Source organism: Segniliparus sp. (genome assembly GCF_051660745.1).
In the GTDB taxonomy this organism is placed as follows: Bacteria; Actinomycetota; Actinomycetes; order Mycobacteriales; family Mycobacteriaceae; genus Segniliparus.
Map to the genome: position 1 here is coordinate 56,172 of NZ_JBOFQF010000028.1, position 55,336 is coordinate 111,507.

Here is a 55,336-nt window from a genome sequence, read left to right on the forward strand (position 1 = left end):
GCGCTGATCGGCGCGGACGGGGTCCATTCGACGATCCGCGCCCAATTGCTCGCAGACGGCCCGCTCACAGTCCGGGGCATCGTCGTCTATCGGACGGTCGTCCCTATGGAGGAGATCCCGGCGGAGCTGCGTGCGAACGCGGTGACTTTTTGGACTGGTCCCGGCTGCCACCTGGTGAACTATCCGATCGCGAGCGGAACGGTGATGAACCTCGCCGCGAGCGACGCGAACGGGACGACCGAGGTGTTCTCCGGCGAGCCCGTGACCCGCGAGCATGTCCTCGACAGGCTCGGCGCCCTCGTCGGGGACGCGCGCGCGCTCTTGGAGCACGGCAAGGATTGGCGGATGTGGACGCTCATGGACCGCGAGCCCGCCGACCGCTGGACCGACGGCCGGGTGGCGCTGCTCGGCGACGGCGCGCACCCGATGCTGCACTACGCGGCCCAAGGGGCGTGCATGGCGCTCGAAGACGCGGTGGCGCTTGCCGACGAGTTCAATCCGGCGAGCATCGAGGCGAGCCTGGCCGCCTATAGCGAACTGCGCAAGCCGAGGACGGCGAAAGTGGTGCTCACGGCACGGGAGAGCACCAAGCTCTGGCATGCCGAGGGCGCCGTCGCGGAACGGCGCGACGAGATCATGGGCGCGATGTCGGCGACCGAGCTCTATGACCAGGTCGCGTGGATGCACGCGGGCCCCGAGCCGAAAACGTACGAGGTCTGCGTGGTCGGCGCGGGCGCGCGGGGGCTCGCGGTCGTCGAGCGGATCTGCGCGAACGAGCGAGCCGTCCGCAGGCCGTGCCGCATCGTCGTCCACGTGGTGGACTCGGCGGCTCCCGGGACAGGGCCGAGATGGCGGGCCGATCAGTCCGGGCATCTGCTCATGAACACCGTCGCGTCGCACATCACGGTGTTCGCCGACGAGTCGTTGCGGATCGACGGCCCGGTCGAGTCCGGGCCGACGTTGTACGAATGGGCGAAGGCGCTGCCTGCCCCCAACGCCGAGGCGGTCTCGCTCACGGAGAGCTCGTACCCGTCGCGAGCCTTGTACTCGCAGTATCTGCGCGACGCCTTCGAGCGCATCGTGCAGAGCGCTCCAGCGCATGTCAGCATCGTCACGCATCGGTCGAAAGCGGTGGCCATGGCGGATGCGGACGGGTTCGAGCAAGGCCCGCAAGGAGTGCGGCTCGAGGACGGCACGAGGCTGAACTCGCTCGACGCGGTGATCCTCGCCATCGGGCACGTCCCGACCCGGCTCTCCACGAAGGAGGCGAAGGCTGCGTCGCTCGCCCGGATTCACGGCTTGCGCCATGTCACGCCCTCGAACCCGACGGATATGGACCTCAGCTGCGCGAAGCCGGGGGAGCGTGTGGTGCTGCGGGGCCTCGGCTTGAACTTCTTCGACTACATGGCCTTGTTGACGACGGGACGGGGCGGGAAGTTCTGGCGGGGCGAGGACGGCGTGAAATACGAGCCTTCGGGGCGGGAGCCGATTCTGTGCGCGTCCTCCCGGCGCGGCCTGCCGCACCAAGCTCGTGGCGTGCGGCAGAAGGGCGCGAACGAGCGGCACGTCCCCAGTTATTTGGCTTCCGGGCGGATCGCGCAATTGCGGCAGCAGGCACTGGAGGGACAGCCTGCCCCGAGCACAATGGATTTGTGGCCGCTCATCTCGCGCGAAGCCGAGAGCATCTATTACGAGCGGATTCTTGTCCATCGCGGCGAGGAGGCCTCGGGGTTCGTCGACCGTTACTTGCGCGCCCCGCAGGAGGAGCTCGCCGCGCTCTTGGAATGGTTCGATTTCAGCCCTGAGCAGTGGTTCAGCTGGGATCTGCTGCAGCAGCCATGGGGGGCGAGGACCTTCACGGGCAAAGCGGATTTCACCGCTTGGGCGCTCGACTATTTGCGGGCCGACGTGTGGGACGCGAAAACCGGGAACGTCGACAGCCCGCTGAAGGCCGCGCTCGACGTGTTCCGGGACCTGCTCGACGAGGTCCGATTGATTGTGGGCGACGGCGGGCTCGACGGCGGGGCGCACGGCACGGACCGGGAAGACTGTCGCACGCCGATGAGCGAGCCGCTCTCCATCGGCCCGCCCGCGAGCAGGATCGAAGAGCTCGTCGCCCTGGTCGAGGCGGGGGTGGTCGAGCTGCTCGGCCCCGGCATGCGGGTCGCTTTCGACACGGCGGACCCCGCTGTGATCGCCGAGTCGCCGCTCGTCCCCGGATCGAAGGTGCGGTCGAAAATGCTGATCGAGGCGCGGTCGCAAGAGCCGGACCTCCGACGTGCCGACGATCCGCTGCTCCGCTTCCTGCTGGACACCGGGCAGTGCAGGCCGTGCGAGAACGCGCGCGGGGACGGCAGGAGGCCCCAGAGCGGCGGTCTCGCGGTGACGGAACGCCCGTATTCGATCGTGCGCGCCGACGGCACCGCGCATCCGAGAAGATTCGCGTACGGCGTCTCGACGGAGTCGGCGCGCTGGGCGCCCGCAACGGTCGTCCGAGCCGGGGTCGGGCCGGTGGCCTTGGAAGACGCGGACGCGATCGCGAGGGCGGCGCTGGCCCTGGCCCCGGCCTCGCATTGCAACCGGGAAGTGGAGATTTGATGGCCAGCAGGCTGGACGTCGGCCTGCTCTCCCCGGTGCGGGCGGGAACGGCTGCCGAGGAGGCGACTGGCGACCAGGCGTGGCTTGAGGCGATGCTCGAGGCGGAGGCCGCCCTCGCGGCCGCGCAGGCAGATCTCGGAACGGTGCCCCGGCATGTGGCCGAGACGATCGCGAAGGCGGCGCGCGCAGGCAGGGTCGACGCGCGCGAGGTGGCGCTGGCGGCGCGGGAGGACGCGAATCCGGTGGCGGCGCTCGTTGCGGCGTTCACCGGTGTCGTCGCCGAGCTGGATCCGGTCGCTGCCGAGTACGTGCATCGCGGGTCGAGCAGCCAAGACGTTTTCGACACGGGAGCCATGCTCGTGGCGAAGCGGACGTTGGAGCTGGTCCGAGAGGACGTCGAGGACGTGCTGCGGCATGTGGAAGATCTCGCCGAGCGGCATCTGGGCACGCCGATGGCGGGGCGCGCCTTCCCGCTGCAAGCGACGCCGACGACGTTCGGGCTGAAGGCGGCGGGCTGGCGAGAGCTCTTGCTCCAGGCGGCGGCCCAACTCGACGAGCTCTTGGAGGACGGGCTGCCGGTGTCGTTGGGGGGAGCGGCGGGGACGATGGCGGGCTACTTGGAGTACGCGAAGATGGACGGCGGACGCGAGGTCGCCGCCGATGAGCTGGTGCGGGCGTACGCCCGGCGCACGGGGCTCGCGCCCTCCCGGCTGTCGTGGCACAGTCTGCGGGGGCCGATTGCGCGCATCGGCCAGGCGCTGGCCTTCACCGGCGGCGCGCTCGGCAAGATGGCGGTGGATGTGCTCTTTCTGGTCCGATCAGAGATCGGCGAGGTCGTCGAGCCTTGGCGCGAGGGCAAAGGCGGGTCGTCGGCCACCCCGCACACGCGCGTTCCCGTGCTCGCGGCGATGATTCGCTCAGCGTCATTGCAATTGCCCGCGCTCGCCGGGGTGCTGCAGCAGGCGCTGCTCGCCGAAGACGAGCGCGCAGGCGGAATGTGGCAGTCCGAATGGCCGGTGCTGCGGGATTGTCTTCGGCTCGCGGGCGGGGCGGCGGCCACGGCTGTGGAGTTGAGCAGGGGCTTGGCGGTCGACGAGGCTCGGATGCGGCACAACCTTGAGATCAGCGGCGCGCAGCTCGCGACGGAGCGTCTCGTCGTCCGGCTCGCCCCAAAACTCGGCAGGGCGCAGGCGAAGGCGCTTGTGACGAAACTCTCTGCCGAGTCCGCGGTGACCGGAGTGCCGCTCGTCGAGCTCGCGGGCGCGCGCTGCGACCTCGACATCGCCGAGGTCGTGGCATTGCTCGATCCTTTGACGTATTTGGGGGCCGCTTCGGATCTAGTGGCGCAGGCTATCTCTTGACGGGCCGGTGAGGCCGGGATACATTCACGGCATGGCTCTCGCCGATGCCCAGGATGCGGGCGTCACTGGACTTTCGGTCGGCGGTTCGATCGTCGGACCGAGCAGGCCGCCAGTCGCCGAAGGCGTCGCCGGAGTGCTCGACCTTCTGGCCGAGTACGGCGGGATCGAGGAGTTCGAGACCCGGCTCGCGGAGCTCAAAGAGACCGTCGACCCGGGCCGATGGGAACGGGTCCAGCAGCAGGGGCTGCGGATTTTCAAGCTCATCGACAGCATGAGCCAGGAGAAAGCCCGTTCGCTCGCCCTTTCGGCCATCATGGTCGAGCTGCAGCAGTGCGAGTCCACGGCGACCGCGTTGCGCGCCCTCGTCAAGCACACGCGGCTGCTTTTGAACGCAGATTTCGCCTTTGTCAGCCTCATCGACGAGACGAAGGGGGTCCACACCATCGAGGTCGTCGACGGGACCCTCACCGCGCTCACCCCCGGGCTGGTGATGCCGTGGGATGAGAAGCACGGTCTGATCAGCCTGTACCGCCCCGGGTACGGCCCGGTGCACAGCACCGACTACAACCGGGACGCGCGATTTCTGCGAGCTTCTGCGGCGTTGTCGGCGTTCACGGCGGAAGAGGTCCGCAGTTTGATGGCGATGCCGATGTACCGGGGCGCGACAAACCACGGCAACCTCTTCGTCGGCTCCCGTTCGCCGCGCCAGTTCCACGGCGAAGACCGCGCCCTGTTCAACACGCTCTGCGTGTTCGCGGGACCGTGCCTCGGCAGGCTTGTCGAGCTTGAGAAGCACACCTCGGCGGCTATCGGGGTGCGGCAGCGGCTCGCCGAAGCGGTCGCCGAGCGGGACTCCTATGTGGAGAGCGTGCGATGGGGCGCGGAGGTTCTCGAGGAGGGGCTGCTCCTGCACGATCTCGACCTGCTCGCGCGTCGCGTGGGCGAAGACTTCGCGACCGCCGTGCGCTTCGCCACGCCGGACGGGACGACGATGGGGTCGTACCGCTGGCCGGACTCCGGCGAGGAAGAGCAAGCGGGCGTGGTCCACGACGCGACGACTTCGGAGAGCGGCGCGTGGGTTTCGCCGTTGACGGTCGGCGACGATTATTTGGGCACGATGACGCTTTCCCCCCTGGGCCGCGACTCGCTCGGGGTCCCGAGGGCCCGGCTCGAGTCGGTGGCGCGGACCGCGACGGTCGTCATGCACCTGCAATCGCACGGCCCGGCGTTCTCCGTGGCGCGGTTGCAGGACGACCTGCTCGACGACGTGATCGACCGCCGCCAGGACGAGCGCCTCCTGTCCCTTCAGGCAAGACGGCTCGGCGTCAATTTGAGCAGGCCCCATGTGGTGGTTTTGGCGCGGCCGGAGCAGGGCGGGCTGGATCGGGCCGCGCTGTGGTCCTCCTCCTACATCCGCCGTCTCGGCGGGTTGCGGACGACTCGGGAGGGGCACATGGTGCTCCTGACCCCGGGCGAAGACCCGGGAGCGGTCGCCCGTGCGGTGTGGGAAGAGCTGAGCAAGCACCTGAAGTCCCCGGTCACAGTGTCCAGCGCGGGGCCTGCCGAGACGACGGAGGCGGTGGCGCAGCGGTACAAGGAGGCGCAGCGCTGCCTGGAGGCGATGGGCGCGCTCGGGGCCACCGGCACGGCCTCCGGCGCCGACGAGCTGGGCTTCCTCGGCGTGCTCCTGTCGGAGCACCAAGACGTGGAGGGGTTCGCCCGCCGGATGCTCGGCCCGATCATCGACTACGACCAAGAGCGCTCGACCGAGCTGTTGCACACACTCGACGTCTACTTCAGCGTCGGAGCGAGCCCCACGCGTGCGGCGAAGAAGCTGCACACGCACACCAATACTGTCGTACGCAGATTGGAGCGGGTCAACGAGCTGCTCGGCGAGAGCTGGCAGGACATGGACCGGCTGTTGGACGTGCAATTGGCGCTCAAGCTTTGGAAGGTGCGCACGACGCTCTTGGCGCGCAAAGCGGATGGGCCTCAGTCTGCGGCAGAGTGAGGCCGAGCAGGCTTGCGGGGGCGATCATGGCCCCTGCGACCATGGCGCTTGAACGTGACGATGCGCACATAGTATGCTTTCCCGGTCAATTAAAAACGAACGAGCGACGAGGGAGAGGAATGCGAGACCACTTGCGACGTGTTGTCGCCCTGGCGGCGGCATCGATGCTTGGCTTGACGGCGTTGAGCCCTCAGGCCTTGGCCGCGCCCGCGCCCGACCTTACGCTCGAATGGGCCCCGGACAACCACTGCGACACGTTCTACGCGCCGATCAGGGTCGTCGACGGCTTCCTGGAGTGGGGCGCCAAGCAGACATGTCGCGGAGCCTCTGTGTTCACGCAGTACCTGCGGGTGGAGCTGCACCGAGAGCTGTACCTCTCCGGGGCTTATTACAACGTCTACCTCGCGAACAGCCCGCTCGAACAGCGATTCGGCAAGACGTCTGTGTTCGACCAGACCAGAAGGTGCAAGAGCGAGGCCGTGCGCACGTACCACATGCTGGTCTGGGCGTTCGCGGACGACGAGCGCCAACGGACGTACGGCGAGTCTGAAACCGTGGACTTGCCATGCGAGCTGTGAGGACGGGGCGTGCGGGCGCGCCGATGACAACTGTTGGGCAACACGCTGATAACGTTTCGACCGTGATTGCGCCCACAGGTCTCTGCACCCGCTCCCCTGGGGAGACCGCGCGACGATGACGACAGCAACGCACAAGGCCGCCCGGCCTTCGATCGTGGAGCGACTGGTCTCCTACCTGTTCGACACCGTGATCACCAGCCTGCGCACGCTCGGCCGGTGGTTCATGCTCGCCTTCGGGGCCTTCCGCTATCTGATCGGGGACACGATCCGGTTCCGCCACCCCTGGAAAGAGACCATCCACCAGTGCTGGTTCATCACCAGCGTCACGGCGGTGCCCGCGCTCTTGGTCTCGGTCCCGTTCGGCATCATCGTCATGATCCAGGTCGGGAACCTCACGCAGCAGATCGGCGCGGCCTCGCTCACCGGAGCCGCGGGCGGCCTCGGCGTCATCCGGCAGGGGGCCCCGATCGTCGCGGCCCTCCTGCTCGGCGGCGCGGCGGGCTCGGCCATCGCGGCGGACCTCGGCGCTCGGACGATCCGCGAAGAGATCGACGCGATGCGGGTGATCGGGATCAATCCGACGCAGCGCCTTGTCGCGCCGAGGCTCGCGGCCATGCTCTTCGTCTCGCCGTTGCTCTGCGTGTTCATCGTGTTCGTCACGATGACCGCGGGCTACGTCCTCGCGGTGATGTACCAGGACGTGACGCCGGGGAGCTACCTCGCCTCTTTCGGAGCCTTCGCGAAGCTCTCGGACGTCTACGTCGCGGTCGGCAAGTCCGTCTTCTTCGGCATCGTGGTGGTCGTCATCGCGTGCCAGCGCGGGCTGGAGACGAAGTTCGGCCCGAGGGGGGTGGCCGAGTCGGTGAACGCCTCGGTGGTGCTCGGCGTGCTCTCCACCTTCGTGCTCAATGTCGTCGTCACGCAGATCGTGGGCCTCTTCGTCCCGGAGCAGGTGATTTGAGATGACTGCTCCAGCGAGGTACTACCCGCCGCTCGTCGCCCCGGTCTTGCGGGGCGTCAAAGCGGTCGTCGGTGTGCCGCTCGGGTTTCTCGAGCAGATGGGTCACGTGCTCACATTCTGCGGCTTGGTGCTCGGGGCCGTTCCTCACACGTTCCGGGCCTACGGGCGCCAGATCCGCGAGACGCTCATCGACCTCACCTGGGGCAACGGCCGCATCATCGTCGGCGGCGGCACCTTGTCCGTGCTCGCCGTGCTCGGCATGTCGATCGGCGGCGTCATCGGTCTTGAGGCCTACAACGCCTTGTCCATCGTCAACCTCGGCCCGCTCACGGGGTTCATCTCGGCGTACGGCATGACCAGGGAGTTCGGGCCGTTGGCCGCCGCGCTCGGCTTCGCCGCCCAGGCGGGCTGCCGTATCACGGCGGAGATCGGCGCCATGCGGATCGCGGAAGAGATCGACGCCTTGGAGGCCACGGGCATCCGGTCCATCCCCTTCGTCGTCACGACCCGCGTGATCGCCGGTGTCGCCGTCATCCTCCCGGTGTACCTCTTGACCCTCATCCTCGGCTACGAGGCATGCTCGCTCGTGGTGAACCTGCTGCACAACCAGTCCGCAGGCACCTACGATTACTACTTCCTGCGCTTCCTCGTCCCGCACGACGTGGTGTTGTCCCTGGTCAAAACGGCGATCTTCATCGTCGTCGTGGTCATCATCCACGGCTACCAGGGCTACTACGCCTCGGGCGGCCCCGAGGGGGTCGGCCTCGCCTCCGGGCGGGCCATCCGCTCCAGCATCGTCATCGTCGTCATTTTGAACATGCTCTTGACCCTGCTCTTCTGGGGCCGAGAGACCGGCGTCAGGATATCGGGGTAGCGCGATGGCTGTTTTCCAAGACCTTTCCGGACGCGCCGCGGGCAAGAAGTCGTTGCGGTGGCGCGGTGTGATCGTCGCGCTGGCCGCGACCCTGGTGTTCATCGTCGCGCGGAGCTTCTACGCGGGCACGTACACCCCGTCCTTCAAGATCGACATCGACGCGACGAGCATCGGAGAAGGCTTGGCCGAGGGCGCGGACGTGAAGTACCGGGGCCTGGTGATCGGCAAGGTCGAGTCCATCAACATGCAGACCAACCGCAAGCAGGTGATCAGGCTCTCGCTCGACCCGAAGCAGGCGCATGCGCTGCGCGGCATCGCGAGCGCGAAGTACCAGTCGAGCAATATTTTCGGGGCTCCCGCCATCGAGCTGCTGTCGGGCAACGACAACACCCCGCTGCGGGAGAACACCACGGTGAAGATCGACTCCAGCGGCAAGGTCGCGTCGATCACCAGCGCGCTGCGGCAAATCGCGTCGCTGACCACGCTGCTGGGCACGGACAAAGTCCAGCGCCTCTTGCGGCTGGTGACGCAGAACGGCGACATCCTCGCCAGCGTGGTGCAAGAGGGGTTCAGCTTCGGGAAGATCTACGCGGACAATCTGCGCAAGCCGGTGATCGCCCTGATCCAGGACGCCACGCCGCTGGCCAACGGGTTCAGCCTGGTGATCGGTCCCGCCGTTCGAGAGCTCGAGGCGTTGTACGACCACTCGGAGTTCTTGGCCATCCCGGAGAGCAGGGACGCCACCATCGAGGCGACGCAGAACCACCGGGTGATGATCTTCGACGAGCTCGGAGCCACGCTCAACCACATCAATCCCGACGGCGTGGACAGCCTCGGCTTCCTCATCGACATCGGCCACCCGCTGTTCATGTCGGCGGGCTCGGCGGCTTCGGCATGGGGGAACCTGGAGACCTTCATCAACCGGGTCGAAGACGCGATGCCCTCGATCGACGGCAAGGTCAAGCTCCGCCTCGAAGTGCTCCTCCCCGCCTCGCGCGCGCTGCCGCAGCCGGACGAGTCCGACGGGCAGGAGCCGCAATCCGGGCAGGGCGGGCAAAGCCAGCGCCAGCTCACTCCGCAGCAACAGCAGCAGGTCCAAGAGCTGCAAACCCAGCTCTTGGGCAGGGTGCCCCAGCAACTGGCGCAACAGCAGGCCCAGCCGCAGCAGGCACAACAGGCCCAGCCGCAGCAGGCGCAGTCGCCGACCGCGCCGCAGCAACAGCCCGGCCCCGGGCAGCAGACACAGCCGCAGCAGGCGGGGAGCGACTTCGCGACGATCCCGACCCAGAACTCTGAAGGAGGTCCGCGATGAAAGTAGGAGTAGCGCTCCTCAAGTTCCTGGTCTTCGTCGGCATCGTCGTCGTCTGCGGCTCGATCATGTTCCGGGTCCTCACCAGCCCGATCAAAGACGCGACGGCAAAATACACCGCCGTCTTCAACGATGTCTCGAGCCTGCGGGAGAACAGCGACGTCCGCATGTCCGGCGTCCTCGTCGGCAAGGTCGCCAGGGTGGAGCCGGTGGTGGACGGGGCCGATCCGGACAATCCGGACACGGCCCACGCGCATGTCGTCTTCACCTTGGACAAGAAATACTCGATCTACCGGAACACGCGGCTCGCGGTCCGTTACGAGAACCTCCTCGGCGTCAGATACCTGGAGATCATCCCTTCGGAGCAGCCGGGGACGCAGAAGATGTCGCCGAGCTCGGTGATCCGCCTCGACCAGACGGTCTCGTCCTTCGACGTCTCGACGCTGTTCAACGGGCTGAAGCCGATTTTCGAGGAAGTCGACCCGGAGAACCTCAACAAGTTCACCGAGGACCTCTTGCTCCTCATCCAGGGCGACACCACGAACCTCGGCGAGGTCCTGAACGAGATCAAGACGCTCTCCCTCTTCGCGCAGAGCCGGGACGAGCTCTTCAAGGCCCTCTTCGACCAAGTGTCGAAGATCTCCGAGGTGCTCCCGGGGAAATCGCGGATGATCCTCGACCTGCTGCAGCGCTACAGCGATTTCTTCATGGGGTTCATCGACCAAAGCGACGTGATCGACAAGACGCTCAGCATGACGTTGCGCGCGGAGCACACGCTTTTGCCGCTGCTCTCCGAGTTGGAGGCGGCATACGACGAGCTGTACGGGCCGGTTGACGCGTTCCTGTTCCGAGTGCTGCCGCAGCTCGGCCCGATCGCGAACATGTTCGCGATCGCTCCGGAGCTGATCCCCGCGCCGTACGAGTCCGCGCAGGTCGGCACCGACCACCAGTCGAGGCTCGCGAGCATGTTGGTGGGCGACTACCAGGTTCGGCCCGCTGAAAACGATCGCGCGGTCTGCAAGCCGAAGACGATCGTGAGCCCGGTGGGGACCATGGTCTTCTCGGGCGAAGTGGAGGATTGCGAATGAGCAACATCGGCAAGGTCCGCAGCGAGGAGTCGGAGCGCCGCTTCCAGCTCGTCTTGGGCATTTTCTCCGCGTTCATCGTCACCGTCATCCTCGCGGGGACCGCGCTCGTCTACTTCTTCCCGTTCGGAGTCCGGGAGTACCGGGTCAACCAGTACGTCACTGCGGGCCTGAAGGCGAGCGACTCCGTTCGGCTCGCGGGCATCGACGTCGGCCAAGTGCGGAGCGTGGGCCTCGAAGGCGACCATGTGCTGGTGAAGTTCGAGATCCGCGACGACATCCGGGTCGGCGACCAGTCCGCGACAGAGGTCAAACTCCTCACCCCGGTCGGCGGGCACTACCTCGAGCTGCGGCTCAAAGGCAAAGAGCCGCTCGGCGACCGGCCCATCCCGCTCGAGCGCAGCCACAGCCCGTTCGACGAGTTCGGCGACAACAAGCCCCAGGACCCGCTTTCGGAGCGCAAGCCATGGGAGGTGCTCGACGCCGTCGGCGCGGCCACTGACCAGTTCAAGCAGATCAACGTCGGCAACCTGCACAAGATCCTCGACATCTTGACGAAAGCCTTGGACAGCCAGCCCGACGTCATCCGAGTCACGATCGACGCCTTCGCGAAGATCATCGACCTCCTCGTCTCCCGCGAGGACCAGCTCCGGCAGGCGGTCGGCGTGGTCCACGAGTACCTCAAAGAGTTCGGCTTGGAGAAGGACATGCTGCGCGACACCTTGCACAAGCTGGCGCGCACCGCAGTGGTCTTCAACAAGTGGAAGACCGACTTCCCCGAGCTGCTCACCCAGTTCGGCTGGCTCATCAAATTCCTCCAGCGCCCGGTGTTCGCGGTGGAGAACCGGCTGGCGACGCCCATCGGGGACATCGAGGACTTGTTGGAGAACTTGGTCCGGCACCCGGACAACCCCATCGACACCATCAACCAGATCATCGATTCGATTTTCCGAGGAGTCGGGGTGCTCTACGACCACGAGCCGCGCCGCGTCGGCCCGGAGAACCGCAACGCTTGCATCCGCGCCGGACGGGAGGATTGCTGATGAGGTCTCTGCGCAACGCTGTCGTGGTGGTGCTCGCCATCGCCGTCCTCGCCGGGCTCGGCTTGGGCGGGAACTGGCTGTACCACGAGAAGCTCTTCCCCAAGCGGACGATTTGCGCGACGTTCCGAGACGGCTTCGGCCTCTATCCCGGCAACAACGTCTCGCTGCTCGGCGTCGACGTCGGGAAGGTCGCCTCCGTCAAGCCGGAGGGCAACGTCGTCAAAGTCTCCATCGAGCTGCCGCACGATCTCGACCTGCCCGCCGACGTGAAGGCGCTCACGAGTGGAAACTCGGTGGTCACCGACATGCGGGTGGAGCTGACCAAGGCCTACCACGACGGGCCGAAGTTCACCGGCGAGCACTGCTTGGAGGCGAAGAACGGCGACACGAAGACTCCGGTCCCGCCGAGCGAGACGCTGGAGACGCTTTCGACCTTCATCGACGGACTGACCGGCAACGCCGATCCGAACCAAGCGGTCGGAGAGATCGCGACGCTTTTGCGCCGGGTGCAGGAGTCCATCGCCGGGAAGGGCCAGGAGATCAACGACGTCTTCCGGAAGTCGATGCGCCTGTTCAACACCGACGTGTTCCCCGAACCGTTGCTCGTCGACCTGATCGAGAGCACAGACTTGCTCTTGCGCGAGCTCAACACGACGAACAAGATCGACATCCAGACCTTGGAAGACAACATGGTGGGGTCCATCGAGTACCTGACCATGTGGCAGGCGACCTTCTCGAAGGCCATTTACGCGGACGCGCAGCTCCTCACGAGCTTGAGCTACTCCGTGCAGCGGCTCGAACCCATGCTCGGCAGGTTGTTGCAGCTCTTGCTGCCCGCGCTGCACCAGCTGATGACGGCCCTCACCAACAGCATCGACATCCTCGAACAGATCCCGGCCCTGCTCAACAACTGGCAGGCCGTGTTCGACCCCCGCATCGACCCAGGCGCGCAGAGCTTCGGCCCGGTCACCCTCGACGTCGCGGTCACGGCGGCGAAAGGCACGTGCGAATGGTTCAACACCTTCTCGCCCCGGGTCGCGCCGATCTGCCCGTTCGACATGGGCATGGGCACGACGATCGACTGGGGCATGGTCCGGCTGGTGCTCGGAGAAGGGGGATGGCGTTGATGGCGCGCATTGTTCGGCCGTTGCTGATCCTGGTCCTCGGGATGTCCCTCGGGGCTTGCTCGGCGCTCAGTTCGATCGATCCGGCGAAGATTCCCGTCCCCGGCAACTACATCGTTGGCGGCTACCGGATCAAGGCCGAGTTCAAAAGCGTGCTGAACCTGCCGGACCGGGCAAAAGTCATCTCCAACGGCGTGCGCATCGGCATCCTGGAGGGCGTCAGCCTCGACCCGGAGACCGGGCACGTGACCACGACGCTGCATCTGCAGCAGGGCGCGATGATCCCGGCGGACTCGTCGATCCAGATCCGTCAGTCCACGCTGTTCGGCGACACCTTCCTCTCGGTGATCTCGCCGCCGGGGGAGACGACCGACTACCTGCGCGAGGGCAGCGCCATCGGCATCGACCACACGCTGTCCGGCGAGCAGGTGGAAGACGTGCTGCAAGGCATCTCCGATTTGGTGACCGGCGGCACCATCCAAGACATCAACCGGCTGCAGACGAACGTTCTGCACCAGTTCCCGCAGGATCCGAAAGAGCTGGTGCGGCTGCGCGACACGTTGCTCGGCACGCTGCGCGACCTGGCCCAGAACACCCCGGCGCTCGACAACCTCCTGCAGAAGCTGCTGAACATCGTCACCCAGCTGGCGGACAACCGCGACATCGTGGACAAGCTGGCCATCTACGCGCCGCAGCGGTTCGCGGGCGCGAAGCTCGTCATCGACGAGGTCGCCAAGTTCTTCATCGCGATGGAATTCCCCGCAGAAGGGTTCGGAGATCTCCTGGTGCCGTTCGCCAGGGACCTGCACGACATGATCGGCGCGGGCAAGATCTTCACGCGCGAGCTCGCCCGTTTCGACCTCACCTTCCCGTACAACCTCGACCGCCTCAAGGGGTTCCTGGCGTACTACCTGCTGCCGTACTGGATGGGCGGGGAAGAGAACGTGGAGATCGAGCGGTACGTCCCGGACGGCGACCAAGAAGGGGCCACCGGGCCCATCGCGGACAACGTCATCAACTCGTTGCGGCTGTTGGGAGTGCTGCGGTGAAGGAGGTCTCGCAATGAAATTCGGCAGTAGAACCTCGCTGATCTTGCTCGTGGTGCTCTCGTTGCTCGGTGTCTTCTACCTGGGCCGTTCGGTGCTCGGCGTGAACCCCGCGCAGAAGAACACCCGGTTCCAAGTCCTGATCCCGAGCTCCGGCGGCCTGTTGGACGATTCCCCGGTGCTCATCAACGGCACGGCGGCGGGCAGAGTGCACGGGATCGCCGTGGTGCCTGGCGGTTTGCGGGTCGACGGCTCGTTCGACGGCAAGTACACCGTCTCGAAGAAGAGCCTGGTGGTGATCGCGAACCTCTCGATGGCGGGCGAGCAGTACATCAACTTCATCCAGCCGCCGGGCAACGACGCCCCGTATTTGGAGGACGGGGCGGTGATCGACGACCCTCGGCAGATCCATGTCTCCGCGACGGTCGGCGACGCCCTGTCGAAGGCCAGCTACATCAGCAGCCAGCTCGACCCCGAGGTCCTCGACGACGTGGCGACGACGACCGACCAGATCTTCCACGGGCTCGACTCCGAGTTCGAGGAGCTCCGCGAGTTCATCAACCAGGGGGTGCGGCTCAAGGACGAGCACGGGGACGAGCTCGGACGGGTCTTCTCGAACCTCCAGGCCACGCTCGACCTGCTCAAGCGGTTCAACCCGCAGCTGCCGGTGCTCGCGGAGAAGTTCCAAGGGCTGGTCGGTCCGACGATCGCCCAGCTGGACGCGTTCAAGGCGTTCGGCGAAGACATGACTCCGGACAAGTGGCAGGCGCTCGAGCGGCTTGTGATGATCCTCGACCGGCATCTCACCGACGTGATCACCGACTCGCACCCTCTGCTCATGGCGCTCAAACCGATCTCCGCGTACTTCCGCACCACGTATTTCGACCCCGGCTCGACTATGGACACGCTGCTGAAGATGCTCCCGCAAGACGGGGTGCCTCGCGTGGTGCTCAACATGGCCGGATAATTGTTACCGATGCTGGGCTAATTGTTAGCAAGAAAAGTGCAAGGACGAGAGTGACCTATGGCGACTGAGACGACCGAACAAGGCCCGACGGACGACGACGCGGTCGGCGACTCCGCGCCGCCCAAACGGCCTGCGGCGAAGCCTGCGCAGGGCAAGGGCTCCGTGGCGAAATCCGGCGCAGGCGCGAAAGGCAAGCAGGCGTCTTCCGCCGCGACGCTGCGGAGCAAGCTGATGCTCGGCGCGGGCGAGCGGAAGCAGAAACGACCGGGCGACTCCTCCAAGGCGAGGACGGCGCTGATCGCGCTTTCCCTGCTCGGGAACGTCGTCGCGCTGAGCGTGGCCGGATGGTTCGTGTACGCGAAGTCCTTGCCGGGCAAAGACGGCTCTGTCGGGGGGCTGAAGCTCGCCGAATCGGGCACGAAGATCCGGACGCAGGAAGAAGAGACTGCCCGGCAGTACGTGTCGAAGATGATGAACTTCGACTACAACCATTTGGACTCGTTCAATGCGGCGATGAGCACCGGGCTCTCGGGCGACCTGAAGAAGACCACCGGTCCGGACCAGATGAACGCGATCAAGAAGCTCTTCGCCACGTTGGAGGCGTCCTCGACGTTCCAACTCGTGGCGAGCGACCTGATCGAGGACAAGCCGGACTCCGCGGTGATCGCGGTCGCAGGCCACCAGGTGCTGAACCTCAAAGGCGACAAAAGCGCCCGCTCGATGAGCACGATCATCAAAGTGACCGTGCAGAAGAAGGACCAGTCGATCTCCGGGCTCGAGTCTTTGGACGACATGCGCAAGAGCCCGGAGGACCAGGGCCCGCCGCTCTTCCCCGCGCCGCAAAACGGCCAGGCGGCTCCGGGCGGCCAAGCCCCGCAACAGGGCCAGGCTCCGGCGCAGGGCCAGAAGCCCGGCCAGGCTCCGCCGAAGGGGCAGTAGCGGGGCGAGCCGCGATATGAACGAGATACCGGCTTTTCAGAGCTTTTCGATATTCCAGAACCTGGACCCGCAGTACCTCCTCGCGGCGGCGCTGCTCGTGCTCGGCGGCGTGGTGCTCGCAGTGGTGGTGGTCGCCGCGATCGCGGCGTTGGCCGCTCGCGGCGGTCCAGCCGCGTCGGGCCGTTTCCTGGTGCAGCGCGTGGACGAGCAGGACTTGGACCAGTACTTCGCGAAGCGGGCGACGTTCTCGACCACGGTGCGGATGGAGTTGCCGCTCGGTCCGGGGAAAGTGTGGAAAGCGCTCTGCGACGAGAGGTTCCTCTCGTGGCTCCCCACCGTGCGCGGCCACAAGTACCGGTCGGACTCGCGGGACGCGGGCGCGAGGCGCACGCTCCTCTCGGTCTTCTGCGCGTTGGAGGAGCAGTTCATCGTCGTCGAGCCGGAGAAGACCTTGGTGTACAGCGTCATCGGCTCCTCATGGCCCGGCCTGCGGGATGTGACGGAACGGTTCACGCTCGAGCCGATCCCAGGGGGCGGGACGTTGCTCGAATGGACGACGGGGGCCAGCCCGATCTTGGTGTGGTGGTTGCCTGCCAGGTGGACCGCGCCGTTCGTCCGCCCATTCCTCAAACTCGCTCTTAGCGGGCTGCGCCACCGGATTTGACCGGGCTATGCTGGTAACGACAACGTCGTCAGATCGTCAGGAGCCCCTAGAGAATGAGCACCGGGGAGATCCACGCGGGCGGACAGCGCCTGAAGTACGCGGAGTTCGGATCCGGGAGCAGAACGGTCGTCCTCGCCCCGCCGCTGCTCGCGTCCCATAAAGCGCAAGAGCTTTGGGCACGCGCTCTCGCCGAGCGGGGTTTCCGGGTCATCGCCATCGATTTGGTCGCGGACAGCGTGAACGGCTTCCCGCTGTCCATCGAGCAGTACAACACGGAGGCGCTCGGCAGGCAGTTGCTCGTCGTGCTCGAACGGCTCGGCGTGGACCGCGCGGTGCTCGGCGGCACGTCGCTCGGGGCGAATGTCGCGCTGGAAGCGGCAGCGGCCGACCCGGACCGGGTGGCGGGCCTCCTCCTGGAAGGCCCCATTCTCGACGACGGGGTCGCCGCGTACGGGTACTGCTCCTCGGCGCTGCTGTTGCTGCTGACCGCGGGCAAGCCCGCGTTGTGGTGCGCCAAGAAGGTCGCGCGGTTCGTCCCGCAGGGCCGGTGGACGGCGGCGGACCTGCTGGCCGATTTGTTCGTCGCTCCTGCGGAGCGCAGCCGCGCGGTGCTGCACGGTCTCGCCCTCGGCCGGATGGCCCCGCCGAAACGGGTCCGGACCTCGGTGGCAGTCCCGGCCTTGATCATGGTCCTCAAAGCGGACCCGTTCCATCCGGCTTCCGACGCCCGACGGCTCTGCTCGGAGCTCGGCGCGGGCCAGCTGCTGAACATCGGGACGATTCTGACGCTCCGGTTGCGCCCGAAGCGGGTCACGCCTGCGATCATCAGTTTTTTGAACGAGGTGTTCGGCCAGGTGAACGATGTGAGACTGTCCTGACATGCAGGGATAAGCGCGGTGTGCCCGCGAAGCTCTAGACTTGTCCGATGAGCGTCATTCCTGCCGGAGAGCTGTGGTCCTCCGACGAGGCGAAACGGGTCGAGCTGCGCCGTATGAAAGCGGTGGCGACCGGTTTCTTCGTCGTGGTGACGTTGGTGTACATCGCGACCCTCTGGCACCAAGCGGTGTGGCCTTCTTCCCATGCCGCCGTCCGAGGGTTCGTGCAAGCGGGCTCTGAGGCAGGCATGGTGGGAGCGCTCGCGGACTGGTTCGCCGTGACCGCGATCTTCCGGCACCCGTTGGGCCTCCCGATCCCGCACACCTCGCTGATCAAGAAAAAGAAAGACCAGGTGGGCACGCAGCTCGGCGACTTCATCCGGGAGAATTTCTTGACCCCGGACCTGGTCGAGCGCCAGATCAGGGAGGTGGGCGTGCCGCGCAGGCTGGGGGAGTGGCTCTCGGTCCCGTCGCACGCGGACCGCGTGGCCGCAGAGCTCGGCGCGGCCTTTGGCAAATTGGCCGACCTGCCCAAAGACGAGGACGTCGCGCGCATCATGCAGACCTGGGTGGTCGATCGGATCAGCGAGCCGGACTGGGCGCCCATCGGCGGCAAGCTGCTCTCCGACGTGCTTCGAGAGGGCAGGCACTACCCGCTGATGGACCTCCTGTTCGAGCGGGCGCACGAATGGGCGCTCACCAGCGAGCCGATCGTGCAGAAAGTGGTGAGCGACGACTCGCCGGGCTGGACCCCCCGGTTCGTGAAGGGGCTGGTCGGCGACAAGATCCACCGCGAGCTCGTGGAGTTCACCGCCAGAGTCCGGTACGAGCAGGACCACGGGCTCAGACGAGCGCTGGACCGATGGCTGATGGAGTTGGCCGACGACCTCTTGCACGACCCGGTGATGATCGAGCGGGTGGAGAAGGTCAAAGCCCAGCTCATCTCCCCGGAGTCGGTCGAGCATGTGGCTCTCTTGCTCTGGACGAAGACGAAGCGGACCCTGCAAGACCCGAACGGCGAGATGCAGGCGCGGCTCGCGGAGGCAGCGCTGCGCATCGGGGGCCGACTGCAAGAATCGGCGGAACTGCGCGAGCGGTTGGACCAATGGCTGGTCGGCTCGGCGCGCTACCTCGCCGAGCGGTTCTCCGTCGAGGCGGTGTCCATCATCGGCGAGACGGTCAAGCGCTGGGACGTGGACGACGCGAGCCGGAAGATCGAGCTCAACGTGGGCAAAGACCTCCAGTTCATCAGGATCAACGGCACGGTGGTGGGCTCTCTCGCCGGCGTGGTGATCCACACCCTCTCGCTCCTGTTCGGAGCCTGATCCAGCATCTGAGCCCTCAGGCGTACGCGACGGCCGGATTCGCGAGCAGGGCCTTGTGGCGGTCGAGCGAACGCTGCCACACGACCCAGCCCCAGACCGCGAAGGCGAGGAAGACGACCGTGAGCAGGGCTGTGAGCTGGAGGCCCTTGTAGATGTACAAGGGGATGTAGACGAAGTCGATGGCGACCCACAAGGGCCAGGTCTCGATGTATTTGCGGACCTGCGCCCACATGGCGATGATCGAGAAGACCGAGGTGAACGCGTCGAGGAAGGGGGCCGAGTCGTGCAGTTGCACCAAGACGGCCCACAACAGCCAGGTGCCGACGGCCAGCACGAGCGCTTGCACATGCCATTCCCATTGCGGCGTGCGGACGACCGGGAGCACGGATCGTCGGGAGACGTCCCCCCGGAGCCAATGCCACAGTCCGACCGCTCCGAGCACGGCGTAGCCGACCTGCAGGGATGTGTCGGCGTACAGGCCTGCGGTGAAGAAGAGCGGAATCCAGACCACGTTGTTGGCGATGGAGTACGGCCAGCACCACGGCGACTCGACGGCAGCGTATCCGGTGCTCGCGACTCCGAGGGCGAAGCCGATCACTTCGGCCCACGACGTCGGCTGGCCGCCGAACGCGTGAAAGGCGGCGCTGTCGAGCCAATGCTTGAGCTCGACCAGCTGCTGGAGGAGGTCGGATGGAGACATGGGCAAAGCTTAAGCCGCTCGCGCGGGGACGGGGAGGGGCCTCTCGGGGGAGTGGCGCATATCTCATCCGACGGGAGCTGCCCTGCTCGGGTACGCTCAGAGCCATGGCAACGAGATTTGAGAAATTTCTGGAGGATGTCGACGCGCGCAACGCCGAGATCGCTCAAGACGACGAGCCGCAGGAGCAGGAATTCCGCGAGAGCGGCAACTTTGTCGCCGACCTCAAAGAGGGCATCCGGATGATGAAGGCGGGGGAGAAACTGGTCCGCAGCGCGGCCGAGAAGGCTGTGGGGAACGGCATCACGTGGGGGCAGATCGGCAATATGCTGGGCCTTCCCGGCGAGGTGGCCCGCCAGCGCTACGGGCACACGCCGAACCCCGGCAATGTGGCGCTCGGCAGCGGCATCCCGGACGCGTACAAAATGTGAGCTGGCCCTCAAGGGCGGAATTTGTCAGACGTCTTCGCTAGCGTGGGGCTATGGCTGAAGAGCGACTCATCCCCCTTCCTGGCAGCGAGCGGCTCGCGCCGCGCAACCTGATCGCGGGCACGCCGGTCCGCGACGACGAGAGGATCGGCGTGACCGTGGTGCTGCGCCGCCGCGCGGAGCTTCCCGAGGACGTCGTCCAAGGCTCGCGGACGTTGAGCAGCACGGATCTGGCTGAGCATTATGGGGCGGACCCCGCCGATGTCACGCGGGTGGTCGACGAGCTCGGACGTCTCGGCCTGGAAGTCGTGGAAACGGACGCGGGCTCGCGCCGGATCCTGGTCGAAGGCGACGCCGCAGCGCTGCGCCGGGCGTTCGGCTGCGCCTTGTTCCACCACTCGCGAGCAGCTTCTGCGGGCGGGCCCGTGTACCGCTACCGCACGGGGCAGCTGCATGTGCCTGCGGCGCTCGGCGGGATCGTGGTCGCGGTGCTGGGCCTCGACAACCGGCCTCAGGCGGAAGCGAGGCTGCGCTTTGCCCCTTCCCAGGCCCGTTCTGTCTCGTACACCCCGCTCGACCTCGCCAAGATCTACAACTTCCCGGCCCAAGAGAATGGCGCGGGCCAGCGGCTCGCGATCATCGAGTTGGGCGGCGGGTATTCCGGCCAAGAGCTCCAGCGGTACTTCTCAGGGCTCGGCGTGAGCGCCCCGAAAGTGACGGCCGTGTCCGTCGACGGCGCCCGGAACGCTCCGGAAGGCGATCCGAACGGAGCGGACGGCGAGGTGGTTCTGGACGTCCAAATCGCCGGAGCGATGGCGAACGGGGCAGACGTGCTGGTGTACTTCGCCCCCAACTCCGACCGGGGGTTCCTCAACGCGGTGAGCACGGCCGCGCACGCGAGCCCGGCGCCCACCGCGATCAGCATCAGCTGGGGGTCTGCGGAGAACGCCTGGACGTCCCAGGCGCGCGAAGCGATGAACCAGGCTTTCGCCGACGCGGCGGCGCTCGGCGTGACGGTGACCGCGGCGGCGGGCGACGCGGGCAGCTCGGACGGCAGCGCGAGCGGCCAGCCGGAAGCCGACTTCCCCGCCGCGAGCCCGTACGTGCTCGCCTGCGGCGGCACCCGTCTGGTCGCGGACTCGGGCACCGGTTCGGTGGCTTCTGAAACGGTGTGGAACGCGGGCGCGGCGGGCGGAGCCACTGGCGGCGGCGTGAGCAAGGTCTTCCCCGAGCCTCGATGGCAGGCGAATGTGAATGTGCCGGGCAACGGCAGGGGAGTCCCGGACGTCGCCGCTGTGGCGGACCCGGCGACGGGATACCAGGTCTTGGTGGACGGGCAGTCCACTGTGGTGGGCGGGACGAGCGCGGTCGCCCCGCTCTGGGCCGCTCTCGTCTGCCGTCTCGCGCAGGCGCTCGGCCGCCCGCTCGGCCTCTTGCAGCCGCTGATCTACCCGCGAACGGCGGGCACGACCGCGTTCCCCGGCTTCCGGGACATCACACAGGGCAAGAACGGCGCGTACTCGGCAGGCCCCGGCTGGGACGCGTGCACCGGGCTCGGCGTGCCGGACGGCCAGGCGTTGCTCGACTCGCTGCGCGGCCAGGCCCAGCCTGCGCCCACGCAGCAAGCGGCGCGAGCCTCGGCGGCCGCGTCGGTCGACCCGGAGGACTGGCGGGCCGGGGGAGCTTCTTCACGCGAGCACGACCTGCGCCGGGAGCGCCCCCCGCACTGGGGATGAGGCGCAGACACGGGCCGATCGCCGTCCGCCCGTCCCGTCGCTACACGCGGGTCTTCGGCGATGTGCTCGCCAGAGCGGCTTCTTTGCGTTTCGTCCGGAGCCGGAGGATCTCTCGGACGAGGAAATACAGGAGCAGCAGGGCCACGGCCCACGTGACGACGGTCGAGACACGGCTGAGGTATTTCTCGACGCTTTGGCCGATGAGGTAGCCGAGCGTCGCGACGACCACCGCCCACACGGCGCCGCCTGCGGCATTGGCGGGCGCGTAGACCCGGAGGGACATGCCGGACATCCCCGCGAGGCCGGGGACGAACGCGCGCAGCGCGGCGGCCCAACGGCCGAAGAACACGGTGAGCGCGCCGCGTCGGCGCAGCGCTGCCCGAGCCCGCTCGATGTGGTCGGGTTTGACGATCCGTTTCGGCAGTCTGTCCAACAGCGATTGGCCCCAGCGTTTGCCGACCTCGTATCCGATGAAGTCGCCGATCACTGCGCCAAGGACGCCCGCGACGATCACCGCCCACAGCGGCAGCTGGCCCTTGCTGGCTCCGATGGCGGCAAGCAGGAGGACGATCTCGCCTGGGACGACGACGCCGAGGAAGACCGAGGCTTCGAGCGCAGGCAGGAGGAAAGCCATGACCAGCAACGCCCACGGCGGCAAGCGCTGGAGCGTTTCGACGATCATGTGAATGATGTGCCCGACCACCGCACTAGTCTACGGGCTGCGCAGTGCTATGGCTTACGCGGCGGGGGCGGGCTGCGGCACGTCCCAGAAGAGCGCGGGGGCGAATCGGTCCACCGACCCTGCGAAGAGGCCGAGGTAGTAGATCGTCCCCCGGTCGGCCATGAAGCGGACTTTCCCGGTGATCCGGTCGCCGACGTTGATGTTGTGGAGCATGACGGTGAGCGAGTCGCCTGCCCCGGAGTACTGCGGGTAGTAGTACTGGAAAGGCTCGTCGCCGTAGTAGGCGCGGAAGTTGAACGTGCCGGGGAGGTAGACCTCGGGATGCTGGCCGGAGACCACGTGCACGGCGATTTGCGCCTCCCAGAGCTTGCCGCCGGTCGGCGTGGTGGTGAATCCTGGGACCGGCGCGCATGCGATAGCCGCGACCTCGACTTTCACGCCCTGCGCGGTGAACGTGACCCCGTAGCCGAGGGGGCGGTGCCCGTTGTCCTCCGGCGCGGGTTCGTCGCCGCCGCTGTTCGAGCCCGCCGCGCCGTCGTCCGCCTGTCCCGAGTCGTCGTCATCGTCGGGGTCTGCGGCGGCGAGGCCTGCGGGCAGCGCGAGCAGCGCGAGCGGGCTGAGGGCGAGCGTCCGGAGTGCGGCGCGGCGTTCGAGCATGCGGGGAGTCTACTGGAGGCGCCTGGGAATCTGTGTCGGAGGTCTCAGCTTGCTAGCTGGGGCCGTCGGCGAGGGCGTTGAGGGTGTCGAAGAAGGCCCCTTCGACGTGCACGGCGATCTCGTCTTCCTCGTTTTGCGTGGTGATCTGCTGGTACACGCCGTCTTTCCAGTAGAAGACCTCGGGGCTGACCGGTTTCGCGGCTTGCTCGTGCCATTCTCGCGCGAGGTGGGCGACGATGTTCAGCGATGTCGCGGTCTCGCCCGCGTCACGCGGCAGATGCAGCAGCAAGATCTGTTGGAGAGGAATCGCAAAGAGGACTCCGTGCTCGGCTGTCCGGTCGCCGAGCAACGCGGGAAGGTCGAGCGCCTTGGCCGCGACGAAGAAGGATTCTCCCCGGAAGACTTCGACCTGCGCGCCGTCTTGCTCTAGCACGTCGTGGTGCTGGACCTGTTCCGCGGCGGTGCTCTTGAGCGCGGCGGCCCACACCGCGTCGACGTCCCGGTCCTTGAGGTGGAGGTCTGCGAGGGTGATCACGGTCTCCGGGAAATCGTGGCAGAGCACGACGAGCGGCGAGGTCTCGGGCCGGTCGGGCACGAGCGGGCGGACATAGCTGTAGGACTGCGCGGTGTTTTCCCGGGCCTCGGGTGTGTCGCCGAATGCGTCTGGGCCGACGATCCTCGCGCGGGTCAAGCCCAGGAACTCCTCGTCGGTGAGCGCGGCGGACTCCAGCGCGCTCGGCGCGGCCATCACTCTGGCGTGGTGCGCGACGATCCTCGGCCATTCGGAGCGTTCGACTCGGGCGCAGTCGTGGGCGGTGGCTTCGAGGAAGAATTGCCCGTCGTCGTCCAGCACGAGCACGGCGGGCTCGATCCGAACCGTCCGTTTGCCCATTTCGGCGAGGGCCTCCACGGCGAGCGACCGGATCTCGTCGAGGTCCGCCTCGTCCAGTCCGGCGGGGATTGCGGGCGCGGTTTCGCCTGTGCTCATGCGAGGAGCCTACTGGGCCGAGCCTGGTGCGCTGCCTCCTGCGCGCTGTTCGGCGCGGGACCCCTCGTTAGGCTAAAGGGATGAGCCGTCCCGAAGAACCTGGCCCGAGCACCCGTTGCGTCCGCACGACAAGCAGTCCTCACGAGCCTGGCACACCGCTGTCGCCGAGCCCGGTGTTCACTTCGACGTACCACGCGCTGCCTGCGGGCGAGCCGGGGGATTTCTACGGGCGCAACTCGAACCCCATCTGGCGGGCGCTGGAGGCGGCTTTCGCGGATTTGGAGCGGGCACAGGCGGCGCTGGTCTTCCCGACCGGCATGGGCGCGATCACCGCAGTGCTCCGCGCGTTGTGCGCAGGCGGCACGCTCCTCGTCCCGTCCGACGGGTACTACCAGACCCGGGTGTACGCGGGGGAGCGGCTCGCGGCTTGGGGGGTCGAGGTGCGCACCGAGCGCTGCGCGGCGTTCACAGCCGCGATCCGCGCATTGGCGGAAGCCTCGCAGCCACGGGTGGTTTTCGCCGAGACGCCGGTGAATCCCACGCTCGACGTGCTGGATTTGCGCGAAGCGGCGGCCGCGGCCCGCGAGGTGGGGGCGATCTTGGTGGTGGACAACACCGCGGCGACTCCGTTCGGGCAGGTTCCGCTCGATTTCGGCGTGGATCTCGTCGTGGCCTCGGCGACGAAAGGACTGTGCGGCCATAGCGACATCACGCTCGGCTACATCGCCGCGAACCGCCCCGACCTCGTGCAGGCGGTCGAGCGGGAGCGGACCGTCTCCGGAGCGACCACTGGGCCGTTCGAGGCGTGGCTCGCGCACCGCAGCCTCGCCACTGCGGCGTTGCGGTTCGACCGGCAGTGCGCGAACGCGCAGGCCGTGGCGGAATTCTTGAACAGCGAGCCGCAGGTTCGTTCGGTGCGGTACCCCGGTTTGGCTTCTGACCCCTCCCATGCGCTCGCGGCGCGGCAGATGAGCCGATTCGGCAGCCTGGTCTCCATCGAGCTGGAGAGCCTCGCGGCGGCGCAACGCTTCCTCGCCCGCAGCGAGCTCTTAGTCGAAGCGACAAGTTTCGGCGGCGTGCACAGCACGGCGGATCGCCGGGCGCGTTGGGGGGACGCGGTGCCGGAAGGGTTCCTGCGCTTGTCTATCGGCATCGAAGACGAGCGAGACCTCCTCGCGGACCTAGGTCACGCGCTCGGCTGAGCGGGCCTTTGGTCAGATGCACTCGATACCGCTGTGGGTGGGGTCGAGCGCGGGGTTGTAGCCGAGGTCGCCTGCCTTGATCGGGGTGTCGCTGTGCGCTTGGGCTTCGGCGCAGCTCTTCCATCCGCCGACCGGATAAAGCTGCCCGTACGGGCCCTTCACCCAGACGGGAGCGGGCGGGGTCGCGCCCTGCGCTTGGCCGGAAGCCGCCTCGGTGCCCGACGACGATTGGCTGTCGTCTGCGACGGCTAGCGGGGCCGCAGGGGCCAACAGCATGCCCGTGAGTCCGAGCAAGCAGGCTCCCCATGCCGTTCTCGTCATATCCAGCACCTCAATCCGGTCCGCCCTACGGCTTAACTCAATGTGTTGTGTGCATCATACTAATACAGAATGTGATCTAGATCAAACGCAAGGGGCCGTGTCGGGCCCAAGGCGGGCCGGGAGGGGGCCCGGAGGGGTCGGGCGCGAGGGGGTCTTCTAGACGCACTCGATGCCGCGGCCCGTGGGGTCGAGCGCGGGGTTGTAGCCGGGGTCGGCGCGAAAGAGGGGGGTGGAGGCGTGCGCCTGGGCCTCGGCGCAGCTCTTCCAGCCCGTGACCGGGTAGGGCTTCCCGTAGACGTCGAGGCCCCACTGGGTCGGGCCGGACGTCTGCCCGTCTTCCGCGCGGGCGGCGGCGGCAGGCGCGAAGAGGGCGAGCCCGGCGATCGCCGCGGCGACTGTCGCTTTGGTCCGGTCCGTCAGTCTCGATCCCATGCTGCTGGCCTCTTTCTCCATTGTTTGTGGCGCGAGCCACTGAGTGGTATGCAGCAATCATACAAAGAATGTGATGTAGGACAAAAACGAGGATTTCGGGCATCGGGGTCTGCCGCCGTATCATGGGCGGGGCGAATCTGGGGATGCAAACACAATCGGGACGACACCGGCACAGGAGACGAAGCAGGTTGACGCAGGCGAGCGCACAAGCGAGGCCGCTGCGCGCATGGCAGCGGCGTGCGCTGGCGAAATACTTGAGCTCGGCCCCGTCGGATTTCCTCGCCGTGGCCACTCCCGGATCCGGGAAAACGACGTTCGGCCTCCGGATCGCGGCAGAGCTCCTCGCGGACCGAACCGTGGACCAGATCACGGTGGTGACCCCGACGGAGCACCTCAAGCACCAGTGGGCGCAGTCGGCGGCGGAGTCGGGGCTGCTCCTCGACTCGCGGTTCTCGAACGCGGTCGGCATGACTTCCAGCGACAACCATGGCGTCGTCGTCACCTACGCCCAGGTCGCGGCGCACCCCGCCCGGCACAGGGTGCGCACCGAGCGCAGGCGCACGCTGGTGCTCCTCGACGAGGTGCACCACGCGGGGGACGCGAAGTCCTGGGGCGACGGCGTGCGCGAGGCGTTCGAGGGCGCCGAGCGGCGCGTCGCGCTGACCGGCACGCCGTTCCGCAGCGACGACAGCCCCATTCCCTTCGTCAGGTACGAGCCGGTCGGGGACGGCGGGCTGATCAGCCGTTCCGACCATCAGTACGGCTACTCGGAGGCGCTGGCGGACGGCGTCGTCCGTCCCGTGGTGTTCCTCGCGTACTCCGGCGAGGCGCGTTGGCGCTCGAGCGCGGGCGACGAGTACGCCGCCCGGCTCGGCGACCCGCTCACCCGCGAGCACACGGCGCGGGCGTGGCGCACGGCTTTGGACCCGCAGGGCGACTGGATCCCTGCCGTGTTCGCAGCCGCGCACCGGCGGCTGGAGCACAAGCGCGCCACGGGCATGCCGGACGCGGGCGGGCTGGTGATCGCGACCGACCAGGAAAAGGCGCGGGCGTACGCGGCGAAGCTGCGCGAGATCACCGGAGAGGCTCCGACCGTGGTCGTCTCCGACGACCCGAGCGCTTCGGGGAAGATCGCGGAGTTCTCGAAGGGCACGTCGAAATGGCTGGTGGCGGTCCGGATGGTGTCGGAGGGCGTCGACGTGCCGCGCCTCTCGGTCGGGGTGTACGCCACCAGTTCCGCGACTGCGCTGTACTTCGCGCAGGCGGTCGGCCGGTTCGTCCGCGCCCGGCAGCAGGGCGAGACAGCGAGCGTGTTCCTGCCTTCGGTGCCGGTGCTGCTGGGCCTCGCGAGCGAGCTGGAGGCCCAGCGCGACCACGTGCTGGGCGCGCCCAAGCGGCAAGAAGAGGGCTGGGAGGACGAGCTCCTCGAGAAGGCGAACCGCAAAGAGTCCACAGCGGACCTGCCGCCGGAGTCGTTCGAGGCGCTCGGCGCGCAGGCCGAGCTGGACCAGGTGATCTATGACGGGAACTCGTTCGGGACCGCGACGTTCGCGGGGTCCGACGAGGAGGCGGACTACCTGGGGCTGCCAGGCCTGTTGGACGCGGAACAGATGCGCACATTGTTGGGCAAACGGCAGGATGAGCAGCTCGCGCGGCGTTCGCAGGCCGATGCGGTCGCTCCCGCGCAACCGGAGCACGCCGGCAGGAACCTTTCGGACCTGCGCCGCGAGCTCAACGCCCTGGTCGCCGCCTACCACCACCGCACGGGGAAGCCGCACGGCGTGGTGCACACCGAGCTGCGCGCGAAGCTCGGCGGGCCAGCGGTCGCGGCCGCCTCCGCGCATCAGCTCAAGGAGCGGATCGACCTGTTGCGCAAGTGGGCGCGCTCGGGTTAGGCCGAGTCAGGTCCACTGGCCGCGCAATGCCGCCGCGCGCTCGTCCCAGCCCTCGTCCGGCAGGGCAGCGTGCAGCAGCATCGCCGCGGCCCAGGCCAGCGGCAGGAGCCCGGCGTCTGTGGCCTCCCCGAGCACCTCTCGCGCGCATATCTGGGATTGGGAGAGATCGTCCAAACAGAAGTGCGTGGCGGCGAGGATCAGATGCGATTTCACCCGGTGGCGAAGGCTCGGGACTGTCTTCCCGATGAACGATCGCGTTTCCACCAGGCCGAAGCCGACGGCGCGGCCTCTGTTGCCGGTCGCGATCGCGGTCTCCGTGTTGACCCATGTCCAGCGCACCCGCGCCCGCCAGCCGAAGGGGGCTGGCTCTGCGGCGGCGAGGAAGCCTTTTGCTCGGGCGAGCGGCGGCTCCGCGCGGTCGAACTCGCCGAGGCCGAGATGGTCGGCGGCGAGCCCGGTGAGCGCGTCGCAGCGGGCGAGGGCGAGCTCCGGGCTCTGCTCGTCGCGCTCTTCGTCCACGAGCGAGAGCGCGCGGGCGTCGAGCCGCAGCGCGTTCGCGTGGTCCCCTTGCTGGCGGAGGATCGAGCCCTCCAGGCTGAGCGCCGTGGACCGCAGTGCGACGGGATGGCGTGGTTCGCGCAATGTCCGGACGAGCTCTGCGGCTTCCGAATAACGGCCCTGCCCGGCGAGGGCCACGGAGCGGAGCCAGCGCTCGAACGGAGTCCTCGCGGGCGGCAAGGGGTAGATGTGAGGTCGGTCACCGAAGGCCGCTGAAGTTAACGCAGAATTTAACGCGGATTGATCGGATGTAAATTTTTCGGCGATTTTGGTTTCCTCAAGAAGTTTTTCTCACATAGTAGGGACGGGATATGTGAAATACCACTTTTTTAGGGTCTTGACGGCGTTGCTGTGGCCTCGTACCGTAACTCCAACACAACGAGGTGGTCAACCCAGGTCGTTCGGCGCGACGAGAGAGTTTCTCCGAGCGATTTGGCGAACAATGAAGCTTGAAAACGAGGAGCGCCGTCACGATGTCAGTTCCACTTCTCCCTGGTCCGAACGCGGACGTATGGGATTGGCAGATGAAGGGGGTTTGTCGTGGGATGGACTCGTCAGTCTTCTTCCACCCGGAGGGGGAGCGCGGTCGAGCGCGCAGGCAGCGGGAGAACAAGGCGAAAGAGTTCTGCAGGCAGTGCCCGGTCCTCTTGCAGTGCCGCGAGCACGCGATCCGGGTCGGCGAGCCGTACGGCATCTGGGGCGGGCTGTCCGAGTCTGAGCGGATTGCCGCTATGGAGAAGCATCGCCGCAGGCTGGCAAGCTAGCTGAGGCAAAAATGATTGTGGCCCCAGGCGATATCGCCTGGGGCCACAATCATTTTTGCGCCTAGTGGGCGTGCCCGTGGTGCCCGTGGCCGGGATCGGCCTTCGCGGGCTTGTCCACAATGGCGGTCTCGGTGGTGAACACCATCCGCGCCACGGAGGCAGCGTTGACGACTGCCGATCGGGTCACCTTCACAGGGTCGATGACGCCGGCTTCGAGCAGGTTCTCGTAGGTCAGCTTCGCGGCGTTGAACCCGATGCTCGGGTTCTCGGCGACCTTGCTGACCACCACGGCCCCGTCCTGGCCCGCGTTGGTCGCGATCCAGTACAGCGGGGCCTTGATCGCCTTGGCCACGACCAAGACGCCGAGCGCCTCGTCGCCGGAGAGGCTCCCGGCGAGTTCGGCGAGCCCTGCGCCCGCATGCACGAGCGCGGTGCCGCCGCCGGGGACGATGCCCTCCTCCACGGCCGCTTTCGCGGCGGAGACGGCGTCCTCGACGCGGTGCTTGCGCTCTTTGGCCTCAGTCTCGGTGGCCGCGCCGACCTTGATGACCGCGACGCCGCCCGCGAGCTTCGCGAGCCGCTCCTGCAGCTTCTCGCGGTCCCAGTCGGAGTCGGTGTTCTCGATCTCCTGGCGGATCTGGGCGACTCGGGCCTGGACTTGGTCGCGGCTGCCCTCGCCCTCGACGATCGTGGTCTCGTCCTTGGTGACGACGATACGCCGGGCGGAGCCGAGGACCTCGAGGCCGACTTCGCGCAGCCGCAGGCCGACCTCGGGGTTGACCACCTGGGCGCCGGTGACCACGGCGAGGTCTTCGAGGAAGGCCTTGCGCCGGTCGCCGAAGTACGGGGCCTTCACGGCCACCGCGCGCAGCGTCTTGCGGATGGAGTTCACCACGAGGGTGGACAGCGCCTCGCCCTCGACGTCCTCCGCCACGATGAGGACGGGCTTGCCCGCCTCGGCGATCTTCTCCAGCAGCGGGAGCAGGTCGGCCAGCGAGCTGATCTTGTCCCGGTGCAGGAGCAGGGAGGCGTTCTCCAGCACGGCTTCCTGCTCGTCCTGGTCCGTGATGAAGTAGGGGGAGAGGAAGCCCTTGTCGAATCGGACGCCCTCGGTCACCACGAGCTCGGTCTCGAGCGTCCCGGACTCCTCGATCGTCACGACACCGTCCTTGCCGACCTTGGTCAGCGCCTCGCCGACCAGTTGGCCGATCCGCTCGTCGCGGGAGGAGACGGTGGCGATCTGGGCGATGTGCTCTTCGCCGTCCACCGGAGTGGCGAGCTTGAGCAGCGCCTCGCTCACCGCGTCGGCGGCCTTGGCGACGCCGGAGCCGAGCGTGATCGGGTTCGCGCCTGCGGCGACGTTGCGCAGCCCCTCGCGGATCAGCGCCTGGGCGAGCACGGTCGCGGTGGTGGTGCCGTCGCCCGCGACATCGTTTGTCTTGGTGGCGACGGACTTCACGAGCTGGGCCCCGAGGTTCTCGAAGGGGTCTTCGAGGTCGATCTCGCGGGCGATGGTGACGCCGTCGTTGGTCACGGTCGGGCCGCCGTACGCCTTGGCGAGCACGACGTGCCTGCCGCGCGGGCCGAGGGTGACTTTCACGGTGTCGGCGAGCCGGTCGACGCCGCGCTCAAGTGCGCGGCGGGCGGTCTCGTCGTATTCGATGAGTTTTGCCATGGGTGAAGTCCTTGCTGAGAAAGCCTGGAAGGGGGAAAGTGAAAACTCGCCCGCCCGGCGGGGCCGGGCGGGCGAGTTTCGAAATCACTTCTCGATGACAGCGAGGATGTCGCGGGCCGAGAGGATCAGGTACTCCTTGCCGTTGTACTTGATCTCGGTGCCGCCGTACTTGCTGTAGATAACGGTGTCGCCCGCCTTGACGTCGAGGGGGATGCGGTTGCCCTTCTCGGTCACCCGGCCTTCGCCGACGGCGATGACGGTGCCCTCCTGGGGCTTCTCCTTGGCGGTGTCCGGGATGACCAAGCCAGAAGCAGTGGTCGTCTCGGCCTCGTTCGCCTCGACGAGGATCTTGTCCTCAAGCGGCTTGATGTTCACGCTCATCGCGATGAGCCTCCAATTTCACTCGGATATTTGTGGTTCGCGGCGCACTTGCGCTCCCCGTGTCGCGGGTCCAGGGTGCTCTGCGCGGCCTCTAGCACTCTACATGGTCGAGTGCTAAAGCTCAACAGCTGGATGCGATGTCGCCCGACTGGCGCCGGTGGTTACCCTATCAAGCGCCGAGAGAATGGAGATCACGATGGGGATTGCTGCGCGCGCCGGGCAGAGGCGGGCCTTGACGGCGCTGGTGTTGGGCTGTGCGGTTCTCGGCCTCTCGGGAGTACGGGCCGCCTCCGATCCGGAGCCCGCATTGGCGGCGACCGGGTTCCTGCACGACGAGGGAGGGCTCGACCCGGTCGACTGCGCCCTGCCGCAGTGGTCGGACGACCCTGCGAGCATGCGGGCGTTTTTCACGGCTGAGCGAGACTGCCTCGACGCGGCATGGACGCCGCTCCTCGCCCGGCACGGCGTGCCGAGCGCCTCGCCCGCGCTGGCCTTCCCCGACAGCATCCCGTTCGCCAGTCCGTGCGGCGATGTGAAGGAGGATGTCATCGCGGCGATTTACTGCGAGGCCGACGACACGCTCTATGTGCCGTTGACCGGTTTGCAGACGAACATCTTCGGAAACCATTCCGGCGTGTACGCAGCCTTGCTGGCGCACGAGTACGGCCACCACGTCCAGATGCTCACCGGCATCACCCGGCAAGCGGTCGAACTCCTGTCGTCGCGGAAAGCGGGACAGCCGCAGGGACTGGAGATGTCCCGGCGGATCGAGCTGCAGGCGCAATGCTTCTCGGGCATGTTCCTCGGGGCCGAGGCGGAGCGTGGCGCCATTGCCCGGACGACTCTCGCCGAGGCGAGAGTCAGCCAGCAGGGGCGGGGCGACACCGGGCTGTCCGACCACGGGACCAGCGCACATGTCCTCAGCTGGTGGGAGCGCGGCACGAACAACAAGGTCGCCGACTGCAACACCTTCAGTGCCTCGAACGAGGACGTCGCGTAGTTCCTGCGGTCCGCGCGGCGATCTCCTGCGTTGTCGGCCGCTCGTGTGCCGGGCTCGGTCCTCGCCGTATTCGCACACGTCGCGTCCTTCCGCCTTGGATCTCATCCACGTGGACGCCCCAGGAACTGCGAAGCGGCGTGGCCCATCTCTCACCCGTCGCGGCGTTCGCCGGATTAGGGTGGCGGTATGGCGATCAACCGGCGGCAAGTCCTCGGCGGAGCCGGGCTGGTCGGAGCTTCGGCGCTCGGCGGAGCGGCGACAGACCGCGCGCTCGGCCCGCATCAGGAGCCGCCTCCGCCGCCAGCCCATGACGGAGCGTCCGAGGCCGACCCGGCGCGGTTCGGGAATCCGCGCCTGCCTGCCGAACTGGACACGACGCGTTCGCACCTGTTCCATCTCTCGGCGGCGGAGCCCGCCCGGTTCGACGGGGGAGAGCTGCGCCAAGCACATGAGAAGGTCTTCCCGGTCCTCACCGGGCAGGAGGCGAGCATCGTGTTCGTCACGCTGGAGAAGGACGGTGTGCGCGAGCCGCATTGGCACCCCAGCGCGTGGGAGGTCAACGTGGTCGTCGCAGGCGCCGCGCAGTGGACGATCCTTGAGCCGGAAGGGCACAGGGAAACGTTCGAGGCGAAAGCGGGCGACGTGGTGTTCGCGCCGCAAGGCTCGATGCACTATTTCGAAAACCGCCATGACGAGCCGCTCAACGTGGTCATCGTCTTCAACGCGAGCACCGAGGAGAGCCGGGACGACATCAGCGTCGCGGCCTCGATCAGCGCGGTCCCGCCGGAGGTCCTCGCTTCGATTTTCGGCGTGCCTGCGGAGCATTTCGCCCAGCTCAAGAAAATCGAGAAATCCGTCGCGATCACCCGGCGGCGTTGACCGCCGGTCCGGTCAGCCCAGCGTCCCGACTCCAAGGCCGGGCTCCAGCTGGAAACCCCAGTCCAAGAGCGCGGAGGCTTGCTGGGTCGGATAGGTGCCAGGGTTGTCCATGACCGCGACCACGAGCCGCCGCCCCTCTTGCGCCGCTGCGCCGACGAAGTTGTACTGCGCCTCGTCGGTGAAGCCCGTCTTGCCGCCCAGTATGCCCGGATACGAGTTCAGCAGGGGATCTCTGTTGACGAGCTCCGGGCCGGAGGCCCCGCCGACCGCGGCGGTCTCCTGTCCGACGATCCTGGCGAAGACCGGGTTCTTGAGCCCCGCGCGGAAGAAGAGCGCGAGGTCGTGCGGCGAGCTGGAGACGCCTGGCGCTTCGAGGCCGGACGGGGTGGTGGCCCGGGTGTCGTGCGCGCCGAGGCTCGCGGCCTCGGCGTTCATTTTCGCGACTGCGGGGCCGGGGCCGCCGAGCGCGCCCGCGAGCGCGTTGGCCGCGCCGTTCGAGGAGATCATGAGCAAGGCCTCAAGCAGCTCGTGCACGGTGTGGGTCGTGCCGGGCTGGATGAATCTGACGATGCTCTCGCTGTCCGCGGCCGCGTCCGCCGCCGTCTCGGTGATCTTTTGGCCGGGGTCGAGCTCGTTCAAGACGACGAGGGCAAGCAGCGTTTTGATGGTGCTGGCCGGATGGTAGCGGCCATGCGGGTTCCGGGCGGCGAGCACTTGCCCGGTGTCGAGGTCCGCGACCAGCCACGCGGGCGCGGAGCCTGCTGGCACGGGCGCTGAGCCGGACGGCTGCGCAACGCCGCTTTGCGAAGCCTGCGCCGGAGCCGTTGGCGAGTCCTCGGGGTCTGCGGCGGCGAACGGAGCTGCGGCGGCCATGACGGCTGCGGCAGCAATCAGGTTCCGGAGGGTGGTGCCGATCATCCGACCAGCCTAACCGGCCACCGCCTGCGGCTCTGCGGTGATCGCCTCGCCCGTGCGCGGAGCGGGTCGCAGCAGGCTCGGCGCGGCGGGAGCCTGCGCGCGCGGAGCCAGGACGGCGCCGAGCCAGGTGATCGCGCCCATCGCCGCGAAGAGCAACGCGCTGGACCAAGTCTGGTTGTCGGAGAACCGCAACAGCCAGGTCGCGACGAACGGCACGAATCCGGACAGGATGGCGGCGAGGTTCGCGGACAGCGCGACGCCCGTGTAGCGCAGATTGTCCGGATACAGCGCGGCCATGATCGTGCCGCACACGGCGTACGGCGTGGAGAGGGCGGCCACGCCGACCGTCATCGCCAGGACCGTCCAGAGGGGGTCGCCCGTGCCGAACAGCCAGAACAGCGGGAAGGCAAGCGCGACACAGGCGAGCGCGCCGCCCGCCGCGATCCTCGGGGCGCCGGTTTTCTGGGCGAGGAAGCCGAATCCGACGATGACGAGGATCTCGCCGAATGCGGCCACGAGTGTCCCGAGGAGCAGGATGCTCGCGCTCATGTGCAGCTCGCGTTTGGCGTAGCTGATCACGAACGTCGTGACGAGGAAGAAACCGCCCATGCCGACCAGCGAGGCCATGGCGCCGACGAGCACCTGCCGCCACGAGGTCCGCAGCACGGCGGCCACGGGGGCTTTGTGCACGGCCTTTGCGGCCTGCACCTCTTGGAAGACCGGGGACTCGTCGAGTTTCGAGCGCACGTGCACGACGACGAGCAGCAGCCCGAACGCCGCGACGAACGGGACGCGCCAGCCCCACGCGTCGAAGCTCGACTTGGGCAGCATGCCCACCGCGAGGAACGCGCCCGAGGAAGCGAGCGTGCCGAGGGGGGAGCCGATCAGCGGGAGCGCGGTGTAGAGCGCCCGTTTGCGCGGCGGCGCGTGCTCGGCGGTCATCACGATGGCGCCTGCCCATTCGCCGCCGAGCGCGAGGCCCTGGACGAACCGTAGCGCGGTCAGGCCGACCGCCGACCACACGCCGATGCTCGCGAAGTTCGGCAGCAGGCCGATGAGGCCGGTGGCGAAGCCGATCAGCGTGATTGTGACCATCAGCGTCGTGCGGCGACCTATTTTGTCGCCCATCCGCCCGAAAACGACGCCGCCGAGCGGACGGGCGACGAAGCCGACCGCGAGTGTGGCGAACGAGCTCAGCGCCGCCGCCGCAGGATTCGCCTTGGCGAAGAATTGCTCGTTGAACACGAGGGCGGACGCGGTGCCGAAGAGGAAGAAGTCGTACCACTCGAGGGCTGTGCCGACGAGAGCTCCCCACACCACTTTTCGGGCCTGCTTGTCATGGGCTTCCGACGTGGAAACGCTCTCCGGCCTCGTCATCGCCCAAATGTACGGGAACAGGGCCCCGCGCGCAGCGCGAATGGGCGGCCGGCGGCGCCGTCAGAGCTTGGACCAGGCCTCCGCCAGCGCCGAGCGCAAGATCGACTCCATCTGGTCGAACTCGCTTTGGCCGCAGACGAGCGGCGGCGCGAGCTGGACCACCGGCTCGGCCCGGTCGTCGGCGCGGCAGTAGAGCCCGCCCTCGAAGAGCGCGGTGGACAAGAAGCCGCGCAGCACCCGTTCGGACTCTTCGGCCAAGAAAGTCTCTTTGGTCGTCTTGTCCTTCACGAGCTCGATGCCGTAGAAGAAGCCCGCGCCGCGCACGTCGCCGACGATCGGCAGGTCGAGGAGCCGGTCGAGCGTCGCTTTGAACGCCGACGCGTTCGCGGCCACATGCGCGTTGAGCCCCTCGCGCTCGAAGATGTCGAGGTTCGCGAGCGCGACCGCCGCGGCGACCGGGTGCCCGCCGTAGGTGGAGCCGTGCGGGAACATGGTCGACGAGTCCGAGAACGGCTCGAAGACCTTCTCGTTGGCGAGCATCGCGCCGATCGGCGCGTAGCCGGAGGTGAGGCCTTTGGCGCAGGTGATGATGTCCGGGATGTAGCCGTACTGCTCGCAGGCGAACATCGGGCCGATCCGGCCGAAGGCGCAGATCACCTCGTCGGAGACCAGGAGCACGTCGTGGCGGTCGCAGATCTCGCGCACGCGCTGGAAGTAGCCGGGGGGCGGCGGGAAACAGCCGCCGGTGTTCTGCACCGGCTCCAAGAAGACGGCGGCGACAGAATCGGCCCCCTCGAAGAGGATCGCCTCCTCGATCCGGTCGGCGGCCCAGAGGCCGAAGGCCTCGTAGTCCGTGGCGTACGCCTCGGGGGCGCGGTAGAAGTTCGTGTTCGGAATCCGGAAGCCGCCGGGGACGAGCGGTTCGAACGGCACTTTGAGCCCGGGCAGGCCCGTGATGGACAGCGCGCCCTGCGAGGTGCCGTGGTAGGCGAGCGAGCGGGAGAGCACCTTGTGCTTGGTCGGCTTGCCGACGAGCTTGAAGTACTGCTTGGCGAGCTTCCACGCGCTCTCCACCGCTTCGCTGCCGCTCACGGTGAAGAACACCCGGTTCAGGTCGCCGGGCGCGTACCCCGCGAGACGCTCGGCGAGCTCGGCCACGGGCGGGGTGACATAGCCCCAGACCGGGAAGTAGGCGAGCTCGCGGGTCTGTTTCGCGGCGGCCTCGGCGAGCTCGGCGCGGCCGTGGCCCACCTGGACCGCGAAGAGCCCGGAGAGGCCGTCGATGTAGCTCCTGCCCGCGTCGTCCCAGATCCGCACGCCTTCGCCCCGGACGATGACCGGCGGGACGATGTCCGCGCCGTGCCGGGCGAAGTGGCCCCAGACGTGCTTCTTCGCCGCTGCGGCGGTGTTGCTCGCGGGCGCGGTCATTGCTTGCCCGGTGTGTGCTGCTGCTCCTTGGCGATGTTTCGATGGGGAGGTTTCGTTTGCGGTGTTCAGCGTTTGCCCCATGTGTACTGCTCCTTAGCGATTTTGAGATAGACGAAGGTTTCGGTGGCGACCACGCCCGGCAGGGAGCGGATCCGGCCATTGAGGACGTCGAGGAGCTCGGCGTCGTCCACGCAGACGACCTCGACGAGCACGTCGAACGAGCCCGCGGTCTGGACCACGTATTTGACCTCGGGGATCTCGCAGAGCCGTTCGCCGAGCTCGCGGGCGTCGCCCGCGCAGCGGACGCCGATCATCGCCTGCCGGGCGAAGCCGACCTGTTTCGGGTCGACCACGGCGACGATTTGCAGGACCCCGCTCTCCGTGAGCTTCTGCACCCGTTGGCGCACGGCCGCTTCGGAGAGCCCGACGAGCTTGCCGATAGCGGCGTACGACTGCCTGCCGTCCTCTTGGAGCTGTTCGACGATAGCTCTGGAGAGCTCGTCGAGCGGCTGCCGGATGTTTGCGGTCACAGAAGCAATATAGCAGAATTCGTTGAATAAATCAATATATGCAACTGAATTAGTTGAAATATTTAGATTTATCTTGCGATTCGGTTGCTGGATTGCTACCCTTTAGCTATGACGAGACATGATGTCCCTGGTTGTTTCATCGGCGGCGCGCCCGTGGTCGGAACGGGGGAGCGCCACGCGGTGGTCAATCCGGCGAACGGCGAGCGCGTCGCCGAATTCGCCCTGGCGACCTCGGCGGAAGTGGAAGCCGCCGTCGCCTCGGCCCGGGCGGCGGCGCCCGAGTGGGCGAAAGCCACTCCCGCCGAACGGGCGGGCGTGCTCGGCAGGCTCGCGGCCCTTGTCCTGGCGCACGCCGACGAGCTCGTGGCCGAGGAGGTGGCGCAGGCCGGCAAGCCAAGGCGGCTCGCGGCCGAGTTCGACATTCCCGGCAGCGCCGACAATCTCGCGTTCTTCGCGGGCGCGGCTCGGCTGCTGGAGGGCAAAGCGTCGGCGGAGTACTCGGGCGGGCACACCTCCTCGATCCGGCGCGAGCCGGTCGGCGTCGTCGGGACGATCGCCCCGTGGAACTATCCGTTGCAGATGGCGGTGTGGAAGGTCGCGCCCGCCCTCGCGGCAGGATGCGCCGTGGTCATCAAGCCGAGCGAGCTCACCCCGCTCACGACGCTGCGCCTCGCGGAACTGGCGGTGGCGGCGGGCCTGCCCGCAGGCGTGCTCAACGTCGTCACGGGCACTGGGGCGGATGCGGGCGAGGCGCTCTCCGGGCATCCGGGCGTGGACGTGGTGACGTTCACCGGCTCCACCGCCGTCGGGCGCAAGGTGATGGCGAGCGCGGCCAAGCGGGGGGCGCGGGTGCAGCTCGAACTGGGCGGCAAGGCGCCGTTCGTGGTCTTCGAGGACGCGGACCTGGAGGCGGCGGTCCACGGCGCGGTGGCCGGGGCGCTCATCAACTCCGGCCAGGACTGCACTGCCGCTGCGCGGGCCATCGTGGCCGAGTCCGTCTACGAGGACTTCGTGGCGGGCGTCGCTGAGCTGATGGAGAAGGTCGTCCAGGGCGACCCGCTCGGCGACGGGGTCGACATCGGGCCGCAGATCTCCTTCGCGCACCGGGACCGGGTGGCGCAGATCGTGCAGCGGGCCAAGGCCGAGGGGGCGCGGGTCGCGGCGGGCGGCTTCGCGCCGGACCTGCCCGGCGCGTTCTACCGGCCGACGCTCCTCGCCGATGTGGCCGAGGACTCCGAGGCGTATCGGGCCGAGATCTTCGGGCCCGTCCTCACGGCGCGTGCGCACAAGGGCGACGACGACGCGATCCGCCAGGCCAACGACACCGAGTACGGCCTCGCGGCCTCGGTGTGGACCAAAGACATCTACCGCGCGCAACGGGCCTCGCGCGAGATCCGGGCGGGCTGCGTGTGGGTCAACGACCACATTCCGATCATCAGCGAGATGCCGCACGGCGGATTCGGGGCCTCCGGCTTCGGCAAAGACCTCTCTGCCTACTCCCTCGAGGAGTACCTCGCGGTGAAGCATGTGATGAGCGAGATCACCGGCGAGTCCAAGAAGGGGTGGCACCGCACGATCTTCGCGCTGCGCTAACCCCGCCCAAGGCCTTGGGCGGGGCCTAGCTTTTCACGGTCAGCCAGATCAAGAGGACATTCAGCCCGGTGATGAGCCCCGCGATCAGCCAGCCGAGGGCGCGGGTGGCCTTCGCGTTGGCGGCTTCGCCCATGATCGCGGGATCGCTGGTGAGCCGGACGAGGGGGATGAGCGCGAAAGGGATGCCGAAGGAGAGCACGACCTGCGAGAGCACCAGCGCCTGCGAGAGGTCCGCGCCGAGCGCGATGATCAGAAGCGCGGGCGTCAGGGTGACGAGCCTGCGCGCGAGCAGCGGGACCTTCGAGCGCAAGAGCCCCTGCATGATCATCGCTCCGGCGTACGCCCCGACGGAGCTCGACGCGAGCCCCGAGGCCAAGAGCCCGATCGCGAGGCAGAGGGCCGCGAACGGCCCGACCCGTTCGGCGATGGCGGCATGCGCGCCCTCGATGGAGTTCACGCCGCCTGCTCCGCGCAGGTTCTGCGCCGCCACGAGCAGCATCGCAAGGTTCACCGTTCCGGCGAGCACCATGGCGAAGCCCACGTCCAGCCGGGTGGCTTGGAGCAATCTGCCCCATTGCTCGGGCGCCACCGGGCCGTGGCGGTCTTTCGCGAGCCCCGAGTGCAGGTACACGGCGTGCGGCATGACGGTCGCGCCGAGCATGGCGGCGGCGATCAGGACGCTTCCCGCGCCCTGGAAGCGGGGGACGAGCCCCCCGGCGACCTCGGCCGCCTCGGGCGGGGCGATCAACAGGCTCGCGAGAAAGCCTGCCGCGATGACGGCGAGCAATCCAACGACCACATGCTCGAAAGTCCGTTGGCCCTCGCGGTCTTTCACAGCGAGCAGCGCCATGCTCACCGCGCCGGTGACGACGCCGCCGACGAGCGGCGGCAGCCCGAAGAGCAGGTGCAGCGCGATCGCGCCGCCGACGATTTCCGCGAGATCGGTCGCCATGGCGACGATCTCGGCCTGAGCCCAATAGGCGATCCGGACGGGTTTGGACAGGCGCGCGCCGACGGCTTCCGGCAATGTCATCCCCGAGACGATCCCGAGTTTGGCGGAGAGGTACTGCACGAGACAGGCCATGAGGTTCGCGGCCACGACCACCCAGACCAAAAGGAATCCGTAGTCCGCCCCCGCGGCCACATTGGCGGCGACGTTGCCCGGGTCGACATAGGCGATGGAGGCGACAAAAGCGGGCCCCAGGAGCGACACGATCGGCCGCGACAGGGGAACTCGGAGACTCACAGTCTCATCGTACAGCCGAAGGAAAAAGTTCGCCTAACCGAAAACTGGTGATGGAGGCGACATTTGGACACGCACGGACGCTCTGGACTCGTGGAACACCTCGCCGATGTGCCGCACGGAGGCCGCGTCCTCGCCGCAGGAGCCCTCGAAGCTCACGCCCTCGTCGCAGAACCGCTCGGTCGGCCCGGGGCATTCGCCGTTCACGCTCGCGCCGCCGCCTGCGCAGGGGACGCTGCGCGGGCAGCGGTTCCAGATGCTCATCCCGCCGTCGGGGCATTCGTGCTCGGGGAAGTCCGGGACGCATCGGCCGGTGACCGCGCTCGGCGCGTTGCCGGGCAGGCACGGCGGGGGGCCGTCGGCCTCGTCCGGGCCTGCCTCTTCCCCGGCGGGGTCGTCGGCGTCGTCCGCCGCGCCCATGTGGGCGGCTGTGGCGCTCGTCGGGGCGGGGGCCGCGAGCGCCTCGGTCGGAGCCGCGATCGGCGTGTAGGCGACTGCGGTGATGAAGACCAGGATCGCTTTTGCCAATGTGCTCCGCGAGGCCATACCCATGTGCTCCCTGTTGTGCTCAGTGCCAGCGCGAACGCTGCCGATTCGGTGATGCTGCTCACGATACCGCACCGTTCGGCGAGCGGCGCGACCATGTCGCGGGATAGAATTCTCGCGATGTCCGGCCAGGTGAGAGCGACCTTCGCGGCGTTGTTGTGCGGCGCTGCGGCGGTCTCGTGCGGCAGGGGAGGGGTGCAGGCGCCCGTGTCGACAGCGACGACGATCGGGCAATCCGCGCCGCAGGCCGCCGCGCCCGCGCCGCTTCCCGCGCCAGAACCGGATCCGGTCGATCCCGTGCGGATCGGCGCAGTCCTGCTGCAGGAGCCCGAGCTCGCCCAGTCGCTCGGCCGAAGGCTGGTCGGCGCGAAGGAGGCGAGCGCCCCGTTCCCGGACCAGCAGGTCGTGCCGGAGTCGTGCATGACTGCCGTCGACATCGGGTTCCAGCGCCAGCTCGGAGGGCAGTGGTCGAGTTTCGCGTACTACTACGCCCACACTCCGAAGGAGGAAGGCGCTGTCGAAGTGGTCGCCGAGGACGTCGCGATCTACCCCACGCGCAAAGCGGCAGGGGCGGCGCTCGACGCGCTGGCCGGGGACCTTGGCAAGTGCTCCGGCTCGCGGGCGGCGCAACGGGCGCAGACCTGGCAGGTCGTCGCGGCCCCGGTCCAGTTGAAGCGAATCGTGTGGACGACGGCGCAGCAGGATTCGCGCGACTGGCATTGCGACTACCAGGGGCAAGTGCTCGCCAACGCGTTCTTCTCGGTGATGTTCTGCAGGCGCGGCGACGCGGGCGGCATGGCGGCGAGCTTGGCGAGAGCGATCGCCGGCCGGATCCGATGAGATAATCGCCTGATGGGAACACGGCTGGGGAGACCATGGCCGCGAGCGAGGCCGCTGCGGCCCGTGGCGTTCGGTTTTTGCGCCGCCGCCGCCGTGTTCGCGGGGATGGGGGTCGGCTCCTTGTTCGACGGCGCGGTCGTTCCCGGCCATGCCGCCCCGGACGCCAGGCTGTTGCCGCTGGCCCCGACCGACACGACACGGCTCGTCCCGGGGAGCGCATTGCAATCGATCGTCGTGGCGCCAGAGCAGGCAGCGCGGCTGCTCGGCGCGGATTTTGGCTGGTCGCGGAGCATCACGGCGCCAGGAGCCGACTCGAAAACGACGGCCAAGGAATGCCTGCTCGCAGATCCGGTCGGCCTTCGCGGCGTGTACGGCCAAGATTGGACCGCGTTCCGCAAGACCACGGTCCAGTCGGCGGAGGACGACGACTCGGCGCAGCTCGTCCTCGCCGTCGGCGTGTACCCGTCGGAGGCCAAAGCCCATGGGCTGTTCTCCTCGCTCGTCTCCGCGCTGGGCGATTGCGACGGCAAGTCCGCGACCGAGACGACCGCGCAGGGCGCGGATCTCGTGTTGTCGTTCGAAGTCGGCCCTTCTGGGGCGGACTCGGCCCAATGGCGCTCGCGGCAAGAAAGCCCGCGCGAGCGCAGCTGCTCGTACGACGCGAGAGTCCGCCGCAATGTGCTTTTCGAGGTCATGGCCTGCGTCGCGGGCTCGGAGGGGAAGAGCGCGAAGGACGTCGCGGACGCGTTGGAGGAAACCCTGCCGTCGTGAGCGAGAGCGGCGGAAAAGGCGGCTGCGGAGCCGGTCTCGGGCGGATTTGCCCCGAGCGCGGGGGCAGCGCTACACTTGTCGCATGCGTGAGCAGTTTCTCAAGGTAATTATCTAGGCGCGTCGTCGCCTGATATTGCTCGACGAGACGACGCGCCTGACCCCTGACCAGTAATCCTGGCGGGGGTGTTTTTGTGTTGCGAGCCAGCACAGTGTGTGCGAACCAGCACAGCGCGAGCCATCAGTGATCCTGAGGCCGACGACCAAGAGGAAAAGAGAAAAGGAGCACGACAGTGACCGCCTCAACCATAAAGAGCGATTCCGAGCCAGGGAACGGCGGCGAAGAGCAAGCCGCGGCCCGGCAGCAAGCTGCGCCGGAGATTCTGACCGGCGCGCAAACCATCATCCGAAGTCTCGAAGAGCTTGGGGTCGAGGCCGTCTTCGGCCTTCCCGGCGGGACGATCCTGCCGACGTACGACCCCCTCTTGGACTCCGAGAAGGTCCGCCACATCCTCGTCCGCCACGAGCAGGGAGCCGGGCACGCCGCCACCGGCTACGCCCAGGCCACCGGGAAGGTCGGCGTGTGCATGGCCACCTCCGGCCCCGGCGCGACGAACCTGGTCACCCCTATCGCGGACGCCTACCTCGACTCCGTGCCCATTGTCGCCATCACCGGACAGGTGTCGCGGGGCCTCATCGGCACGGACGCCTTCCAGGAGGCGGACATCTGCGGCATCACGATGCCGATCACCAAGCACAACTTCCTGGTCACCGACATCGCGGACATCCCGAGGATCTTCGCGGAGGCATTCCACCTCGCGGCCACCGGACGCCCCGGCCCGGTGCTCGTCGACATCCCGAAGGACGTCCAGCAGGCCAAGGCCCCCTTCCACTGGCCGCCGCAGCGCCGCCTGCCCGGATACAAGCCGACCACCCGGCCGCACTCGAAGCAGATCCGGGAGGCCTCGCGGCTCATCCTCGGATCCCAGCGCCCCGTCCTCTATGTCGGCGGCGGCGTGATCAAGGCCGAGGCGAGCGCGGAGCTGAAGATCCTCGCCGAGCTCACCGGCATCCCGGTGGTCACGACGCTCATGGCCAGAGGCGCGTTCCCGGACAGCCACCGCCAGCACTACGGCATGCCCGGCATGCACGGCACGGTCGCCGCTGTGGCCGCGTTGCAGAAGGCGGACCTGCTCATCGCGCTCGGCGCGCGCTTCGACGACCGGGTCACCGGGCAGTTGGACTCCTTCGCGCCGTACGCCAAGGTGGTCCACGCGGACATCGACCCAGCGGAGATCGGCAAGAACCGGGCCGCGGACGTGCCGATCGTCGGCGACTGCAAAGAGACCATCGTCGAGCTGACCGAGGCGATCCGCTCGCTCGCCGCGACCGGCGACCAGAGCGACCTCGCCGAATGGCAGGCGTACCTCGACCAGCTCCGCGACACGTACCCGCTCAGCTACGACTGGCCTTCGGACGGCAAGCTCTCGCCGGAGTACGTCATCGAGGAGCTCGGCAAAGCGGTCGGCCCCGAAGGGATCTTCTGCGCCGGAGTCGGCCAGCACCAGATGTGGGCCGCGCAGTTCGTCGGCTACGACCGCCCCCGCAGCTGGCTCAACTCCGGCGGCCTCGGCACCATGGGCTACGCGGTGCCCGCCGCGATGGGCGCGAAGCTCGGCCAGCCCGACCGCGAGGTCTGGGCCATCGACGGCGACGGCTGCTTCCAGATGACCAACCAGGAGCTCGCCACCTGCGCGGTGGAGGGCATCCCGATCAAGGTCGCGCTCATCAACAACGGGAACCTCGGCATGGTCCGGCAATGGCAGACCCTCTTCTACGAGGAGCGCTACTCGAACACGGACCTGTCGACCCACACGCTGCGCATCCCCGACTTCGTGAAACTCGCCGAGGCGCTCGGCTGCGTCGGGATCAGGGTCGAGCGCAAAGAGGAGGTCGCGGGCGCGATCGCCAAGGCGCGCGCGATCATCGACCGGCCGGTGGTGGTCGAGTTCGTCGTCGGCGAGGACGCCCAGGTGTGGCCGATGGTCGCCGCAGGCACCGGCAACTCCGAGATCATGGCAGCCCGCGGCATCCGCCCGCTGTTCGACGACACCGAAGACCTGCCCATGCCGGGCCACGGAGGACTGAAATGAGCACAACTGCGCCGCTGGCCGAGACCCGGATCCTGTCGATCCTCGTCGAGGACAAGCCTGGCGTGCTCGCCAGGGTGTCGTCCCTCTTCTCCCGTCGCGGGTTCAACATCGACTCGCTCGCCGTCGGGCCGACCGAGCAGCCGAGCATCTCCCGGATGACGATCACCGTGACGGTCGAGGAGGCCGTCTTGGAGCAGATCGTCAAGCAGCTCAACAAGCTGGTGAACGTCATCAAGATCGTCGAGCACCGGGCGGACACCTCGGTCGCCCGCGAGCTCATCCTGCTCAAGGTGCGCGCGGACGCCTCCGTGCGCAGCCAGGTGATCGAGATCGCGCACCTCTTCCGGGCGAAAGTCGTGGACATCTCCTCGGACACGGTGGTCGTCGAGGCCACCGGCGACCAGCAGAAGATCGACGCGCTGCTGCGGGTGCTCGACCCGCTCGGGGTCAAGGAGATCGTCCAATCCGGCCTCATCGCGCTCGGGCGCGGCTCGAAGCCGATCACCGCGCAAAGCCAGCGCTGGTGACCTCGCGCTGACGCGGACAACAGACCGACAACAAACACAATCACACATAAAGGAGTTCGAATGCCCAGCAAACAAGGGTCGGTGACCGTCTACAACGAGGACGACGTCAACCCGTCGCTCATCGCAGGCCGCAAGGTCGCCATCATCGGCTACGGCAGCCAGGGCCACGCCCACAGCCTCAACCTGCGCGACTCCGGCGTCGACGTGCGCGTCGGCCTGCGCGAGGGCTCGCCGTCGCGCGCGAAGGTCGAGGAGCAGGGCCTGGTCGCGGGCACGCCCGCCGAGGTCGCCGAGTGGGCCGACGTGATCATGGTCCTCGCCCCGGACACCTCGCAGGCGAAGATCTTCAGCGAGGAGATCGCCCCGCACCTCAAGGACGGCGACGCGCTGTTCTTCGCGCACGGCCTCGCGATCCACTTCGAGCTGATCAAGCCCCCGGCAGGCGTGACTGTCGCGATGGTCGCCCCGAAGGGCCCCGGCCACCTGGTGCGCAGGCAGTATGTGGACGGCAAGGGCGTCCCGGCGCTCGTCGCCGTCGCCCAGGACCCCAAGGGCGAGGCCCTCGACCTGGCGCTCTCGTACGCCGCCGGGCTCGGCGCGCATCGCGCGGGCGTCATCGCCACCACCTTCAAGGAAGAGGTCGAGACCGACCTCTTCGGCGAGCAGGCGGTGCTCTGCGGCGGCGCGGAGAAGCTGGTGCAGACCGGCTTCGAGGTCATGGTCGAGGCTGGCTACGCCCCGGAGATGGCCTACTTCGAGGTGCTCCACGAGCTCAAGCTGATCGTCGACCTCATGTACGAGGGCGGGATCTCCCGGATGAACTACTCCGTGTCCGACACGGCGGAGTTCGGCGGCTACCTCTCCGGCCCCCGCGTGGTCGACGAGGCCGCGAAGCAGCACATGCGCGAGATCCTCACCGACATCCAGGACGGCACCTTCGTCAAGCGGCTGGTTGCCAACGTCGAAGGCGGCAACAAGGAGCTCGAAGGGCTGCGCAAGGAGCACGCCGAGCACCCGATCGAAGAGGTCGGCAAGCGTCTGCGCGGGCTCATGAGCTGGGTGGACAACCCGCTCAACGACACGGTCTAATCTGACCAACAGTCCTTGCAAAAGCTCGGGGCCGATTCGGCCCCGAGCTTTTGTTTTTGGTCAAGGCTTTTGGAGTTGGAAATCATCGCCAGCGCCGGGTCCGAGGGCTTCGAGGATCGCGCCGATATTCACGCCGCCCTCGTTGTCCTCGCACGGGGTGTCGTTGTAGTAGTGGGTGACCATGCCGACGAGCTTGGAGCCTCTGACGACAGGGGCGCCAGCGTCGCCCTTGCGGATGCAGAGCTCCGCCAGGTGGTTGCTCTCGCCAGCGCGGAGGACGCTGCCGCAGGTCCATCCGGTGCTGCGGCCGAGCTTGCACACGGTGTCGCCTTGCTCCAGCGGGGCGGGGTCGAAGCCGGTGATGGTGAAATCGCCGACGGTCGCCGTGGGAGCGACTTTCTTCGGGTTGAACTGGATCACCCCGAACGCGAGATGGTCGTCTGTTCTCACGACGGTCCCGAGCTCGCCCGCCTCTTGCGACTCCTCGGCGATCACGTCGCTGCCCGCGTCGCCGCAGAAGCCTGCGGTGATGCCGACGAGGCTGCCGCTGCGGTCGTGCCCGATGGCGGTGAGCGTGCAGGCCATGTGTCTGCCGACGACGATGGGGGAGCCGCCGCCGAGGACGACCCTGTCGTCCGCCAGCGCTGGAGCCGAGCAGGCCAGAGCCGTGGCGAAGGCCGCCAAACAGGAACCAAGAATATGCAGCGCGCGCATGGCGCTCCCTCCCCGCCGAAGTGGATCACAACAAAATCGAGACTAACATACCCGAATTTATTGTTCCAAAGGTCAAAAGAGCGGCATGGCCGTCAGCTGTTGTCTTCGACCCGTTGCACCAGCGTCGCGTAGAGCTTGGCGAACGCCTCCTTGTCCGGCAGCTGGTCCGCCGTGGCCGGTTTGAGGGACTGCAGGGTGAGCCCCGCGAACACGGTGTGCTCGGAGACATGGGCGAGGACGACGAGCATCGAGCTGTCTTTGGCCGCGCTCCCTTTCGCGCTGTGCGTCGTCAGGAGATAGCTGACGGCCTGTTGAGCGGAAGACCCGGGCGGTTGCTGCGGCGCGATGGACATGGTCCCGCTGCCGAAGTCGTTCGTCATCGAGAATGTCGGACAAGACTTCGCGAACTGGGCGAACTCGTCCCAGGAGACCGTTCGGTCGACCACGCCGAGCGCGATGGTCCGCAGCTCGTCCGACCCGCGCCGCACGCCGTAGGAGGCTTTGCCGTCGCCAAGCTCCTCGAAGGGTTTCTGCGTCGCGAACTCCGCGCAGCGGGGCGGGTCGTATTTCGTGTTGGGCAGGTTCTGCTGCGGGTAGGCGACCGAGTTGAGGCTCAAATTCTCTTTCGCGATGTACTCCGGGGGGAACTCGTCCGCGGCGATCCGCATCGCGGCCGGGTTCGTGTGGTGCTCGCGGGGTTTCAGCCAGATCCATGCTCCGACCGCGACGGCGACGCAGACAGACGCGAGGACGGCGAGCGCGCGCCAGGTGGTGAGCCGGTCGAGGAGCGTCGGCCCTTGCGGCTTGGACCGTTGTGCGGGACGGCTCTTTTCGCGCAATGCCGCTCGTCGGGCCGCTTGGGACCCGGTTGTCTGCGACCTCATCACCCGATGAGTCTACAGTGGGGCAGGTGGTGACAGCTTTGGCGACGACGCGGCCTCGGACCGCGATGGCCGTGGACGCGCTGTGCCTGATCGTCTTCGCGGCGATCGGCAGGCGCAGCCATCATGAGCACGGCGATGTCCTCGGCGTCCTCAAGACGGCTCTGCCGTTCTTGGTCGGCGCCGCTGTTGGCTGGGCGCTGGTCCGAGGCTGGCGCGCGCCGAGGGCTGTCGTCCCGACCGGCGTGGGGGTATGGCTTGGCGCAGTCTGTGTCGGGATGCTCCTGCGCAAGCTCGCCGGACAGGGCGTCGTGCCGAGTTTCATCGTCGTCGCGAGCATTGTCACGGCGCTTTTCCTGCTCGGCTGGCGATTGATCGCCAACATCGTCGCCGCTCGGTCGAATCGCTAGGCCTGGTTCCTAGCCTGGGCTGGTGGTGTGCCGCTGGCCGGTTGGCGATGTCCAGTGGACGGTGCCGTCTGGTGATTGTGCGTCGTGCCAGTTGGCGTGTGTTTTGGCTCTGGGGGCACCTCCCACGAGTTCTGCGAGTGGGGGAGGGTGGTGTCTGCAGAGGCGTTTGAGGTTTTCGGGGGTTGTTTGTCCACCGGATTCTGGATGTTCATGGTTGAAGGGCTCCGTATGGTCGAGTTCGGTGCGGGCGCGTCGGAAGCAGCCGGGGAACCTGCAGTGCTGGTCGCGCACATTCACATGGGTCTCGACTGCTGAAGTTGGCTTGTATTGCTGGGGGTCTGTGGTGAATTCGATGCGCTTGGCTGCTTTGGCGAGTATTCGTGCGAGTTCGGGGTCAATCGGCGCTCCGTCGAGGAGCGCGGGGATGTCGTCTTTTCCGATGAGGGTGGGGAGTTGGACGACGAGTTCGATGTTCTTGGCGTGGCGGGCTGGCCGCGCGGCTGCCTTGCAGGACGGCTTGCCGCATTCGCAGACGAGCTGGTGCTCGCCGCGTGCGAGTGCGGCTAATGCGTCGCTGTGCCGGGTGTGGAGGGGGCGGGGGTCGTCAAGGGGGGATGTGCCAGTGCGCACCGTGCGGGCGATGGCGTCGAGGCGCTCGCGCAACTCTGCTGCCGCTTCCAATGGCATGGTGCCGCGCCACTTCGTCGGCGATCCTCGCCACCAGCACGGCCTTGCGGGAGAGCAGCAGGGATTCCTCGCGCTCCACATCCGCGAGCGCGACGAGCAAATCCCTCACCGCCGAACCGGTTCCCGCCGTACTGGCCATACGTTCGATTATACGCGAAAGCGCCAGGCAGAACAAGGAAAATATAGAAAAAAATAATGCTCGATCAGGCTTGGGCGGCCCGTGGCCGGGAGGCGATCGCGCCCGCGCCAAGGACGACCATGCCGACAATGGTCGGGTACACGACGATCCGCTCGATGAGGCCGAACCAGGACAGCGCCCACGCGGTGTCCGGGCCGGGCGGGATCACCCACAGCAGCTGCGTGACAGTCATGGCCACGAACGCGACGAGGGCGATCAATCCGCACACGGCAGTGGCGGTCCCGGCGACGCGGAGTGTCCGGCGCGCCTGCCATCCGGCGAGGACGAGCCCGAGATTGCCGAAGACCATAGCGAGCAAAGCGCCGGTCATATGCGCGCCCGAGTCGCTCAGATGCGGGGTGAGCCCCACGATGAGGAAGCCTGCCCCGCCGACGACCAGGAGCGTCTTCGCGGCCCTGCCGACGAGTTCCCTCGGCGCGAGCAAGGCCCCGGCGGCCATGAGCGCCCCGGTCGCGAGGAACGAGCCGCCCATGCCCAACCGCCAGGGGGAGCAGACCGGATGGCCGTCGCCGGGACTCGTGTAGCACTCTGCGGCGGCGAGGTCGCTGATCGGGTTGCGCTTCCAGTCGAACGGCGCCCGCCATGCGGAGGCCACGGCCTCGTACGCGATGAAAAATTGGATCTGCGCGGCCCAGAGCCACGCCCAAAGCTCGCTCTTCCATCGCGCCATGCCAGCTATCCTAGGCGGAGCGGGCAACACGGGCGTGCGGGCCCGCGCTTTGCCCGCACACTCCTGGCGTCGGGGCTTGTGAGGTGAGTTTGACGCAACGATAACGCAGTTGGAACCGCCAGGGGCGGGGGGAAACAGAAAATGAACGAGTGACCCAGACCCGCACGGCATGCTCGTATTGCGGTGTGGGCTGCGGGATCGTGGTCGAGACGAAGGAAGAGAACGGGCTTCCGATCATCGCGAAAGTCTCCGGGGACAAAGAGCATCCGACGAATTTCGGCAGGCTGTGCACCAAGGGGCAGACCCATGCCGAGATGATGCGCGGAGAAGGCCGGATGACCACGGCGCACGTGCGGGCCGAACGCGGCGGTCCCGCACGTCCGGTCGACCTTGCGGCGGCCGTCAAAGAGGCGGGCTCGCGGTTGCGGAAGATCCTCGACGAGCACGGGCCGGACGCGGTGGCGCTCTATGTCTCGGGCCAGATGTCCATCGAGGCCCAGTACTTGGCGAACAAGCTCGCCAAGGGATATCTCAGGACCAGCCACATCGAGTCGAACTCGCGGCTCTGCATGGCCAGCGCGGGGACCGGCTACAAGCAGTCCCTCGGCGCGGACGGGCCGCCCGGCTCCTACCAGGACTTCGACCAGACGAATCTGTTCTTCGTCATCGGATCCAACATGGCCGACTGCCACCCCATCCTGTACCTGCGGATGGCGGACCGGCTCAAGGCCGGGGCGAAGCTCGTCGTCGTCGACCCGAGGCGCACCGCGACCGCCGAGAAAGCCGACCTCTACCTGCAGATCCGCCCAGGCACGGACGTGGCGCTGCTCAACGGGATCCTGCACCTGCTCGTGGCGGGCGGGCATGTCGACCGGGAATTCGTCGCCGAGCACACCCAAGGCTGGGAGGGCATGGAGGGCTTCCTCCTCGACTACCCGCCCGACAAGGTCGCGGAGATCACCGGGCTCGCCGAGCCCGACATCCGCCGCGCGGCCGCCATGATCGCGGCGGCGGGGGACTGGATGAGCTGCTGGACGATGGGGCTGAACCAGTCCACCCACGGCGTGTGGAGCACCAACGCGATCTGCAACTTGCACCTCGCGACCGGCGCGATCTGCCGCCCAGGCGCCGGGCCGTTCTCCCTCACCGGCCAGCCCAACGCCATGGGGGGCCGCGAGATGGGCTACATGGGGCCCGGCCTGCCGGGGCAGCGTTCGGTCGTGAGCCCGAAGGACCGGGAGTTCGCCGAGCAGGCATGGGGCCTCGCGCCGGAGACCATCCGGTCCGACGTGGGGCCGGGGACCGTCGAGCTCTTCCGCCAGCTGGGGAGCGGGCAGGTCAAAGCCTGTTGGATCATCTGCACCAACCCGGTCGCCACCACGCCGAACCGGCGAGTGGCCATCGACGGGCTTGAGGCCGCAGAGCTCGTGATCGTCCAGGACGCGTTCCTCGACACCGCCACGAACCCGTACGCCGACGTGCTGCTCCCCGCCGCGCTCTGGGCGGAGAGCGACGGCGTCATGGTCAACTCGGAGCGCAACCTCACCCTGCTGCGGCAGTCCATCCCCCCGGCGGGCGACGCGTTGCCGGACTGGAAGCTCATCTGCCTGGTCGCGGCCGAGCTCGGCTTCGGCGACGCGTTCGGGCACCAGTCCAGCGAAGAGGTCTTCGACGAGCTGCGCGGATTCTGGAACCCGACGACCGGCTGGGACCTGCGCGGCGCGAGCTACGCGCGGCTTCGGCGCACACCGCTGCAATGGCCGTGCCCGCCGGAGGAGGAGGACGCGGCCGACCGCCATCCCATCCGCTACCTCAACGACGGGGTGAGCCAGGCGCTGCACGTGCGCGAGGACGGCGTCGTCCCCAGGCTCGCCTTCCCGACTCCCTCGCGGCGGGCCGTGTTCCACCCCCGCCCGCACCTTGAGGCCGACGAGCTGCCGGACGACGAGTTCCCACTCGTCCTCAACACCGGGCGCTTGCAGCACCAATGGCACACGATGACCAAGACGGGCAAGGTCGCGAAGCTGAACAAGCTCAACCCCGGACCGTTTGTGGAAGTGCATCCGATCGACGCGAAGCAGTTCGACATCGAGGAGGGCCAAGAGGTCAGGGTGCGCTCCCGCCGGGGCGAGGCGGTGCTGCCCGCTGTGATCACCGACCGTATTCGCGAGGGCTCGTGCTTCGCGCCGTTCCACTGGAACGACGCGCACGGCGAGAACCTCACGGTCAACGCCGTGACCAGTGACGCTGTGGACCCCGAGTCGTTGCAGCCCGAATTGAAGATCTGCGCCGTCTCGCTCGAGCCGCTCCCGAAGCCCGAGGCGGAGGCCCCCGCGTCGTCGGGCGCTCCGACGGCCCTTCCGTCGCCGTCCTCCGCGCCCCCGCTGCCCGGCCTGCCGTTCCAGCTGGTCCCTGCCCCGCAGCTCACCGAGGCGGAGAGCCTGTACGTCTCGGGGTTCTTGGCAGGCGTGGGGCTCAGCCAGCCTGGCGTCCCTGTGCTCCCCGCCGGGGCCCCGGTCCGCGAGCCGGTCCGCCTGTGGCTGGACGGCATGCTCGCAGGTATGAGCTCGCGCGTCTCGCCCGCCGCGCAGGGCCATGCCGCGCCCGTGGCAGGGGAACAGCAGACGACCCCGGTCCTCGTCGTGTGGGCGAGCCAGACCGGCAACGCGGAGGAGTTCGCCGAGCGGTGCGTCGGCGCGCTCGTCGAAGCCGGGCTGCCCGCCCGAGGCGCGAACATGGACGACTTGGACTTGGCCGACCTCGCGGGGTCTCCGCAGGTCTTGGTCGTGACGAGCACCTTCGGCACGGGCGGGCCGCCGGACAACGGCTCGGACTTCTGGGCCAGGCTCGACACGGACACCGAGCTGCGCCTCGCCGAGCTCAAGTACGCCGTGTTCGGAGTCGGGGACCGGGCGTACGACGACTTCTGCGGCCACGCGAGAGCCCTCGACGCCCGGCTGTCGGAGCTGGGGGCGGTCCGGGTGCTGCCGCTGGTAGTCTCCGAGGCGGACGAGGAGCAGCTCGCGGAGGACTGGCTGCGCGACGTGGTCGAGGCGCTGCGCGGTTCTCAAGAGGGCATGGCGCAAGCCGCCCCGGCGAAGCCGGGACCGGCGGCTGTTGTCGTCGCCGAGCCCGCGCCCGCCGTGGTCGAGACCGTCGAGGAGCGGTCGGAAGCTCCTGCCAAGAACCGTCGGATCGCCGTGCCCATGTGCCTGAACCGGGTCATCTCCGGCGAGAACTCGACGAAGGAAGTGCGCCAGTTCGCGTTCGACGTCTCCGGCCACGACTTCGCGTACGAGGCGGGGGACGCGCTCGGGATCTACCCGGTGAACGCCGCCGAGGACGTCGAGGCCTGGCTCAGGTCGACCGGGCTCGACGGCACGCGGACCGTCGCCGTCGACGACGTGTCGCAGCTCCTGGTCGACGCGCTCACCGCGCATTACGACATCTGCAGGATCACGCCGCAGCTCCTTCGCTTCGTCTCCGCCCGCAACAACGACCTCGCGCTCGCGAAGCTCTTGCGCAGGGACAACAAAGTCGAGCTGGACAACTGGCTCTTCGGCAGGCAGGGCGCGGACCTGATCCGCGAGTTCCCTGTCCAGGCCGACTTCGCCGAGTGGCAGCAAGTGCTCCCCAAACTCGCGCCCCGGCAATACTCGATCTCGTCCAGCCCCAGCACGAACCCCGACCAGGTGCAGCTCACCGTGTCGGTGGTCCGTTTTTCCGGAGTGGACGGGCGGACCAGAGGGGGAGTCTGCTCGACCTTCCTCGCCGACCGGGCCGCCGACCGGCTCATCCCGGTGTTCTTGCAGCGCTCCCCGCATTTCCGCGTCCCCGCCGAGGCGGACGCGCCTGCGATCATGATCGGCCCCGGCACCGGTGTCGCCCCGTTCCGCGGCTTCTTGCACGAACGACGCGCTCTCGGCCACAAGGGGCAGAACTGGCTGTTCTTCGGCGACCAGCACGCGGCGGAGAATTTCTACTACCAGTCAGAGCTCGAGGAGATGTTCTCCGACGGGTTCTTGACCCGGCTCGACCTCGCCTTCTCCCGCGACCAGCGGCAACGGGTCTACGTGCAGGACCGGATGGTGGAGCACGGCGCCCGGCTGTGGCAGTGGATCGAGGACGGGGCGCGGATCTACATCTGCGGCGACGCGAGCCGGATGGCGAAAGACGTGGACGAAACCCTGGTGCGCATCATCCAGACGCATGGCCGGATGTCGCAGGACGAGGCGAAAGCCTACAAGAAACGGCTCACCGGCGAGAAGCGGTACGTGCGGGACGTGTACTGACGTCCGTCGTCGCGGGTCTTGCGGCTCAGCCGGGCGAGACCGCCGCCGCCCGCGCCGGGGATTTCTGCCAAGATAGAAAGATGGAATCTTCGGGGGCGGCGCGAGAGGGGCACTACTCGTACCCCGCCCTGGGCGCTGTCGGAACCGACAGCCGGGAGCGGGGTCCGTCGGAGCCGCCGCCCGGCATGCCCGAGCCCGCCGCAGCCCCGCCGGCGTCTGCCGCATGGCGGCCCGGCCCGGCGCCCGACGAGGCGGCTCGGGCCGTCGCAGACGCGATTGTTCGCGCCGCACTGGCCCGCAAGCCGTCGGCAGGCGTCCGCATGCCGCTGCAACCAGGGGCGATCCCGCTGCGCCCGCTCAGCTTGTCGGAGATCTACAACGGCGCTGTGGCGGTCGTCCGGTCCAACCCGAAGACGGTGCTCGGGTTCTCCGTCGTCGTGCTCGCCGTGGGGGCTCTGGTCCAAATAGCAGTGCTGGCCCCCGTGCTGCGGTGGGCGCTGCGGGCCACCGGAGCCTTCGGCTCTGCCGTCGCGCTGGACTCTCCGGAGAGCAGGTCGACGGTCTCGTTGGCGGGCTCGTTGGCGGATGCTCCGGTCTCGCTGGTCGCCGCGACGTTGATCGCAGGCTGCGTGATGCCGGTGCTGGCCAGGGCGTTGGCGGGGGAGCGGGGCGAGCCCGAGCCCGCGCGCGCCGCCTGGCTGGAGACGCGCGCCAGGGCGCTCCCGCTGGCCTGCCTTTCCTGCGTCGTGTTGTTCGTCCAGGCGCTGATCGTCCTCCTGCCCGTCGTGGCGGCGCTCCTCGTGATCGCCATCGGCTTCTCCGTGCCTGGCGCTGTGCTCCTCCTCGTGCTGGTGGAGCCGTTCTTCTTGTTGCTGGCGTCCGTCGTCGGCGTCTTCCTCTCGCTTTCCGCCCCGGCGATGATGAGCGAGCGCCTCGGCGTGCTCGCGTCCTGCCGCAGGTCTGCGCTCCTCGTCCAGCGCGGGTTTTGGAAGATCCTCGGCGTCGGCCTGCTCACCAAGCTCGTCACGGCGTTCGTCGGCCTGTCGCTGTCGTTGCCGTTCATGGTCGCAGGCGAGGCGTTCGGGTCGGACACAACTCCCGACGGGCACGTGGCCGTGCTGAGCGTGGTGCTGCTCGCCGTCGGGCAGCTGCTCTCGCGGAGCGTCCTCATGCCGTTCGCGGCGAGCGTGACCGCATTGCTCTATGTGGACCAACGAATGCGGCAAGAGGCCTACGACCTGGTGCTGCTCGGGTCCCTCGGCGGCGGCGTCGTCGACGCCGGTCGGATCGGGCAGGAGGCGTGACTGTGGAAGTCGACCGAGGCCCCGCCGGGGAAGCCGCGCAGCACGAGCTCACCGATCCCCGCTACGAGCACCGGACGTGGTGGGACGACGTCACGTCCTGGCTGGGCAGGCA

General features: G+C 67.9%; 52 protein-coding genes (2 of these 52 only partly in view). 33 read left to right on the forward strand and 19 right to left on the reverse strand.

Annotated features, from left to right (window positions below; translation table 11 throughout):
• The 16 genes from ACRC20_RS07765 to ACRC20_RS07840 all read left to right on the forward strand — a co-directional run.
• A protein-coding gene (locus tag ACRC20_RS07765) for an FAD/NAD(P)-binding protein (protein ID WP_438685789.1) crosses the window boundary here: on the forward strand, positions 1-2,598 show its 3' portion. It extends 459 nt beyond the left edge of the window; the window shows 2,598 of its 3,057 coding nt (coding positions 460-3,057); the start codon falls outside the window, past its left edge; the stop codon is at positions 2,596-2,598.
• A complete protein-coding gene (locus ACRC20_RS07770) occupies positions 2,598-3,959 on the forward strand; it encodes a lyase family protein (protein ID WP_438685790.1) in 1,362 nt (453 codons plus the stop codon). The genes ACRC20_RS07765 and ACRC20_RS07770 overlap by 1 nt, the downstream gene beginning before the upstream one ends.
• A gap of 31 nt (positions 3,960-3,990) precedes the next feature.
• A complete protein-coding gene (locus ACRC20_RS07775) occupies positions 3,991-5,970 on the forward strand; it encodes a helix-turn-helix domain-containing protein (protein ID WP_438685791.1) in 1,980 nt (659 codons plus the stop codon).
• Positions 5,971-6,134: 164 nt separating this feature from the next.
• A complete protein-coding gene (locus ACRC20_RS07780; protein WP_438685792.1) occupies positions 6,135-6,548 on the forward strand; it encodes a hypothetical protein in 414 nt (137 codons plus the stop codon).
• Positions 6,549-6,663: 115 nt separating this feature from the next.
• The gene (locus ACRC20_RS07785; RefSeq protein ID WP_438685793.1) at positions 6,664-7,509 is read left to right on the forward strand and encodes an MlaE family ABC transporter permease; all 846 of its coding nucleotides are present in this window, start codon (positions 6,664-6,666) and stop codon (positions 7,507-7,509) included.
• 1 nt (position 7,510) lies between these two features.
• A complete protein-coding gene (locus ACRC20_RS07790; RefSeq protein WP_438685794.1) occupies positions 7,511-8,383 on the forward strand; it encodes an ABC transporter permease in 873 nt (290 codons plus the stop codon).
• Between the two features lie 4 nt (positions 8,384-8,387).
• A complete protein-coding gene (locus ACRC20_RS07795; RefSeq protein ID WP_438685795.1) occupies positions 8,388-9,695 on the forward strand; it encodes an MlaD family protein in 1,308 nt (435 codons plus the stop codon).
• Positions 9,692-10,780, forward strand: coding sequence for an MCE family protein (locus ACRC20_RS07800; RefSeq protein WP_438685796.1), 1,089 nt, complete (start codon positions 9,692-9,694; stop codon positions 10,778-10,780). Before ACRC20_RS07795 ends, ACRC20_RS07800 begins: the two co-directional genes overlap by 4 nt.
• Entirely contained in the window at positions 10,777-11,820 is a 1,044-nt protein-coding gene (locus tag ACRC20_RS07805) for an MlaD family protein (RefSeq protein ID WP_438685797.1), read from the forward strand. The genes ACRC20_RS07800 and ACRC20_RS07805 overlap by 4 nt, the downstream gene beginning before the upstream one ends.
• A complete protein-coding gene (locus ACRC20_RS07810; RefSeq protein ID WP_438685798.1) occupies positions 11,820-12,947 on the forward strand; it encodes an MlaD family protein in 1,128 nt (375 codons plus the stop codon). Before ACRC20_RS07805 ends, ACRC20_RS07810 begins: the two co-directional genes overlap by 1 nt.
• Positions 12,947-13,993: an MlaD family protein gene (locus tag ACRC20_RS07815; protein ID WP_438685799.1), complete on the forward strand. Its 1,047-nt coding sequence runs from the start codon at positions 12,947-12,949 to the stop codon at positions 13,991-13,993. Before ACRC20_RS07810 ends, ACRC20_RS07815 begins: the two co-directional genes overlap by 1 nt.
• A gap of 13 nt (positions 13,994-14,006) precedes the next feature.
• On the forward strand, positions 14,007-14,957 hold the full coding sequence (locus ACRC20_RS07820; protein ID WP_438685800.1) for an MlaD family protein: 951 nt from the start codon (positions 14,007-14,009) through the stop codon (positions 14,955-14,957).
• A gap of 57 nt (positions 14,958-15,014) precedes the next feature.
• Positions 15,015-15,896, forward strand: a complete 882-nt coding sequence (locus tag ACRC20_RS07825) for a hypothetical protein (RefSeq protein WP_438685801.1) — start codon at positions 15,015-15,017, stop codon at positions 15,894-15,896.
• Between the two features lie 16 nt (positions 15,897-15,912).
• Positions 15,913-16,560 (forward strand): SRPBCC family protein, encoded by a 648-nt coding sequence (locus tag ACRC20_RS07830; RefSeq protein ID WP_438685802.1) that lies wholly within the window; start codon positions 15,913-15,915, stop codon positions 16,558-16,560.
• Positions 16,561-16,613: 53 nt separating this feature from the next.
• Positions 16,614-17,438 carry an alpha/beta fold hydrolase gene (locus ACRC20_RS07835; RefSeq protein WP_438685803.1) on the forward strand — a complete coding sequence of 275 codons (825 nt, stop codon included), beginning with the start codon at positions 16,614-16,616 and terminating at the stop codon, positions 17,436-17,438.
• 47 nt (positions 17,439-17,485) lie between these two features.
• The gene (locus ACRC20_RS07840) at positions 17,486-18,760 is read left to right on the forward strand and encodes a DUF445 domain-containing protein (RefSeq protein ID WP_438685804.1); all 1,275 of its coding nucleotides are present in this window, start codon (positions 17,486-17,488) and stop codon (positions 18,758-18,760) included.
• Between the two features lie 16 nt (positions 18,761-18,776).
• Here ACRC20_RS07840 and pnuC read toward each other — a convergent pair whose 3' ends face one another.
• A complete protein-coding gene (gene pnuC, locus ACRC20_RS07845) occupies positions 18,777-19,460 on the reverse strand; it encodes a nicotinamide riboside transporter PnuC (protein WP_438685805.1) in 684 nt (227 codons plus the stop codon).
• Between the two features lie 104 nt (positions 19,461-19,564).
• Between pnuC and ACRC20_RS07850 the strand changes: the two genes are divergently transcribed.
• Positions 19,565-19,888 carry a hypothetical protein gene (locus ACRC20_RS07850; RefSeq protein ID WP_438685806.1) on the forward strand — a complete coding sequence of 108 codons (324 nt, stop codon included), beginning with the start codon at positions 19,565-19,567 and terminating at the stop codon, positions 19,886-19,888.
• A 50-nt stretch (positions 19,889-19,938) separates the two neighbouring features.
• A complete protein-coding gene (locus tag ACRC20_RS07855; protein WP_438685807.1) occupies positions 19,939-21,621 on the forward strand; it encodes a S53 family peptidase in 1,683 nt (560 codons plus the stop codon).
• A 40-nt stretch (positions 21,622-21,661) separates the two neighbouring features.
• Here the strand turns inward: ACRC20_RS07855 and ACRC20_RS07860 are convergent, their stop codons facing one another.
• Genes ACRC20_RS07860 through ACRC20_RS07870 form a run of 3 tightly spaced genes read right to left on the reverse strand, consistent with a single transcriptional unit; the run spans position 21,662 to position 23,948 of the window.
• A complete protein-coding gene (locus ACRC20_RS07860) occupies positions 21,662-22,324 on the reverse strand; it encodes a DedA family protein (RefSeq protein WP_438685808.1) in 663 nt (220 codons plus the stop codon).
• A gap of 33 nt (positions 22,325-22,357) precedes the next feature.
• The gene (locus ACRC20_RS07865) at positions 22,358-22,960 is read right to left on the reverse strand and encodes a tat pathway signal sequence (protein WP_438685809.1); all 603 of its coding nucleotides are present in this window, start codon (positions 22,958-22,960) and stop codon (positions 22,358-22,360) included.
• A 52-nt stretch (positions 22,961-23,012) separates the two neighbouring features.
• Positions 23,013-23,948: a hypothetical protein gene (locus ACRC20_RS07870; RefSeq protein WP_438685810.1), complete on the reverse strand. Its 936-nt coding sequence runs from the start codon at positions 23,946-23,948 to the stop codon at positions 23,013-23,015.
• Positions 23,949-24,028: 80 nt separating this feature from the next.
• On the opposite strand from ACRC20_RS07870, the gene ACRC20_RS07875 reads away from it, so the two are divergent.
• On the forward strand, positions 24,029-25,150 hold the full coding sequence (locus ACRC20_RS07875; protein ID WP_438685811.1) for a cystathionine gamma-lyase: 1,122 nt from the start codon (positions 24,029-24,031) through the stop codon (positions 25,148-25,150).
• A 12-nt stretch (positions 25,151-25,162) separates the two neighbouring features.
• Here ACRC20_RS07875 and ACRC20_RS07880 read toward each other — a convergent pair whose 3' ends face one another.
• Together ACRC20_RS07880 and ACRC20_RS07885 are read right to left on the reverse strand one after the other, a co-directional pair.
• Positions 25,163-25,471, reverse strand: coding sequence for an excalibur calcium-binding domain-containing protein (locus tag ACRC20_RS07880; RefSeq protein ID WP_438685812.1), 309 nt, complete (start codon positions 25,469-25,471; stop codon positions 25,163-25,165).
• A 156-nt stretch (positions 25,472-25,627) separates the two neighbouring features.
• Positions 25,628-25,903, reverse strand: a complete 276-nt coding sequence (locus ACRC20_RS07885) for an excalibur calcium-binding domain-containing protein (protein ID WP_438685813.1) — start codon at positions 25,901-25,903, stop codon at positions 25,628-25,630.
• A gap of 188 nt (positions 25,904-26,091) precedes the next feature.
• On the opposite strand from ACRC20_RS07885, the gene ACRC20_RS07890 reads away from it, so the two are divergent.
• Positions 26,092-27,798 carry a DEAD/DEAH box helicase gene (locus ACRC20_RS07890; RefSeq protein WP_438685814.1) on the forward strand — a complete coding sequence of 569 codons (1,707 nt, stop codon included), beginning with the start codon at positions 26,092-26,094 and terminating at the stop codon, positions 27,796-27,798.
• 6 nt (positions 27,799-27,804) lie between these two features.
• Here the strand turns inward: ACRC20_RS07890 and ACRC20_RS07895 are convergent, their stop codons facing one another.
• Positions 27,805-28,536 (reverse strand): tetratricopeptide repeat protein, encoded by a 732-nt coding sequence (locus ACRC20_RS07895; RefSeq protein ID WP_438685815.1) that lies wholly within the window; start codon positions 28,534-28,536, stop codon positions 27,805-27,807.
• Between the two features lie 293 nt (positions 28,537-28,829).
• Between ACRC20_RS07895 and ACRC20_RS07900 the strand changes: the two genes are divergently transcribed.
• Positions 28,830-29,120 carry a WhiB family transcriptional regulator gene (locus ACRC20_RS07900; protein WP_438685816.1) on the forward strand — a complete coding sequence of 97 codons (291 nt, stop codon included), beginning with the start codon at positions 28,830-28,832 and terminating at the stop codon, positions 29,118-29,120.
• A 61-nt stretch (positions 29,121-29,181) separates the two neighbouring features.
• Here the strand turns inward: ACRC20_RS07900 and groL are convergent, their stop codons facing one another.
• Entirely contained in the window at positions 29,182-30,795 is a 1,614-nt protein-coding gene (gene groL / locus ACRC20_RS07905; RefSeq protein ID WP_438685817.1) for a chaperonin GroEL, read from the reverse strand.
• Between the two features lie 84 nt (positions 30,796-30,879).
• Positions 30,880-31,176, reverse strand: a complete 297-nt coding sequence (groES, locus tag ACRC20_RS07910; RefSeq protein WP_438685818.1) for a co-chaperone GroES — start codon at positions 31,174-31,176, stop codon at positions 30,880-30,882.
• Positions 31,177-31,372: 196 nt separating this feature from the next.
• Here groES and ACRC20_RS07915 point away from each other — a divergent pair, with 196 nt between their 5' ends.
• Both ACRC20_RS07915 and ACRC20_RS07920 read left to right on the forward strand, forming a co-directional pair.
• Positions 31,373-32,176, forward strand: a complete 804-nt coding sequence (locus ACRC20_RS07915) for a neutral zinc metallopeptidase (RefSeq protein ID WP_438685819.1) — start codon at positions 31,373-31,375, stop codon at positions 32,174-32,176.
• A 186-nt stretch (positions 32,177-32,362) separates the two neighbouring features.
• Positions 32,363-33,055: a cupin domain-containing protein gene (locus tag ACRC20_RS07920; RefSeq protein ID WP_438685820.1), complete on the forward strand. Its 693-nt coding sequence runs from the start codon at positions 32,363-32,365 to the stop codon at positions 33,053-33,055.
• Between the two features lie 12 nt (positions 33,056-33,067).
• Here ACRC20_RS07920 and ACRC20_RS07925 read toward each other — a convergent pair whose 3' ends face one another.
• The 4 genes from ACRC20_RS07925 to ACRC20_RS07940 all read right to left on the reverse strand — a co-directional run bounded on the left by ACRC20_RS07925 (position 33,068) and on the right by ACRC20_RS07940 (position 37,308).
• A complete protein-coding gene (locus ACRC20_RS07925; protein ID WP_438685821.1) occupies positions 33,068-33,973 on the reverse strand; it encodes a D-alanyl-D-alanine carboxypeptidase family protein in 906 nt (301 codons plus the stop codon).
• Positions 33,974-33,982: 9 nt separating this feature from the next.
• Positions 33,983-35,350, reverse strand: a complete 1,368-nt coding sequence (locus ACRC20_RS07930; protein WP_438685822.1) for an MFS transporter — start codon at positions 35,348-35,350, stop codon at positions 33,983-33,985.
• A gap of 60 nt (positions 35,351-35,410) precedes the next feature.
• A complete protein-coding gene (locus ACRC20_RS07935; protein WP_438685823.1) occupies positions 35,411-36,778 on the reverse strand; it encodes an aspartate aminotransferase family protein in 1,368 nt (455 codons plus the stop codon).
• Between the two features lie 65 nt (positions 36,779-36,843).
• Positions 36,844-37,308, reverse strand: a complete 465-nt coding sequence (locus ACRC20_RS07940; protein WP_438685824.1) for an Lrp/AsnC family transcriptional regulator — start codon at positions 37,306-37,308, stop codon at positions 36,844-36,846.
• Positions 37,309-37,416: 108 nt separating this feature from the next.
• On the opposite strand from ACRC20_RS07940, the gene ACRC20_RS07945 reads away from it, so the two are divergent.
• Positions 37,417-38,901 carry a gamma-aminobutyraldehyde dehydrogenase gene (locus ACRC20_RS07945; protein WP_438685825.1) on the forward strand — a complete coding sequence of 495 codons (1,485 nt, stop codon included), beginning with the start codon at positions 37,417-37,419 and terminating at the stop codon, positions 38,899-38,901.
• 25 nt (positions 38,902-38,926) lie between these two features.
• Here the strand turns inward: ACRC20_RS07945 and ACRC20_RS07950 are convergent, their stop codons facing one another.
• Positions 38,927-40,147 (reverse strand): Nramp family divalent metal transporter, encoded by a 1,221-nt coding sequence (locus tag ACRC20_RS07950; RefSeq protein ID WP_438685826.1) that lies wholly within the window; start codon positions 40,145-40,147, stop codon positions 38,927-38,929.
• 33 nt (positions 40,148-40,180) lie between these two features.
• Entirely contained in the window at positions 40,181-40,690 is a 510-nt protein-coding gene (locus tag ACRC20_RS07955; protein ID WP_438685827.1) for a hypothetical protein, read from the reverse strand.
• 120 nt (positions 40,691-40,810) lie between these two features.
• Here ACRC20_RS07955 and ACRC20_RS07960 point away from each other — a divergent pair, with 120 nt between their 5' ends.
• The 5 genes from ACRC20_RS07960 (at position 40,811) to ilvC (ending at position 46,067) form a co-directional block, all read left to right on the forward strand.
• On the forward strand, positions 40,811-41,530 hold the full coding sequence (locus ACRC20_RS07960; RefSeq protein WP_438685828.1) for a sensor domain-containing protein: 720 nt from the start codon (positions 40,811-40,813) through the stop codon (positions 41,528-41,530).
• A 63-nt stretch (positions 41,531-41,593) separates the two neighbouring features.
• Positions 41,594-42,301, forward strand: coding sequence for a sensor domain-containing protein (locus ACRC20_RS07965; protein WP_438685829.1), 708 nt, complete (start codon positions 41,594-41,596; stop codon positions 42,299-42,301).
• A gap of 305 nt (positions 42,302-42,606) precedes the next feature.
• Positions 42,607-44,451: an acetolactate synthase large subunit gene (locus ACRC20_RS07970; RefSeq protein WP_438686192.1), complete on the forward strand. Its 1,845-nt coding sequence runs from the start codon at positions 42,607-42,609 to the stop codon at positions 44,449-44,451.
• Entirely contained in the window at positions 44,448-44,978 is a 531-nt protein-coding gene (gene ilvN, locus ACRC20_RS07975; protein WP_438685830.1) for an acetolactate synthase small subunit, read from the forward strand. The genes ACRC20_RS07970 and ilvN overlap by 4 nt, the downstream gene beginning before the upstream one ends.
• A gap of 60 nt (positions 44,979-45,038) precedes the next feature.
• The gene (gene ilvC, locus ACRC20_RS07980) at positions 45,039-46,067 is read left to right on the forward strand and encodes a ketol-acid reductoisomerase (RefSeq protein WP_438685831.1); all 1,029 of its coding nucleotides are present in this window, start codon (positions 45,039-45,041) and stop codon (positions 46,065-46,067) included.
• Between the two features lie 60 nt (positions 46,068-46,127).
• Here the strand turns inward: ilvC and ACRC20_RS07985 are convergent, their stop codons facing one another.
• Positions 46,128-46,781 carry a peptidase S1 gene (locus ACRC20_RS07985; RefSeq protein ID WP_438685832.1) on the reverse strand — a complete coding sequence of 218 codons (654 nt, stop codon included), beginning with the start codon at positions 46,779-46,781 and terminating at the stop codon, positions 46,128-46,130.
• Between the two features lie 92 nt (positions 46,782-46,873).
• Complete coding sequence (locus ACRC20_RS07990; protein WP_438685833.1) at positions 46,874-47,665, reverse strand: hypothetical protein; 792 nt, start codon at positions 47,663-47,665, stop codon at positions 46,874-46,876.
• 65 nt (positions 47,666-47,730) lie between these two features.
• Here ACRC20_RS07990 and ACRC20_RS07995 point away from each other — a divergent pair, with 65 nt between their 5' ends.
• Positions 47,731-48,072, forward strand: coding sequence for a DUF3054 domain-containing protein (locus tag ACRC20_RS07995; protein WP_438686193.1), 342 nt, complete (start codon positions 47,731-47,733; stop codon positions 48,070-48,072).
• Positions 48,073-48,081: 9 nt separating this feature from the next.
• On the opposite strand, the gene ACRC20_RS08000 is transcribed toward ACRC20_RS07995, so the two are convergent.
• Both ACRC20_RS08000 and ACRC20_RS08005 read right to left on the reverse strand, forming a co-directional pair.
• Positions 48,082-48,840, reverse strand: a complete 759-nt coding sequence (locus tag ACRC20_RS08000; RefSeq protein WP_438685834.1) for a DUF222 domain-containing protein — start codon at positions 48,838-48,840, stop codon at positions 48,082-48,084.
• Positions 48,841-48,962: 122 nt separating this feature from the next.
• Complete coding sequence (locus ACRC20_RS08005; RefSeq protein WP_438685835.1) at positions 48,963-49,628, reverse strand: DUF998 domain-containing protein; 666 nt, start codon at positions 49,626-49,628, stop codon at positions 48,963-48,965.
• A 149-nt stretch (positions 49,629-49,777) separates the two neighbouring features.
• On the opposite strand from ACRC20_RS08005, the gene ACRC20_RS08010 reads away from it, so the two are divergent.
• The 3 genes from ACRC20_RS08010 to ACRC20_RS08020 all read left to right on the forward strand — a co-directional run.
• Positions 49,778-53,920, forward strand: a complete 4,143-nt coding sequence (locus ACRC20_RS08010) for a molybdopterin-dependent oxidoreductase (protein ID WP_438685836.1) — start codon at positions 49,778-49,780, stop codon at positions 53,918-53,920.
• Between the two features lie 80 nt (positions 53,921-54,000).
• On the forward strand, positions 54,001-55,224 hold the full coding sequence (locus tag ACRC20_RS08015) for a hypothetical protein (RefSeq protein WP_438685837.1): 1,224 nt from the start codon (positions 54,001-54,003) through the stop codon (positions 55,222-55,224).
• Positions 55,225-55,226: 2 nt separating this feature from the next.
• Positions 55,227-55,336, forward strand: partial view of a DUF4129 domain-containing protein gene (locus ACRC20_RS08020; RefSeq protein ID WP_438685838.1) — the beginning only. It continues 568 nt past the right edge of the window; only the first 110 of its 678 coding nucleotides appear in the window; its start codon is at positions 55,227-55,229; its stop codon lies off the right edge, out of view.

What these genes read in the sequence shown, in the direction of transcription:
- ACRC20_RS07985 (WP_438685832.1), bottom strand. Translation starts at nt 46,781, where the DNA reads ATGCGCGCGCTGCATATTCTTGGTTCCTGTTTGGCGGCCTTCGCCACG.
- ACRC20_RS07920 (WP_438685820.1), top strand. Translation starts at nt 32,363, where the DNA reads ATGGCGATCAACCGGCGGCAAGTCCTCGGCGGAGCCGGGCTGGTCGGA.
- ACRC20_RS07915 (WP_438685819.1), top strand. Translation starts at nt 31,373, where the DNA reads ATGGGGATTGCTGCGCGCGCCGGGCAGAGGCGGGCCTTGACGGCGCTG.
- ACRC20_RS08005 (WP_438685835.1), bottom strand. Translation starts at nt 49,628, where the DNA reads ATGGCGCGATGGAAGAGCGAGCTTTGGGCGTGGCTCTGGGCCGCGCAG.
- ACRC20_RS07775 (WP_438685791.1), top strand. Translation starts at nt 3,991, where the DNA reads ATGGCTCTCGCCGATGCCCAGGATGCGGGCGTCACTGGACTTTCGGTC.
- ACRC20_RS07785 (WP_438685793.1), top strand. Translation starts at nt 6,664, where the DNA reads ATGACGACAGCAACGCACAAGGCCGCCCGGCCTTCGATCGTGGAGCGA.
- ACRC20_RS07830 (WP_438685802.1), top strand. Translation starts at nt 15,913, where the DNA reads ATGAACGAGATACCGGCTTTTCAGAGCTTTTCGATATTCCAGAACCTG.
- ACRC20_RS07935 (WP_438685823.1), bottom strand. Translation starts at nt 36,778, where the DNA reads ATGACCGCGCCCGCGAGCAACACCGCCGCAGCGGCGAAGAAGCACGTC.
- ACRC20_RS07925 (WP_438685821.1), bottom strand. Translation starts at nt 33,973, where the DNA reads ATGATCGGCACCACCCTCCGGAACCTGATTGCTGCCGCAGCCGTCATG.
- pnuC (WP_438685805.1), bottom strand. Translation starts at nt 19,460, where the DNA reads ATGTCTCCATCCGACCTCCTCCAGCAGCTGGTCGAGCTCAAGCATTGG.
- ACRC20_RS07790 (WP_438685794.1), top strand. Translation starts at nt 7,511, where the DNA reads ATGACTGCTCCAGCGAGGTACTACCCGCCGCTCGTCGCCCCGGTCTTG.
- ACRC20_RS07990 (WP_438685833.1), bottom strand. Translation starts at nt 47,665, where the DNA reads ATGAGGTCGCAGACAACCGGGTCCCAAGCGGCCCGACGAGCGGCATTG.
- ACRC20_RS07855 (WP_438685807.1), top strand. Translation starts at nt 19,939, where the DNA reads ATGGCTGAAGAGCGACTCATCCCCCTTCCTGGCAGCGAGCGGCTCGCG.
- ACRC20_RS07870 (WP_438685810.1), bottom strand. Translation starts at nt 23,948, where the DNA reads ATGAGCACAGGCGAAACCGCGCCCGCAATCCCCGCCGGACTGGACGAG.
- ACRC20_RS07820 (WP_438685800.1), top strand. Translation starts at nt 14,007, where the DNA reads ATGAAATTCGGCAGTAGAACCTCGCTGATCTTGCTCGTGGTGCTCTCG.
- ilvC (WP_438685831.1), top strand. Translation starts at nt 45,039, where the DNA reads ATGCCCAGCAAACAAGGGTCGGTGACCGTCTACAACGAGGACGACGTC.
- ACRC20_RS07800 (WP_438685796.1), top strand. Translation starts at nt 9,692, where the DNA reads ATGAAAGTAGGAGTAGCGCTCCTCAAGTTCCTGGTCTTCGTCGGCATC.
- ACRC20_RS07900 (WP_438685816.1), top strand. Translation starts at nt 28,830, where the DNA reads ATGTCAGTTCCACTTCTCCCTGGTCCGAACGCGGACGTATGGGATTGG.
- ACRC20_RS07945 (WP_438685825.1), top strand. Translation starts at nt 37,417, where the DNA reads ATGACGAGACATGATGTCCCTGGTTGTTTCATCGGCGGCGCGCCCGTG.
- ACRC20_RS07840 (WP_438685804.1), top strand. Translation starts at nt 17,486, where the DNA reads ATGAGCGTCATTCCTGCCGGAGAGCTGTGGTCCTCCGACGAGGCGAAA.
- ACRC20_RS07825 (WP_438685801.1), top strand. Translation starts at nt 15,015, where the DNA reads ATGGCGACTGAGACGACCGAACAAGGCCCGACGGACGACGACGCGGTC.
- groES (WP_438685818.1), bottom strand. Translation starts at nt 31,176, where the DNA reads ATGAGCGTGAACATCAAGCCGCTTGAGGACAAGATCCTCGTCGAGGCG.
- ACRC20_RS07955 (WP_438685827.1), bottom strand. Translation starts at nt 40,690, where the DNA reads ATGGCCTCGCGGAGCACATTGGCAAAAGCGATCCTGGTCTTCATCACC.
- ACRC20_RS07930 (WP_438685822.1), bottom strand. Translation starts at nt 35,350, where the DNA reads ATGACGAGGCCGGAGAGCGTTTCCACGTCGGAAGCCCATGACAAGCAG.
- ilvN (WP_438685830.1), top strand. Translation starts at nt 44,448, where the DNA reads ATGAGCACAACTGCGCCGCTGGCCGAGACCCGGATCCTGTCGATCCTC.
- ACRC20_RS08000 (WP_438685834.1), bottom strand. Translation starts at nt 48,840, where the DNA reads ATGTGGAGCGCGAGGAATCCCTGCTGCTCTCCCGCAAGGCCGTGCTGG.
- ACRC20_RS07885 (WP_438685813.1), bottom strand. Translation starts at nt 25,903, where the DNA reads ATGGGATCGAGACTGACGGACCGGACCAAAGCGACAGTCGCCGCGGCG.
- ACRC20_RS07780 (WP_438685792.1), top strand. Translation starts at nt 6,135, where the DNA reads ATGCTTGGCTTGACGGCGTTGAGCCCTCAGGCCTTGGCCGCGCCCGCG.
- ACRC20_RS07835 (WP_438685803.1), top strand. Translation starts at nt 16,614, where the DNA reads ATGAGCACCGGGGAGATCCACGCGGGCGGACAGCGCCTGAAGTACGCG.
- groL (WP_438685817.1), bottom strand. Translation starts at nt 30,795, where the DNA reads ATGGCAAAACTCATCGAATACGACGAGACCGCCCGCCGCGCACTTGAG.
- ACRC20_RS07795 (WP_438685795.1), top strand. Translation starts at nt 8,388, where the DNA reads ATGGCTGTTTTCCAAGACCTTTCCGGACGCGCCGCGGGCAAGAAGTCG.
- ACRC20_RS07865 (WP_438685809.1), bottom strand. Translation starts at nt 22,960, where the DNA reads ATGCTCGAACGCCGCGCCGCACTCCGGACGCTCGCCCTCAGCCCGCTC.
- ACRC20_RS07875 (WP_438685811.1), top strand. Translation starts at nt 24,029, where the DNA reads ATGAGCCGTCCCGAAGAACCTGGCCCGAGCACCCGTTGCGTCCGCACG.
- ACRC20_RS07995 (WP_438686193.1), top strand. Translation starts at nt 47,731, where the DNA reads ATGGCCGTGGACGCGCTGTGCCTGATCGTCTTCGCGGCGATCGGCAGG.
- ACRC20_RS07850 (WP_438685806.1), top strand. Translation starts at nt 19,565, where the DNA reads ATGGCAACGAGATTTGAGAAATTTCTGGAGGATGTCGACGCGCGCAAC.
- ACRC20_RS07880 (WP_438685812.1), bottom strand. Translation starts at nt 25,471, where the DNA reads ATGACGAGAACGGCATGGGGAGCCTGCTTGCTCGGACTCACGGGCATG.
- ACRC20_RS07815 (WP_438685799.1), top strand. Translation starts at nt 12,947, where the DNA reads ATGGCGCGCATTGTTCGGCCGTTGCTGATCCTGGTCCTCGGGATGTCC.
- ACRC20_RS07805 (WP_438685797.1), top strand. Translation starts at nt 10,777, where the DNA reads ATGAGCAACATCGGCAAGGTCCGCAGCGAGGAGTCGGAGCGCCGCTTC.
- ACRC20_RS07810 (WP_438685798.1), top strand. Translation starts at nt 11,820, where the DNA reads ATGAGGTCTCTGCGCAACGCTGTCGTGGTGGTGCTCGCCATCGCCGTC.
- ACRC20_RS07960 (WP_438685828.1), top strand. Translation starts at nt 40,811, where the DNA reads ATGTCCGGCCAGGTGAGAGCGACCTTCGCGGCGTTGTTGTGCGGCGCT.
- ACRC20_RS07770 (WP_438685790.1), top strand. Translation starts at nt 2,598, where the DNA reads ATGGCCAGCAGGCTGGACGTCGGCCTGCTCTCCCCGGTGCGGGCGGGA.
- ACRC20_RS08015 (WP_438685837.1), top strand. Translation starts at nt 54,001, where the DNA reads ATGGAATCTTCGGGGGCGGCGCGAGAGGGGCACTACTCGTACCCCGCC.